Consider the following 57,671-nt stretch of genomic DNA (forward strand, 5'->3'; position numbering starts at 1 on the left):
GAAATTATCAAACAGAACCAMGGGTTCCGACGCTTCATGCTCCGTGGGAAAGAAAAAGTAGCGATAGAATGGGGCTTACTTTCAATCGCACAAAACCTAAGAAAAAAAGCTGCCTAAAGGCCTTCTTTTCACTCGTTCTTAATCAATAATATTCGTTAGTTCGAAATCAACATCAAAAAACTACTTGAAATCGATTTATCCGCCGTAAAATAAAAAGACCGCATCATTTGATTTATGATACGGCCTCTTTGATTGATATGGTATAGGTATTGATTTTTCAATTGTTTATTGGCATTACTCGTCGCCATTTGCGGCAAGCTCTGTTTTGCTTAACAGTTTGGCGCTTTCGGCCAGTTTAATAAATTCGGCGCGGTAGCCTTCGGTGTCCTCGCCCTTGGCGGCGCGGGCCATTTTAATAGCCTGGTCATACCCGGAATTTTGTTTAAACTTCGAATCGCGCAGCAGCATGCCAATTTCGGCAACAGCGGCGGCAAACCTGAAATCGGTTGATGTTGATTTCAGGTTGATTGGCTCGTCTTTAACCGTAACCTGGCTCAATTTGCTTTTTAACGATGTTGGCTCCTTATACCTGAATTTGATGGTCATCATTTCATCAGATGCATTTGAATAGGCAACAGGTTTGGGTTTCTGATACTTTAATGGATCCACGCTGGCCGAATAATCATCCTTTAACCCTGCTGGCACTATCTCATAAAAAGCGGTAACCGTATGGCCCGAGCCCATATCGCCGGCATCTTTTTTATCATCATTAAAATCCTCTTTGGCCAGTACCCGGTTTTCGTAACCAACCAGGCGGTATGCCTGCACTTTGGCCGGGTTAAACTCCACCTGTAGTTTTACATCTTTGGCAATAGTAAATAGGGTACCGCCAAATTCGCTTACCAGGGTCTTGCGGGCTTCGGTAATGTTATCAATATAGGCGTAGTTCCCGTTGCCTTTATCGGCCAGGGTTTCCATCTTGCTATCTTTGTAATTACCCATGCCAAAACCTAACACCGATAGCGATATCCCGCTTTCCCTTTCGTGCTCAATCAGCTTCTGCATGTCGTCATCGCTTGATGCGCCTACGTTAAAGTCGCCATCGGTAGCTAAAATCACCCGGTTATTGCCATTTTTCATGAAGTTTTGTTTAGCAATCTGGTAAGCCAGCTTAATGCCTTGTCCGCCAGCCGTTGAACCGCCTGCACTTAGATTATCAATGGCGCTATTAATGGTTTCTTTTTTATCGCCGCCGGTTGCAGGCAGCACAACGCCCGCCGCGCCGGCGTAAACAGCCAGGGTAACCTTATCTTGAGCCCGCAGTTGATTAACCAGCATTTTTAATGACGATTGTACCAGCGGCAATTTATTAGGCTCGTTCATTGATCCCGATACATCTATTAAAAATACCAGGTTTGATGCAGGCAGTTTTTCGTTAGCTATTGTCCTTGCTTTAAGGCCTATGCGCAGCAGGCGGTGTTTGCTATTCCATGGGGCTGCAGATAATTCGGTATGGATGGCAACCGGGCCGCCATCGGTTGGCCCCGGCAGGTTGTAGCTAAAATAGTTTATCATTTCTTCAATCCTAACAGCATCTGCCGGTGGTAACTGGCCGCTATTGATAAATCGCCTAACGTTGCTGTACGAAGCTGCATCCACATCAACAGAAAATGTGGAGAGCGGCTCGGCCGATACCGCTTTAAAACCATTTTCTTCGATGCCTTTGTAGCTTTCGTCGGTAACTACGGCAGGCTGGTAACTTTTCAAAACATCAGCATCGCCCGAATAACCGTAAATGGCAGATACCTTTTCCACTACTACCAGGCCCGATGCTTTGCCACTTAAGCCTTTTGCATTGTATGATTTTGCAGATATAGTAGTCACACTTCCTGTAATTTCCCTCCGTTTTTGTACTCCATAACCTGTTACCACAACCTCACTTAGTTGGTTTGAACTTGCATGAAGGTAAATTTTCAACACTTTGCCTTTACCTGCTTTTACATCCTGTGTGGTATAACCAATAAAGCTGAAGGTAAGTACGGCGTTGTCATCCGGTACAATAATAGAATAGTTGCCTTTGGCGTCGGTTTGTGTTCCAAAACCGGAGCCCTTAAGCAAAACCGATACCCCCGGTATTGCTAAACTATCTTTGCTATCATATACGGTTCCGCTAATGCGGTGGCTGTTATTAGGCTTAAACCCAGTTAAACCGGCAAACAATAAAATAATTAAAACTAACTTTTTCATCCCTGGTTGTTTTTTAATAAGGATGCAGGCCGCGGATAATTTCCATAAACCGTTAAAAAAATTTATTTTGCACCTTTTTAATGACCAATTTTATTAAACCAGGCAAAACAGGCACATCAACGGATGACGAACTGCTTAACATTTACCGTAAAACCGGCGATGTTGCGGTTTTAGGACAACTATATGAACGCTATATGGGCTTGGTTTATGGCGTATGCTTAAAATACCTGAAAGATGAAGATGGCGCTAAAGATGCCGTAATGGGCATTTTTGAAGAACTGGTAGAAAAAGTTAAAAAGCACGACATCAGCATATTCAGGAACTGGCTTTATGTACTGGGGCGCAATTATTGCTTAATGCAGTTAAGGGCCGGTAAAAAGCTGGATGTAATTAATTTAGATGACGTTATGGAATTTACGCCATTACTGCATCATGATGATAATAACCGCGAAGAAGCCTATAAAGCTTTGGAGCACTGTATTGACAAACTGGCCGGTGCCCAAAAACAAAGCATCGATTTGTTTTATTTACAAGAAAAGTGCTATAAAGAAATTGCCGAAGCAACAGGTTTTAGTCTGAACGAGGTAAAAAGTTATATACAAAACGGCAAACGCAATCTTAAAATTTGCCTGGAGAAGAGCAGTGAACACTAAAAAGGCCGACATATTGCAAGTAAGAAAGTACCTTAACGGGGAACTTGATGCCAAAGCTATGCACCGGCTGGAACATGACGCCCTTGATGACCCTTTTTTAATGGATGCGCTGGAGGGTTTTGAACAAGCCCCTAAAGACCAGCAAGCCAATCTTGCCGACCTTACCGCAAGGCTACAACAACGTACCGAACAAAAGAAAGGCCGCGTAATATCGTGGCAGGTATGGTCAATAGCGGCATCGGTTCTTATTGTGCTTACCATTGGCGGCTTGTGGATAAAAAGGACCTCGCCGGAACAAACCAGGCAACTGGCCGAGTTACAAAAAGATAAAACAAAGGTTGTTAATAAAGATACTGTGACAACGCCGCCGCCCCATACCACACAGGAAACCTTAATGGCAAATAATGCGGCAAAACAACCCGTTTTAACCAGTGCCGACAAGTCGTTTACTCCCCGGAAATACACTGCCGGCAAATCGGTTTACCAACAGGAGATCTCCGCCGACGATAATAAAACTGCCGCCCCTGCCGGGGATGTGTTAAAGAAAGTCCCCCAGGTTGCCGAACCGGCAGCAGAGCCTAAGCAGGAGAGCAGCTCCATAAGCGAAATGGTGGTGATGAATTATAACGACAACAAGGCAAAAGCGGATAGCCTCGCGCTACTTGCCAAAAAAGCCCGTGAAAAGGCATCCAAGCCCATTGAATCTAAACTAATGGGGAATATTGGTGGTTTGCAGGTAGTTACCTCTAAAGATGCCAAAACCCAGTTTGGCTATAGCAGTATAAATGGTGTTATTATAGGCAAAGGCGATAACATGCCGGTTGTTGGGGCCGCCATACGCATTTCGGGCACCAACAAAAGTACTGTGACCGACGTAAATGGTTACTTTAGCATGCCGGTTACCCAAAATAAAGAGACGCTTGATATTGCATCCATAGGCTACCAGCCAAGACAGGTGAGTGTAAAACGCGGCGATAGCCTTAAAGTAGTACTTAACCCGGATAATGATGCGCTTTCCGAAGTTACAGTTGCAGGCAACGATAAAGTATCAAAAACAGTTGCAGCACATCCGCAGGGTGAAATGGCAGGCTTAAAAAAATACCTGCAGGCAAACGCTATCGTGCCCGAAGGCGATGCCACCGGAACAGTATCGGTGCTATTCACCGTGAATACCGATGGTTCTTTAACCGATTTCAAGATCAAAAAAAGCCTCTCAGCCCTTGCCGACCAAAAGGCTATCGACCTGATAAAAGCCGGCCCTACCTGGGTAGGCAACAGCAACGGCAAACCAGAGCAGGTTACTGTTAAGGTTAAATTCGCTACGAAATAGAATCAAGAGTTAAGAATCACTGTTGTCCGGTAAACATATTAAAGAAAAAAACAGGGGCAAATAGCCCCTGTAAAGTTTAACTTTGAATTACCACACCCAAAGTTTGAACTTATGCCCAAAAGTACATTTTTTACCGGACAGCCGATCTTCAATCAGCTACTTTCTTATATCCCGGGCGCTAAAGTCGAACAGTTAACCCTTGCGCACAATTCCAATCATTATTGTAAGAAGTTTAAGACATATGACCATCTGGTAACTATGCTTTATTTTTTTGAAGATCTGTACCATGAACTGTTCAGGCATCATTTTGGAGTTTTACCGGACAGCCTGCCTGCCAGCAAACTATCTGATAAGCTATTTATAGTCGATTCAACAACAATAACCTTGTTTTCCGAGATTTTTAAAGCTTGCGGAAATGCGAATGGCAATGGAAAAAAGAAAGGAGGGGTTAAAGCCCATGTTTTGATCAGGGCTAAGGATAATGTCCCTTGTTTTGTTAACATTACCAGTGCCTCGACTAACGATAAAACGGTAATGCCCAAACTGGAATTACCTAAAGGTTCRATCCTGGTTATGRATAAAGGCTATAACAGCTATTTACCTATGGCTGAATGGACAGAAAAGGRCATTAGCTGGGTAACACGCTTAAATAAACGGGCGAGATGGAAATGTGTGGAAGAGAAGCCGGTAAGTGAAAAGATGGCGGCTAACGGTGTTCGCAGCGATAAGATCATTTTATTGGGTACCCCGGAAAAGGCCCATAAAGTGCCCCTGCAACCAGCCCGCCTGGTTACTTATTATGATAAAGAAACAGGTAAGGAATTTGAGTTTCTTACTAATAATACAGAACTTAATRCCTTAACAATAGCGGGGATATATAAAAGAAGGTGGCAGATCGAGATCCTGTTCAAACGCATCAAACAAAACTTTCAGCTCAGCAACTTCCTGGGAGACAATCAAAATGCAATTAAAATACAGCTTTGGTGCACGTTAATAGCAGATCTGTTGGTCAAAATAGTAAAAGACAAGGCCGATAAGCTAAAGGAGAATAAATGGTCATTTGCTAACGTAGCCGGTCTTATCAGGCAACATCTTGGAACTTATATCGATCTGATCAACTTCCTCGTAAATCCTGAAAAAGCAATTATAGGATATAACAGCGAAGTAAAAAGCTACCAACTAACACTTTTTAAAACCTAAAAAGGGGGCTTTGTTTTAATTGTCGCCGTTAAATATCCCTCAATTAAACACAAATGACCTTTTTTTCTCCTTTTTTATGTTTATCGGACAACAGTGAGTTCCTTTGGGTATTTCCCGATTCCAGCATCCTGGATTACGGTTACGCCGGCCTCGACAGCCTTTTTAGCACTGCACCCTACCTGTTCATGTTCCTGATACCAGCCATCACCATGCGCTCCCTGGCCGAAGAACGTAAAGAAGGTACCTTCGAACTATTGTTTACCCGCCCGTTGAAAGACTGGGAAATTGTGCTCGGCAAATATTTTGCCTGCCTGCTCATTGTACTTTTTGCGCTGTTGCCTACGCTGATTTATTATTACTCGGTAAGTATATTGGGTACACCACAAGGCAACATTGATACTGGCGCCGTTATCGGTTCGTACATCGGGTTATTTTTATTAGGGGCAGCATTCGCAGCTATTGGTCTGTTTGCATCGTCCATCACCAAAAACCAGATCATTGCCTTTACTATTGCGGTTTTCCTGTGTTTCTTTTTTTACAGCGGGTTTGATTCCTTGAGCCAGATGCTTTCCCTGCAGGATCTGGGCCTGCAAAGCCTGGGCATTACCCAGCATTACCAGTCGGTAAGCCGTGGTGTGCTGGATACGCGCGATTTGATTTACTTTTTATTGGCAGCGAGTGCTTTTATATGGCTTACCTTATTTATACTGATAAAGCAGCGGCAAAAGCAGCTAAATACGGCGGTTATGGTTGGCTTGTTGTCGGCTTTTATATTGGTTGGTATTATTGCCCAATTCGCCTTTACCCGTTTTGATTTTACTACCGAAAAACGCTTTACCATATCGCCCATCAGCCGGAAAATTATAAACGACTTACCCAAACCGGTAAAAATTACGGTTTACCTGCAAGGCAGTGGCTTGCCTGCCGGCATGAAACGCCTGCAAGGCGCCGCCCGCGATATGATAACCGATTTAAAGGCTTATAGCCATGGCAACATCCAGTTTGAATTTGTCGACCTGTTATCAACCATAAAAAAGCTGCCCGATGATAGGCAAAAAGAGGCTTATGAGGATTTTGAATCCAAGGGCGTAACAGGTCAAAATATCAGCTTTAAAACCGACGACGGCGTATCGCAAAAATTAATATTCCCCGAAGCTGTTGTAAAGTCGGGCGACAAAGAAGTGGTGGTAAACCTGGTGCAAACGCGCATTGGCTCATCGGATGAGGAGCAGATCAATATCTCGGTTCAAAACCTGGAATATGCCTTTACATCGGCCATAAAAAAAGCGGTAAGCGGCGGCAAACCGCAGATTGGTTTTACCGAAGGCCATCATGAGCTTACCGATGTGCAGTTAAACGATGCCATGAAATCGCTGTCGGATGGTTTCGAAGTGGGCAGGTTAAACCTGGCTACCATTCCGTTTAAGGCGTTACAAAACATTAAACTATTGGTTATTCCAAAACCCGACCAGAAGTTTACCGAACTGGAAAAGTTTAAGTTGGACCAGTACATTATGCGCGGCGGCAAAGTGCTGTGGACTATTGACCAGGTAAGCGCCGAACTGGATAGCCTGCGCGGCCACGGCGGCGAACAAATGTCGTTCCCCAAACAGCTTAACCTTGATGATCAGCTGTTTCGGTACGGGGTGCGTATCAATTATGATTTGATTGCCGATATGAGCTGTTCGCCCATCCCGGTAAGTACCGGCGAGGTTGGCGGCCAGGCACAAATTCAGATGCTGCCATGGTTATATTACCCGCTGTTTATGCCGTATTCCAAACACCCGATAGTAAAAAACCTGGACGCCATACACAGCGAATTTGCCAGCACAATCGATCTGTTAAATACTAAAAACGTTAAAAAGACTATCCTGCTGGCATCGTCGCCTTACAATAAAAAGATAAGCGCACCGCATATTCTATCCTTACAGGCGTTGGAGCAGGAGCCAAACCCCAAAGATTTCCAGGGAACGCCCAAAACGGTTGCCGTATTGCTGGAAGGTAAGTTTGTATCCGACTGGCGTAACCGCCCGCTGCCTGATAGTATGGGCGAGGCTGTAACCATTATGCCCGAAAGTGTGCCCACCAAAATGGTGGTTATCAGCGATGGCGACATTCTGAAGAACCAGATAAGCGGCGATGGCGATGCCTATCCCCTAGGATTTGACCATTATACAAAACAAATGTACGGCAATAAAAACCTGCTGCTTAACATTGCCGATTACATGACCGACGACTCGGGCCTTATTGCCCTGCGTACCAAAGAGATCAAGATCCGGCTGCTTAACCGCGCCCGCATCCGTAACGAAAAATTGTACTGGCAACTGGTAAATACCGTTGGCCCGCTTGCTTTAGTGTTAATATGTGCTATTTTTCAACATTATATCCGCAAGCGAAAGTATGCCCATTAAATTTTATATTTTTGATAGATTAATTAGACCCATATGAGATTTATTGTTTCTACCACAACTTTACTCAAACAACTGCAGGCAGTAAGCGGTGCCCTAAGCAACAGCACTGTTTTGCCTATACTGGAAAACTTTTTGTTCGAGATAAAGGAAGGAAACTTAACCATTTCTGCAACCGACCTGCAAACCAGCATGACCACTTCCTTAACTGTTGAAGCTAAGGAAAACGGCCGCATAGCCATACCATCGCGTATTTTGTTAGAGACCCTTAAATCGTTACCAGAGCAACCGGTGGCATTTTCGGTTGATGATCAAACCTTTGCTATCGAGATAAACGCAGGTGATGGTAAATACAAACTAAGCGGCGAAAATGGTGAAGATTTCCCGAAGATTCCCGTTGTTGAAAATGCATCGTCAGTAAACCTTCCTGCATCCGTTTTGGCCGAGGCTATTAACAAAACAATCTTCGCCGTAAGTAATGACGAACTGCGCCCCGCTATGACGGGTGTTTACTGCCAGTTAAGCACACAACACCTTACTTTTGTAGCTACCGATGCCCACAAGCTGGTACGTTACCGCCGTAAAGATGCGAAAGCAGCAAGCACTACCGCGTTTATATTGCCTAAAAAAGCTTTAACCCTGCTTAAATCGGCTTTGCCTAATGACGATGTAAACGTATCTGTAGAGTATAACTCAACCAGCGCGTTTTTTAAATTTAACCATATTAACCTTGTTTGTAGGTTGATAGATGAGCGTTACCCTGATTACGAAGCGGTTATCCCACAAAACAATCCCAATAAATTAACTATCGACAGGCTTACCTTCCTGGGCTCGTTAAACCGTGTGGCTATTTACGCCAACAAAACAACCCACCAGGTTAGGCTTAAAATAAACGGCAGTGAGTTGAACATATCATCAGAGGATATTGACTTTGCAAATGAGGCCCACGAGCGCTTAAGCTGCCAGTACGAGGGCGACGACATGGAAATTGGTTTTAACGCAAGATTTTTAATAGAAATGTTGAAGAATTTAAGTTGCGAAGAAGTATCTTTGGAGATGTCAACTCCAAACCGTGCCGGCTTATTGCTGCCACAGGGTGGGGATGAAAATGAAGATGTGCTGATGCTGGTTATGCCGGTGATGCTCAATAGCTATGCTTAAGTGTAAACTTAAATTATAAATCCAAAACAAGAGTCCGGCTTTAAAAACCGGACTTTTTTGTTCGATGCAGATAACAAATGTTTCGGGAAGCAGTTATTAGTGTTGAGTTTATATTATGAGAGTTGAACTGTTTAAAATGATCCTTAAAATATCTTTTTTTAGAGACGCACTATTGTGTATCCAATCAGAATTGCTGACTCATGATGTAAGCCTGAACGCGGGAGATGCAAGCATGCGCCTGTACGAAACCTTGCCCTCCCCTGGTAATTCACTACTCACTACTCACCACTTTTAACCTCATATGAATACCAGGATAAAGGTTTTATTTTTTATTGCAGCAGCCGGTGCCTGCTGGGCATCCTGTAAAAAGAGTAACGATGCGCCTGCCAGTGCATCAACGGTAACCGCTCTTGTTGATGTAGTAAATGTATCAAACGCCAATGTTAATTTTTATATAAACGGTACGCGTTTTAACAATACATCAACCTTTTATCCGGGTGGTACATTGGGCTATGTTACTGTGCCTGCCGGTACTAAAAATTACTCATTTAAGGTTGACGGCGCTTCCACGCCATTTTACAATAAGCCTTTCCAGGCCGATTCGGCAACAGATCACACCATATACATTGCGAGCCAAAATAGTGACGATGTATTTAGTACCCTTGATACCCTGGTACTTGATACCGCCAGTGCAATTAAGGCCACATATGCTAGGGTAAGATTTGTAAATGCCTCGGCCAGTGCAGGCAATATGAGTTTTGTATTAAGAGGGCCAAAGATAGATACCCCTTGGAGGCCAGATGTCGCTTATAAGGCGGCGACAGATTTTACCCGGATTAAACAGGGAGTGCATTACATTGGTATATATCGGGCAGCTTATCCCACTTTGCCTAAAATTGACACCGTAACTTTAACCGCGGGTAAAATTTATACTTTTTATGGGTATGGTACGGCTTTGCCGGCCGGAAATGGTGGCATTCTTGTAGGTTTATTTAATAGTGGCAGCGAATAATAAAATGAATAATAAAAATAAAAACAGCCTGTTCATATGGTTGCTTACCGGCATGCCATTGGTGTTGCTACTGTGCTTTGCAGCATCGTGCGGCAAATCAACTAATATAACAGGAACTAACACGAAGTTGCAGGTTGTTAACTTAAGTTCAGATGTGCAGCCTTTAAATTTGTACCAAAACTCGGTTAAGCAAAGCACAACCACTTACACCTATCCAACTGGTTCGGGTTATTTTACGCTGTCTACCGTTACGCCGCCATTGCAGTTTCGGCAGGCTACCGCTGCTGCTTTGAATATCCCGTTTGAAATAGATACTGTTTTAAGGAGTAATGTAAAATACACCATTTTTTTAACCGGCTACCTTACCGATGGTACCATAAAAAACTCCATCCTGTCGTTAGATACCGCAACGGTGCCTCCAATAGGCCGTGGCCTGGTAAGGTTTCTTCATGGCTCACCTTCATCGGCCAGCCTGGATTTAAGGGCAAACGATACCTTGCTTACGGCTAAAGCCGGTGTTGCGTTTAATACCCTAACCCCGTATGTTAAAGTGCCAACCGGTAATTACACCTTTACCATAAACGTGCACAGCACCCCAACAAAAACAGAATACAAACTCAGCAACGTTAGCATATTAGACGGACGCGCCTACACCATTTATACCCAGGGCATTGTAGGCCGAACAGATTCTGTTGCCTTTGGTGCCGCAGTATTAACCAATAATTTGTTGGAAAAAATAACGCAGTAGAGAGACATCAACGCCGAATAAAAAAACTTCGGCATTCTAAAATTATAGGAATCATCTATCAGGGTTTATTTAACAAGGCATTAATTACCGATGTTGCCCTCTTTTCAAAATCATCGTCATATCCCATAGTTACGCTTGCAATTTTACCTTCTTTGTCAATGAAATAAAAGGTAGGGGCGCCTGTTATATGATATAATTTGGCCACATCGCCGCCATCAGGATACATTTGATTTTTTATGAGTTGAGCTTTCTTAAATGCCATAACCAATTCTTTGTTGTCCCGGGTACTAATACTTAGTATTACCAGGTTTTTATCCTTATATTTTTCATGAATTCTATCCAACGGTGCCAATGTGTTCATACAAGGAACACAGCCAACAAAGAAAAAATCCATCAATACAATTTTACCTTTCATTTGTGATAATGACGTTTTCTTACCTCCGGTATCATATAAGGTCCAATCAGGTGCCATTGTACCTGTTGTCAGTAAAGAAGGTTGCTCCTGTGGCTCTTTAGTTTGATGGAACCCTTCGGGTATGGCAAAGGAAGCTGCATTGATATTATCCTGGTCAATCGTATAATTGAAGTAACTTTCTTCGGTATAATAATTGGTGACCTCTTTTCCAAAATCAGCAGTCCTTGACCTTGAAAATCTACCAACAGGCAAACCTGTTACCTTGTTGATGAACAGATGTATCCTTGCATACAAATGGTTGTTGTTAATGATGGTATCTTTGGTATTAAAAATTAAATGATAACTATTTATAGCGTTAAAAGTGGTATCTGCTGATTGTACAATTTTAGAAGGATTTTTCTTTGAAAACGTTTTCATCCAATTTAACTCACCAGGCAACGTCCTTTCAAAAGCCATGGCTTGTATTTTGTTTGAATTATAAGTACTGTCCCCAGGATTTAACGATATTAGGTTAGTTCCATTGTATACATCTGTTGCCTGGGGTTTCATATCCCCGTATGCATGTTTAAAAAAATAACCAAAATCTTTTTCTTCAGGAACCTTTAATAAAACATATTTGTCGTTTAATGTTAGGGTATCACTAAAAACTTCCTTCTGCTTATAAACATAGTTATAGCTAAAATTTTTATAAGTTCCCAGTTTATCAATGGTGTTTTGAAGCAATGAAACCTGTGCGTTTGCAGCTACTCCATGCAAAACCAATGCCATGCAAACAGATAGTTTAATGAGTTTTTTGATAAGGTAAGTCATTTAAACTTTTTAAATAAGGATAGTGTAACACAAGGTAATCTAAAATCTCTTTTTATAAAAAAACCTTAACTTTTTTTAACACTCCTGCTGACGTAGCTTATCAAGTATCAAACTTGCTTCGTTTTTCCGTTGTTGAATAGCGGCGTTGAAAAAATACCATGGTAAATTGTAATTGGTTTAAGCTATTCTTTTCGCAAAAGTGCTAGGTGGCCATTCATCCACTTGCCTTTCTGTGCGCCATTGAGTATTCGCACAAAATAAATTTTATCCTGTTACCTGACAACAATCATTTGCTTTATCCGCAAAAGTTTAAAAGCGATTACATCCGGCTTTTCTGTTTATATTCCTATTTTTGGGCAAAATTTAAAAAAAAGTGGAAGTTATAAAAAGCATCATCGATTTTATATTGCATATAGATAAGCACCTGGTACAAATAACCAGCGCCTACCAGGGTTGGACATACCTGATCCTGTTTGCCATTATTTTTGCTGAAACCGGTTTTGTTGTTACCCCATTTTTGCCCGGCGATTCGCTGCTGTTTGCGGCAGGAGCCCTTATAGCCGGCGGCCAATCGGGCCTTGATATTTACCTGCTGGCCATTATATTGGTAATTGCGGCATTTGCAGGTAATACGGTAAACTACCTGCTGGGCAGTTACCTTGGCCCCAAAGTGTTTAAAGAACAAAATAAGATTCTGAAGCTGGATTATTACCTTAAAACCAAAGCGTTTTTTGATAAGCATGGCGGTAAAGCGGTAATCTTCAGTCGCTTCTTGCCCATCATCCGCACAGTGGCGCCGTTTGTAGCAGGCGTTGGCCATATGCCGTTTTTGCGTTACAGCCTATACAATATTGTGGGCGGGGCTGCCTGGGTGCTTAGCTTTTTAATGATAGGCTTCTTTTTTGGTAATATCCCGGTGATCAAAGAAAACTTTACCATTGTGGTAATGGTAATTATACTGGTATCGGTAGTGCCGCCTGTTTATGCGGCTATAAAGGCTAAAACAGCGAAGAATACAGCCGGGTAATAAAGGCCCTGGCTTGTAGTGCTAAAAATTAAACATATAATGGTATTAGTTAGCCATTAGGCCGGTTATACCTTACGCTTTCCATGTTTAACTTAAGCCGGGATGCTGTGATAGTTTAGTTCCTGGTATCAGGTAGCAGGGCTTGTGGCAACACCWTCGCCAAATAACATCCTGCTTTTTTTGCCCCGGCGTGCAAACCAAACGGTGTAAGCAAGCGGAATAGAGCAATATAAAAAGCCCGAAACACCCGCCAGTACCGGGAAAATGACCCCAATTAGCATAACTACCACGCATATACACATGCATATAAAATTGATACCGGTAATGGTTTTGGTATCAAAAAGCTCGCGCTCATTTAGGCCAATTTGGGCGGCGTTTTTAGCCGCGTGCCTATACATTAAATAAAACAGCAGGTATATTACGAAAAAACCCGCGCCGTAGATCAGCATGAGTGGCTGTGTCTGGCCGGTGCGCATCATCGGGAATTCGTGCCCGTTTTTGGTATACATCCCATCCGAAAACGAGAATAAAAGCATGGAAAGGAATTTTAACGGATAGGTGTATATCAGCACTACAAAAAGCAGTACAGCATTTACCATGATGGTATAAAAATCATTGAGTGCATACCTGCGGAAGTAGATGTTCTGGTTGTTCCAGATCTGGAAAAGCAGGGCGAAGCAAACGCCAAAACTAATGGTGCCCTTCATGGTCTCCATCAACTCATCAAATGATTTAGGCACTTCGATAGATACAATGATGAGTGTTAAGGCGAATGCGAAAACAGCATCGCTAAAGGTTTCAATACGCGATGGTTCATGACTGCGCCACTCAATGCTGTTTGCCTTTTTGTGAAGGTTAGCTGCTTTTTTCCTCATATTAGCTTTGTTTTTGTGCTAACAATTTCACGTATTTTTTTCACATAAGCAAATTACCGGGAGCACGTATCGTTGATAATGAAGGAATTGGGATAAAATACCTATCGGCAATCGTTAGTAATCCCAGCCACCGTATTTAATATTGGGAATACCTGTTTTGTCTGTTTTTCTTATTTTTCGGTTTCGTTGTTTTTTTAACCATCTCCTAAACCCCGACTTTGGTTTTATACCATATTTTCGAGCAAATTTATGCTCAATTTGATAATACTGTAAAGCCATCTGCTTATTGCTGAAGTAATGGTAATATTTAATGAATTAAATAAAACAGCCGCGGGGGTACTATAATAGCTTAGTTAATAGCATCAAGCATGGTTGTAGCCACCAGTTTACCATCCTTGCCATAAGTTTCTGATTTGGCAAAACGGCCCAGCTTTGGCGCAAACCATTCAATGACTTTTATTTGAAACGGGATTGATGCCCCCATCATGCTAATCCTGAAAATAATATCGTTGGTTATTTTAAAGCAATCAAAGCTGCCGGCTTTGGTGGTTACCTTCTCCTGCTTTTCAACCTTGCGGTTATTGATATTTAATTGTACCTGGCCCATTTGCGTGCCGTTGTTGCCAATATTAATATTAAGGGCTCCATCGTCAAGCTTTTGCCCGCTTTTCAGGTTGATGGGGTAGGTCAGGTATTTGGTATCGCCGGTCATTTCCATGTTACCCAATTGCCTTAATGAGGCCGCCGGGATAAATGTTTTCATATCAATTTTTATAGTTTGCCCGGTACATATAATTTCGGAATTTCCGCTGCCCATTGATTTGCCTGTTTTGTCAAACAGCTCTATCCTGGCATTTACGGTAGCCGCGTCTTTCCTGTTGGTATTGCACACCATCGATCCCATCGGCTTGCTATCGCCACCCTGGTTAACGTATGTAAATTTTTTGCCATTTACATTGCTGATGAAAGGGCTACAGTTTTGTGCCGATACATGGCAAACGAAAGATGTAATAAAAATTATAGCAGGAATTAACTTTTTCATTGAATTGATTTTACTGAAGCTTAAAACTACAAAACACCTATCATATTGTATTGGTCGTCGGTCGAATAATCAAAAACTCCCCCTTCAGGGGGCTGCGGGGCTTAAGTTAGGCTGCCCTGCATCTACCCAGGCCGAATACCAGAAACTGCCCACCGAAAGTATGGATGCCCGCATTTTTCGTTCTACCATGCCTTTTAATATTTTTTGATAGGCAAGGCTATAGGCTTCCGAATAATCTTTAACCTCTTTTTTGCCATGCAGCACCATGCTGTACTTTTTATCGGCAGGGAAGTTTTTGCTTAGTATCCTTTCGAAACGTAAAACCGTATCCACGCTTTTAAATGATGCCCTGCAAATCCGGAAGGCTTCGGCCAACGGGTTTTCTATGTAGCGGGCCTTGCCTACCTTTAAATTGTACTTATCGGCAAAAAGCTCGGGTATGCGGCTTTCCCATAGCGCATGGATGCCGGTTTGGTTGCTAAACTGCCCATTGTAGTTAATGGTAAGGTGCAAAGGCACATGAGCATCGGCAATATAGTGCCCAAGGTTGGCCGATGTATTCAGGATAGCCAGTGTATCATGGGCTTTAAACGCCCTTACCAGTTTATAATATTGATATTGGATGGTCCATGGAACGGTGCCGTATTTATCTAATGTATCGGCGGTGTATTTTGCGGCGGCATCCTTCCATTTTTGCGGCATAGCGGCCCATGGTTTTTTGCCGTAGTGGTCGGCATCAAAAAAATGGCGCGGTGCTTCGGTCGAGTCCACATAACGCCGTTTGTCGGCGCTTACGGCGTGTTGTTCAATGTAATCGATATTGGCCTTGTAAAAGCCTGCCATGCCCTTCGGCAGCGTATAAACGGCCAGTTTGTTGATGCGGTAATGCGCAAAGAAGCCCCAGGAGGAGCAGAGCAATATTAACCCGATACCCGATAGGTTTAAAACGATGACGCGCTTCATAACAGGTCGTATTTTTCTCTTAGGCCGATACTTACTTTGTTGGCTTCGTTAATAATACTGTCGGGGAAACCAATTCCCTGTAAAACAGCTATTCCATTGCGGGTTTTCAGCAAACCCTCCTTCAGCTTGTAATCAAATACAAGGCGGTCATTGCCGCTAAGCTCTTCAAACGAAAATACTTTATACTCGGCACCCAACAGTTCGGCCAGTTCCAGGTCATGTGTCGATACGAATACAAAGCTTTTGTTTTCGATAAAATGGGAGAGTACTGCCTTTGCCGCGGCTATCCGTTCGATGGTGTTTGTTCCCCTGAAAATCTCGTCGATGATTACCAGGCTGTTTACCGGTTTGGCGGCTTCGGCCTCCATCACAATTTTTTTTACTGCCAGCGCCTCGGCCTGGAAATAGCTTTTTTGATCGCCCAGGTCATCGCTCATATTAATGCTGGTAAATATCTTTAATGGCGGCGCACTGTAAGCGTTGGCGAAACAGGTATTAATGGTTTGGGATAGCAGCACGTTTAAAGCGATAGCCCTGATGAAAGTAGTTTTGCCCGACATGTTGGAACCGGTTACCAAAATCCCCTGTTTATTATCAATGCTTATGGAGTTGGCCACACAGTTTTCGATCAAAGGGTGGTACAGGTTTTTTATGGTGATATTGCTGCCTGTTGCCTGGAAAACGGGTTTGCAGTAGTACCTTGCTCCATCCCTTACCGATTGTATGGAGATGGCTGTATCAACCTGGGCCACGGCCTCATACAGTATTTTAATATCATGCAGGTATTTGTTAACCCGGTTTAACGATATGATGAATACCAATGGTTCAATAACCAGGAACATCTTAAACCATTCGGTAATGAGGTAGGAAATATCGGTAGGGTCAACAGCTGTTTTATTTTGCAGGTTGATAAAGCTTAGTGATCTTTTAAGCTTATCAACGTTGCTTAAACTATTATCGATGCGATCATCTTTTACAAACAAGCGGTGATTTAACATCCATTTACTTACGCGGTTGAGTGTCAGCAACTGTGGCAGCGAGTGCGTGAAGCTTAGCATTTTGCTTTTGTTACTGTAATGAATCACTAGGTTGGCAATAAGCATCGCCAGCAGCAGGAGTAAGGAAAACTGGTCGGGCCTTATTGTTAATTTGGTTGTCAGAAATACGGTCATCAGCGGACTAACAACGATATAAAGCTTTGCGGCCGCCGAAAATATCGGCGCATGTGGTTTGCAAAATAACTGCGGCAGGTAGTAGGCATCATTACTCCCCAGTTCAGATAGTTTAAGTTGGGTAAGTTCTCTTAGGTTTTGGTTGCTGTTAACCAGTTCAATACTTTGCTCAAGCGATTTAAAATAGCTTTTACCAATTTGAGGCGAATGTAATATCTTATATAAATACTGTTGCCCCGGTTTGGAGCTGGTGTGGTCGATATAAGAGAATACATCATCAATATCCAGGTCGGAAGCGGTGCTATCGGCAATATCACTGCCGCCTTTATTGGTATTTAAATATGCCGAAATAAGCTTAAAGTTGCGGCCAGTGTATTTAGGTTTGCCCCATTGTTCCCTTATTTCGGCCAGTTTTTTCTTTTTCAGGTTTCGGCTTTTAAAATAGCCTGATACAAAAAACAATACAAGTAAAATTAATAACACCGGTACCCAGTAATGCATTTTTAAAAGTAGTATTAAAGCTTAACTAAAACAATTACTACTGTAACTTCCCCACATAAACCTTCGTATCGTAATTAATAGTGGTAAAACCATCCTGCTGATATCTGTCGAAAAGGAGTTTCAGGTCGTTTATCATTGGCTCGTAACCGGCCTCGTCGCGGGTGGGCATGTATGATGATGACAGTAGCCGCCCGGCCAGTCCTTCAAAATCAAAAACCTGTTTGTTTTGAAATACCTTGAGCAGGAAAGGTTGGGGAGCGAAGAAGGCTCCTATCTGTTCGTCATTGATATTCCGGTGATCAACCTTTACATAATCATTGCCATGCTTAATGATGAGCTGGTCGTACTCCAGTTCAAAATCCGAACTTGTTTTTCGTTCGTTCCATATCAATGCCACAACACCAACCGGCGTCAGTACCCTTTTAAACTCGGCCCTTGCTTTCTCCCGGTCGAACCAATGGAAGGCCTGGCCGGCTATAATGAAATCGATGCTGCCGGTTTCCAGGCCGGAATTTTCGGCTGTGCCGTTCATGGCTTTGAAACCGGGATAATTACCCAGGAGCTCAACCGATTTAGCACGCATCTCCTGGTTAGGCTCAATGGCGATAACTTTGTATCCGGCATCAAGGAACAGGGCGGTGGATATGCCGGTACCCGCGCCAATGTCTGCGATGAGTTTGTCGGTGGATAGTTCGTAATCGTCCTCCAGAAACTCCACTATGGTTTTAGGATAGTGGGGCCGGTACTTTACATAATCGTTTACCCGATTGCTAAACCTGGTTGTGCTGTTGTTTTCGGTCATGGGGTGATTGAGTTGGATTGAGATAGATTAAGTTGATTGGGTTAGATTGAGTTGATTAAGTTGGATTGGGTTTTTAAAACAGTTGAATACTAATAATAAGGACAACTGAAGTAGATTGTTTTAGTTTTTTATAACCTTATAACAGTAACTTAATCAACTCAATTTAACCCAATCAACCAATTAACTAATTTGCGTATAACCCCAACATAATCAACCTAATCTAACCCAATCAACCAATAAACTAATTTGCCTTATAACAGTAACTTAATCAACTCAATCTAACCCAATCAACCAATAAACTAATTTGAAAAAACTATTTGCAATAATCAAAATATCACCCTATATTTGCAGTCCTTAAAATAAGTAGAAAAAAGAATAACAAGCTATACGATGGCAAATCATAAATCATCTTTAAAAAGAATCAGGTCAAACGCTGCGAAGCGTCTGCGCAACAGGTACCAGGCTAAAACAACCAGGAACGCTATTAAAAAATTAAGAACCACTACAACTAAAGCTGATGCTGCTGCATTGTTAGGTAAAGTGATTTCTATGCTTGATCGTTTGGCTAAAAAGAATGTTATTCACAAAAACAAAGCTTCAAACAATAAATCGAAGCTTACTAAATTTGTAAACGGCTTAAGCTAAATATCAGCTTTCCAGTATATTAAAAAGGGATTGTATCATTGGTATGATCCTTTTTTTGTTCCATCCTTTTTCATACATTAATGCCGTGGAAAACTACGAAACCAAGATCGGCATAAAATCATGGGCCGAGGCCGACCGTCCGCGCGAAAAACTAAGCGGCCAGGGCCGCCGGGCGCTCACCGATGCCGAACTGATTGCTATCCTCATCGGCTCGGGCAGCCGTAACGAAACCGCTGTCGAACTCAGCAAACGCATCCTGCACCATTACGGAAACGATTTGAATAAGCTGGGGAAAGCTTCGATTTCAGAACTTTCTAAATTTAAAGGAATAGGGGAGGCCAAGGCTATCTCTATTATCGCCGCCCTTGAAATTGGCCGCCGCCGCAACGATACCGAAAGCCAGGCCCCTGATTATATCAACTCCAGCAGGGATGGTTACAACATTATGCGCCGCCATTTGATGGATTTAAACCACGAAGAATTCTGGATAATTTTATTAGGCCGTTCCCAAAAAGTGTTGGGTAAGGAATTGATTAGCAAGGGCGGGTTAGCCGCCACTGTTTGCGACCCTAAAATTATTTTCCACGCTGCCCTGCAATACCAGGCCAGCGGCATTATACTGGTGCACAACCATCCATCGGGTAACTTGAAACCCAGTCACGAAGATATTATGCTTACCAAAAAATTGTCGGCAGCTGGCTTAATGCTGGATATCAAAATATTTGATCATCTCATTATTACTGATAACGGGTTTGTTAGTTTAGCAGATTCGGAGATGATGTAGCTGCGGATGTGCAGATTTTAGATTTCAGATGTGCAGATGGGGGAGTAAGAAACTGATAAGTCTCTTATAATCATCTAACATCATTTGCACATCTGAAATCTGCATATCTGCACATCACTATTCACCCTAAATTGTATCTTTGCCGATTATCATTTCTGAATAATGAAGATATCGTATAACTGGCTTAAAGAATTTATTGATACCGATAAAACTCCGCAGGAAATTTCGATCATCCTTACCGGTACCGGTTTGGAGGTGGAGAGCCTGGAGAAAGTACAACCCATTCCCGGTGGCCTGGAAGGGCTTGTGATTGGTTTTGTAAAGGAGAGTGTTGCCCATACCAATTCAGATCACCTGCATGTTACCAAAGTTGACGTAGGTGGCCCTGAAGACCTGCAAATTGTTTGCGGAGCCCACAACGTGGCCGCGGGTCAAAAAGTGGTTGTAGCCACTGTAGGTACTACCATATACCCAACCGTAGGCGAACCATTCGCTATTAAAAAATCAAAAATCCGTGGCGAGGTATCCGAAGGGATGATCTGTGCCGAAGATGAGATAGGCCTGGGTACCGACCATGCCGGCATTATGGTACTGGATGATGACGCCGTAGTAGGATCATTAGCTAAAAACTATTTTAAACTGCACGACGATTATATGTACGAGATAGGTTTAACGCCTAACCGTGCCGATGCCGTATCGCACCTGGGTACTGCCCGCGATATTGCCGCGTTTTTGAAAATCGGTATCAGGAAACCTGATGTAAACAATTTTAAGGTTGATGATACCAGCCGCACCATCGAAGTTGTGGTTGAGAATGAGCAGGCAAGCCCGCGTTATGCCGGCGTAACCATCAGCGGGGTTGAGGTTAAAGAATCGCCAAAATGGTTAAAAGAGCGGCTGGCTGTAATTGGTCTGCGTTCTATCAACAATATTGTAGATGTTACCAATTATGTGCTGCATGAATTAGGCCAGCCGCTGCACGCGTTTGATGCTGATGAAATAACAGGTGGCAAAGTGCTGGTTAAAAACTATCCCGAAGGCACTGTTTTTAAAACCCTGGATGATGTTGACCGCAAACTATCAGAAAACGACCTGATGATAGGCAACACCGAAGAGCCGATGTGTATTGCCGGTGTTTTTGGTGGCGCCAAATCTGGTGTTAAGGAATCTACCAAAAATATCTTTTTGGAGAGCGCCTATTTCAATTCGGTATCTGTACGTAAAACGGCTAAGCGTCATGGTTTAAAAACGGATGCATCGTTCAGGTTTGAGCGTGGTACCGATCCGGATATGCCGGTATTTGCTTTAAAGCGCGCGGCTTTGCTTATTCAGCAGGTTGCGGGTGGTAAAGTATCGTCGCAAATCTCTGATCATTACCCGGCCCCGGTTGCGCCTTTTGCGTTCGAGGTTACTTATAGGAATATTGACAGGCTCATTGGCCAGCAAATTACTCATGGCGAGATCAAGGCGATCATCGAGGCACTTGACATTAAGATAGTGGGTGAAACTGCGGACTCGCTATCATTGGAAGTTCCTCCATATCGTGTTGATGTAACCCGCGAGGTTGATATTGTAGAAGAGATTCTGCGCATTTACGGATATAACAATATTCATATCCCAACCCAGATCAGGGCATCGCTTAACAATTCGCAAAAAAAGGAGAAGGATACGGTTCAAAATCAGGTCTCTGACCTGCTTACTGCTAATGGCTTTAACGAGATACTTTCAAACTCGTTAACAAAATCGGCCTACTCAGATAACCTGGATGTGGCTGTAAAGATCCTGAACCCGCTGAGCAGCGACCTGGATGTAATGCGCCAAAGCCTGCTGTTCTCTGGCCTGGAAGCCATCGCCTACAACCAAAACCGCCGTGCGGCCGATTTAAAGTTTTATGAATTTGGTAAAGTGTACAGCGTTAAGGATGATAAATATAGCGAGGTACAACGCTTTTCGGTATTCATTACCGGCGCTGATGCTGCCGAGCAGTGGAACCAAAAACAAAAGCCGGTTTCGTTTTATAGCCTGAAGGCAATTGTCGACGGTATTTTGCAACGCCTGAACATTACAGATTTTGTGGTTGAAGATGCTACCTGCAGCAAACTGGCCTTCGGGTTGCAATACATGCTGAATGGTAAACAACTGGTTAAGTTTGGCCCTGTTGGAGCCAATGCCCGGAAAAAAATCGATGTAGATAAAGAGGTTTTTTATGCCGACTTTAACTTCGATTTGGTGCTGAATGCCGTACGCAAAAACGTGATTGTTTACCAGGAGGTTTCTAAATTCCCGGCCGTAAGGCGCGATCTTTCGATGCTGATAGATAAGTCGGTTTCGTTTGGTCAGTTAAAACAAATTGCCCAGCGTACCGAGCGTAAGCTTTTAAAGGAAGTAAGTGTATTTGACGTTTACCAGGGCGATAAGCTGCCTGCCGGTAAAAAATCATACGCGCTGAGCTTCATCATCCAGGACATTGAAAAAACGCTGACCGATAAAGCCATCGACTCGGTAATGCAGAAATTAATTTATAATTTAGGAAAAGAAGCAGGAGCGGAGATTCGCAAGTAATTATTGAATTATTGAGTGATTGAATTATCGATTTAGCATATAGCTTATTAATTCGTTCAATCATTAATTAAAAAAATCAATAATTCAGTAAATCAATAATTCAGTAATTAAGGATGCCTTCAGTAGCAGAACAGTTAAACAAGATAGTTGATAAAACCGAAAGGTTAATTGAGCTTTGTGCTGCTTTACAGGAGGAGAATGACCTGTTGAAGCTGGAGAGTGAGGCGCTTACTGTTGCACTTGATGMAAGTAAAAATAAGACGAAAGATCTGGAAGAAAAGCTTCGTGTATTGAAACTTGCAAAATCATTTTCAGAAACAAATGAAAAAAGTGTTGACATTAAGCAAAAAATTAACGACTTTGTGCAAGAAATAGATAAGTGTATTGTATTATTGAAAAAATAGTACAAAAAGTGAAAAGCTCAAATGGGAGAAATCTCAATAAAAATAAATATTGCTGACAGAGTTTACCCCTTAAAGGTAAACATGGAAGAAGAAGAGATAATACGCAGGGCGGCCAAACTAATTAATGATCGGATAAAAGAATATCAGGAAAATTATGCGGTGAGGGATAAGCAGGACTTGCTTTCGATGTGTGTGTTGCATTATGCCACATCATCGTTAAAGGCAGAGAAGAAGGTGAACAACGAAGATACCGATGTTGCCGAAAAGGTGTACCAGTTAGACCACATGCTGAACGAATTTTTTTCGAAGTAATAAACGTTCTTTACATAACATACAGAGCACATTTAAGATTTAACCGCAGTTAAATTTTAGGTTTCACTATTAAAAACTTAACGCTTCAATATGAGCGGATCAAAGAGGCATGCGTTACTACAAGTATTAGCGTAACCCATGATTCCAATATCCGAAATGAGGTTTTTAAATACATGATACTTAAAAATTAGTTGCGGTTTTTTTATATACATACATACCCAATAAACCTAAAATGGACATATTACTATACGGAATAATCGGGCTTTTGCTTGGTGCCTTTATCGGTATCGCAATCGGCCGCTTCCTGTTAAGGAAGCTTTTTAAAGACCAGGAGACGTCGGCACAAAATAAAGTGAAGAAAATATTAAAAGATGCCGAAAACAATGCCGAGATCCTGAAGAAAAACAAGTTGCTTGAAGCCAAAGAGAAGTTTTTGCAAATGAAAGCAGAACATGAGCAGGAAGTAACCAACAAAAACAACAATATTAACCAGCGCGAAAACGGTGTAAAGCAAAAAGAGCAATCATTAAACCAGCGCCTGGAGAACATGAACCGCAAGGAAAATGAGCTGGATAGCACCCGCAAAAACCTGGAGAAACAAACCGAAATTGTTGTTAAAAAGCAAGAAGAGGTTGATATCCTGAAAAATTCGCACCTGCAACAGTTGGAAACCATTGCCGGCCTATCGGCCGAGGAGGCTAAAAACCAGTTGGTTGATAACCTGCGCGAGGAAGCCCGCAGCAAGGCCATGATCCAGATTAAAGACATTGTGGACGAAGCGAAACTTACCGCTACTAAAGAAGCTAAAAAGATAGTTATTCAAACCATTCAGCGTACTGCTACGGAGAGTGCTATTGAAAACACGGTATCTATTTTCAATATCGAAAATGACGAGATCAAGGGCCGTATCATCGGTCGCGAAGGCCGTAACATTCGTGCATTGGAAGCTGCCACAGGTATCGAAATTATTGTTGACGATACCCCGGAAGCCATCATCTTATCTGGCTTTGACCCGGTAAGGCGCGAGATTGCGAGGCTGGCCATGCACCGTTTGGTAACAGACGGCCGTATCCATCCGGCACGTATCGAGGAGGTGGTTGCCAAAACCAAAAAGCAAATTGAAGAAGAAATTGTTGAAATAGGCGAACGTACCGTGATAGATCTTGGTATTCATGGTTTACACCCTGAGCTGATCCGTATGGTAGGCCGTATGCGTTATCGGTCATCGTATGGGCAAAACCTGTTACAACACTCGCGCGAGGTTGCCAACTTCTGTGCCACCATGGCTGCCGAATTAGGCTTAAACGTGAAGATGGCTAAACGTGCAGGCTTATTGCATGATATTGGTAAAGTGCCTGATGATAACCCGGAGCTGCCACACGCTATTTTGGGTATGCAATTGGCCGAGAAATATAAAGAGCATCCTGAAGTGTGTAACGCCATTGGAGCCCACCATGATGAAATCGAGATGACCTCGATGTTATCGCCTATAATCCAGGCTTGTGATGCTATTTCGGGTGCCCGCCCCGGTGCACGCCGCGAGGTGGTTGAAAGCTACATTAAACGCTTAAAAGAGCTGGAAGAACTGGCGTTATCATACCCCGGTGTCGAAAAAACATTTGCTATCCAGGCCGGTCGCGAACTGCGGGTGGTTGTTGAAAGCGAAAAGATAAGCGATGCACAATCAGAAGTTTTGGCGGCAGATATTTCAAACCGTATCCAAACCGAAATGACTTATCCGGGCCAGATAAAAGTTACCGTGATCAGGGAAACCCGTTCGGTTGCATTTGCTAAATAGTTTTTTAATAAAAAATCAATACAAACCCTTTCGGCTTATACCCGGAAGGGTTTTATATTTGTACCGTGGCCAGCAAAAAAACAGTAAACAATAAAGGCGGGGCGCAAGCCGATGCCAAAGCTAACGAAAGTATTGCCCAGCAATACATTAACAGGTATGCACTAAGTCACCAGGATCCAGCTAACCAGGTGATACATTATATATGTGTGCCATTGTTAATGTTTAGCATATTTGGGTTGCTATGGGCTATTCCTTTTCCTTACTTTAAATTTTTAGGGACCTATAATGGTTATTTTAACTGGGCGTCATTTGCCATTGCTGTAGCGGTCTATTATTATCTGCGTATATCGCCGCTTATTTCGTACACCATGTTGTTCGTATTGTTAGGGTTTAGCTATGTTATCATGACGCTGTTAAGCTGGCAAGCAACAGGCGGCCCCGCCATGTGGCTGGTGTGTCTTATTATTTTTATTCCCTCGGCCGTCCTGGTATTAATTGGCAACACCCGCGAAAAAACTTTCGCCCAATACGGGCTTAATTTAAAGTCGTTACCCGTAGCCCCCGTTTACCTTGTGTATATGCTTTTAAAGAAGTTCGGTATTAATAGCTGATATATTTAAATTATAGTTAATGTTAACAGTTGGGTGTAAATATAATCTTGTGTTAACATTGGGGTAATATTGTAGCGCAACCTTTGTGTTCAAAATAAACACAAATGAAAAAGTTATACTTTATCCTTTTATCACTGCTCATTATTGGGGTTGCTAATGTTGCCAATGCGCAAATTACCACCTCGTTAGTAAGCGGAAAAGTTACCGACCAAAAAGGCGCTACGCTTCCGGGGGTAACTATTACAGTGCTTAACACAAGTACAGGTACACGCTATGGCGCACAAAGCAATGGTGATGGCCGGTATACAATTGCCAACGTTAATCCGGGTGGTCCATACACTATCACTGCTTCTTTCATCGGCTTTAAAAAAGATGAAAGAACAGATATTACTTTAAGTTTAGGTACAACAACCTTAAATTTTGCCCTTGCCGATGAAACCACAACTTTATCGGAAGTAAAAATTAAAGGTACTGCAGGCGGCACCAAAACAGGTGCAAGCACCCGCATTAACCAAAACCAAATTAAAAACCTGCCTTCAATTAACCGTAGCCTGCAGGATTTAACCCGGTTAACACCACAAAGCAATAACAACTCTTTCCAGGGAACCAACTATCGTTACAACAACGTAACCCTTGATGGTGCCATCAATAACGATGCAATTGGTTTTAGCCCATCATTAGGAGGTCAAAACAATGCTTCGGGCCAGGTTGGTAGCAGTACCCGTACAAGCCCGGTATCTTTAGATGCTATCCAGGACGTTCAGGTATTGGTTGCTCCTTATGATATCAAAATTGGTAACGTATTAGGTGGTAGTATAAATGCGGTAACCCGTAGCGGTACAAACGATTTTACCGGCGCAATTTATGGTTACGGCCGTGGTTCCTTTTTAGTAGGTCCCAACAATGCAGCAGCCGCTGCCGGTGGCGATGGTTCAAAACTGCCAACAAGTTTCCATGATTACCAAACAGGTATCCGTTTAGGTTTCCCTATCATTAAAAACAAATTATTCTTCTTCACCAACGAAGAAATTGCCCGTCGCCAGGATCCTGTTATCCGCGGTGCCGATGCAAGCGGTTCAAGCCAGATCCTGAGCTTGCAAGATGCTCAGAATCTTACCACTGCTTTCAAAAGCTTTACAGGTGGTTTAAGCCCCGGTACTTATCAAAATACCTCTATCTACTCGAAATCAAACAAATTCTTTAACCGTTTAGATTGGAATATCAACGATAACAACCAGTTAACTATCCGTAATAATACCATTTCATCTACGGCTACTAACCTGGAGCGCGATCAGCAAAACTTCCGTTTTGGCGGTATTGATTATGTATCTCATAACAACTCAACTTCAACAGTTGCCGAGTTAAAATCAAGGTTTTCAAACAGCGCCAGCAATAGCTTGGTTATTGGTTACTCAAACGTACATGATTACCGCGATCCTACTTCAGATCCATCGTTACCACAAATAGAAATTACAGGCCGCACACCAGGTACTACCATATTTATGGGTACCGACCGCGAGGCTGCTATATTTGATATGCACCAAAAAACTGCTGAGTTTACCGATAACTTTACTTTAACAAAAGGTAAACACACATTTACATTTGGTACTCACAACGAGTTTTATAACATCACTTATAACTTTGTTAACTCATGGAACGGCCGCGTTGCTTACAGCAGCATCGAGAACTTTATTAACAACGTTCCGTCACGCGTTCGTGCAAACTTTAACTATACCAACAACAGCCGCGATTATATATTAGCCAATCCATCTGCTAAATTTAATGTGGACTTGTTGAGCTTATACGGCCAGGACGAAATTCAGGTTACTGATAACTTTAAACTGACTGCTGCTTTACGTTTTGATTATGCAGGCATACCTAACAAACAACCATTGAGCAGCAAAACAACCAATGCCGCCAGTGATTTGAACTACGGTAATACCTTTACTTATACCAAGCCCCGCGATATCAAACAAAATTATTTGAGCAACGTTGAAATAAACCCACGTGTATCATTTAACTACGATGTAAATGGCGATCAAAGCCTGATTATCCGTGGTGGTAGCGGTTTCTTTACAGGCCGTGTACCGTTTGCATGGTTTGGTTACGCGTTTTATAACAACGGCGCAACTTATGGTGCTTATGATAGCAAAGCAGCTCAAAAGGCAGGTACAAACCCGGTTTCTACCTCGGCAAATGGCCGTTTAGATTATGTTAACGCACAGGGCTTTAACACTGCATCTACCGGTGCAACCCAGGTAGATTTAATTGACAACAATTTTAAAATGCCACAGGTTTGGAGAAGCAGCTTAGCTTTTGATTACACAACCGACGACCAGTGGAAATTTACTTTGGAAGGTATTTACACCAAAACCATCCATGACCTGAAATTCCAACAGGTAAATACCAAGGATAGCGTAACTTACTATACTTACGATACGCAAAAACAACAACCAATATTTGTTAACCAGAAAGTTAGCTCATCATTCACCAATGCTTATGAGTTATCAAACACAAGCCTTGGCTACCGTTACAGCATTACTGCACAGGTAGGTAAAACCTTTCCTTTTGGCTTAAGCGGTAATGTTGCTTATACCTATGGCCATTCAAAAGATGTTACCAATGGTATCCGTAACTCAATGGAATCAAACTGGCAGTTAAACCAGGCTTTAAATCCTAACAACCCGGGTTTAGCCAATTCAAACTTTGATATCCGTCACCGTATCGTATCAAACCTTAACTTAAGGCACGATTGGGATGCTGCTAAAAACTATACTGCAAACTTTACCTTCTTCTTTAGCGCACAATCTGGTAACCCTTACACTTACGGTTTTTACCCAAGCGCTATCGACGGAACAGGACAACAAGTTAGCTTGGCTTACATCCCTAAACAAGGCGAAACTGTTAACTTCTTTAGCGATATAGTAGGTGGTAAAACTGCTGCCGAGCAAGCTGCAGCTTTTGATGCCTTCATCGATAAAAACAGCTACCTGTCATCACGTCGCGGTAACTTTACCCAACGTAATGCAGCTTTCACGCCATGGAATAATCAATTAGATTTCCGTTTTTCTCAAGACTTTAAATTTGGTGGCAAACACAAACAGGTTATTACTTTTACCTACGATATTGTTAACCTTACCAACTTGCTGAACAAAAAATGGGGTCAGTATTATTTCTCGGCCAATACATTCAACTCAACTTCAAGTATTGGTTTAGCTCCAAAAACTACTCCATCATTTGCTAATGCTGCAACAACTTATCCTAAATATACATTCCAGGATCCTGGATTGCCATATTCGGTTGATTTGTTTGCTTCACGCTGGCAAATGCAGTTTGGTATCCGTTACGGATTTTAATAACCAAACAACATAGTTAATATTCAAAACGTCCCTGCTGGTTTATCCGGCAGGGACGTTTTTTATTTTTGCAAACCTTGCGGGCATATTTTTTAACCACCAAAATTATTTATATTTTCGGCCCGAAACCTTATTACAACATATGTATCTAAATTATTGCCGCTATTACCGGCTCTGCAAAATTATTCCCCACTTTCCAAAACTCCTGTTTTTATTTTTTATCCTTAATTCATTTGCCGCGAAAGCCCAGTTCTCATACGGCGAAAGTTCGCAGAAATTTGGCGTAGGCATTAATGCCGATTATGATATGCCCGCGGGCAGCCTCAAGTATACGTATAAAGCCGCCCCAGCTTATGGCGTAAGCTTTTATATTTTTGATGAAAACTGGACTGCCAACGTAAGTGCCGGTTATCGTGTTTATAAACCTAAGCAGGATGTTTTTTATTATGCGGTGGGCGACAACGATTATGGAACCGCTACTTATAGTAACTTCAGGAGCTATATGTTTTACTTGGGCGGTGCTTACAACCTGGAGATAAGTGATGGCTTCAAAATTTTTGCCGGGGTTAATTTGGGAGCTTATCAAACAAAATTTAGCTCGCATTCGGTTGATGCGACCCAGGATAACACCAACGACATTGAGGGCGAACAGCAAATTTACGGTGCGCCTAAGGCCGGCATTAACCTAAGCTTTGGCGAAAATATTCAGCTTAGTATACAAGGCTCCTATAACTTTTTTGCTGCCACCGGGCGCAGTGATTATTATAGTCGCACCGGCACTTTATACAAATCAATATCAACCGGCGCAGGCTTAATTTATAAATTTTAATGATGAAAAATATTTACCTGGTTTTTATAGCGTTGTTGATTACATCCGTTACCGCCTGCCAAAAAGATGTTAACCCATATATTACCAAAGCGCAAGTTGATAAAATTGATAGTATACGGCACCCGGCTATAAAAAATGTTGCTTTTATTTACAATAACGAAGTTTACTTTTTAGCCGATTTTGCAAACAAACCACAGAAAATTACGAACAACGGATCGACTAAGAAGTTTATCAGGATGTCGCACGATCATGCCAAATTTGCTTACAAAAACGTAGCAGGATCTATTGATATAGTTGATAAAACGGGTAAACTGATGGCATCATTAACGCAATATAATGATATTCGCAACTTTGACTGGAGCGCCGATGATAAAACCCTGTACATTATCAATAGCGATAATGTAGCATTTTACGGGCCGGCCATGAAAGTGCCCGCAATAATTTATTTTACCGGTTATTACGATTTTATATCGGCTGCTGTATCAAAAAACGGCGACCTGGTGTACCTGCTGCGTAAATATAACTTTGATGCCCTTGATCAGTACGAAATGGTGATAAGAAAGGCAAGCGGCGGCGATCCTGTTTTTTACAGGGCTGAGGAGTCGGGCTTACCGCCCATGGCTACCATTAATTTTGCGGCTAACGGCATGGATATGGTACTCGGTTTTGAAGGCCCGGGTGACGATGTATCAAACGTTTACCTGTTTGATAACATGGCCCAGTACCCAACTTATAAATTCGGTTTTAATTCTATAAGCACACCTGCTTACCAAAGTAGTATTAAATATATGCTTGGCGTGTATGATGATGATGCCGGAAATCATTTAATAGGCGCGGTTTATTTGGATACCGATATTAAGGATAATAACAAAACCTTTGCAGGATATGCAGGCGTAAAATATCTGGATTGGAAATAGCAATAAAAAAATCTCAGTAGTGTTGTTAAGTCGCAAGTTCTAAGTCGGAAGTCTTAAGTTGATTTTTTTGACTTAGAACTTCCGACTTAGAACTTAAGACTGAAAACTTAAACTATAAATTTTTACCCAGTTTTTCCAATATATCCTGTGGCACCTGCTCCAGGTCGAGCACCAGGAAGCCATCAAGGCAATCGGCAAACTTAGGATCGATATTAAAGCTGATGATCTTGGCATTAAGCGCGATGTACTGGCGCAGCAATACCGGCACTTTCATATTACGCGTTTCCACCTCCGATATCAGGTTATCAAGCCCTTTAAAGCTGTCTTCGCCGGCCATCAACAAGTCGGTGTCGATGCTCGAAAAATCAACTTTGAATTTTTTGCGTGGCTTCACATACTGCGCCAGTTCATGGTCAAAATGGTTGCGGTTGATATAGTCGACAATGAGCGATTTGGAGAATTTAGAAAATGAGTTACTGATGCTTACCGGTCCTATCAAATAACGGTACCTGGGGTTATCAATCAGGAATTTGAGGATGCCTTTCCAAAGTAAAAATAGTGGTAGTGGCTTGGTCTGGTATTCCTTGCGGATCCATGAACGGCCAAGCTCCAGACTTTTACGCAGCACCGGGGTAAACTGGGCCTTTAACTTAAACAGTTCGTTAAGGTAAAACCCCGTTTTGCCTACGCTATAAAAAATCTCATCACCTAAACCAATACGGTAAGCGCCAACTATAAGTTTGGCCTCAAAATCCCAAATAAACAGGTGGTTGTAATAAATGTCGTATTCATCAAGGTCGATAGCTTTGTTGCTGCCTTCGCCAATTTCGCGGAAGGTTATTTCACGCAGGCGGCCAATCTCGCGGATAACATTCGGGATTACCGATGTAGGTACTATAAATACTTCGTAGTTCTTTTCTACCCATATCCTATAGTTATCGCGCAGCGGGGCAACCTCTTTTTCAAGTATATCCACACTTATTTCGGGCACAATATCCTTTGGCTGCCGTTTTATTTTAAAAAGGTTACGCGGGCTAAAAATCTTTTTTTCCTCTTCAAGCCCGGTGCCTAAAGCGTAGGTACGGGCACGTAAAAAATTAAGCAGTTTGGCGCTGTTGTTATAGTCGGGCACATCCAATACATTAATGGGTTTGCCTATGCGTAGTTTAATGGTATGGCCTTGCTTGTTAAATAACTCCGATGGTAGTTTGGCCGTGCGCAGGGCTGGGTGTATCATACTAAGCAGGTTAAACAATAAGCCGTTGTTGCCATGGAAGTAGATAGGTATAACAGGCACTTTTGCCTTCGCGATAATTTTACCTACTACGGGGTGCCATAAACGGTCGGTTACCTGTTGTTGCTCTACTTTAAAGGTAGATACCTCGCCGGCCGGGAATATACCTATCGGCGTTCCGTTGTTCAACAACTCGAGCGTGTTTTTAAGGCCGCTGATGCTTGATGAGTGCTCAACATTTTCAAACGGGTTTACGGCAATAAAAAAATCGCTCAGGTTGGGGATCTTTTTAAGCAGGAAGTTGGCCATTAGTTTGGCGTCGGGCCTTACTGTTAATAACATTTTTAACAACACCAGTCCCTCAATGCCACCATAGGGGTGATTGGCTATGGCAATAAAGCTGCCGGTTTTGGGAATATGCCTCAGGTCGCGCTCATCAAATTCTATATCGATGCCGCATCCTGCTAATATAGCGTCGATAAACTCGATGCCCTGTTTGGGCTGGGCCTGGGCAAACAGTTCATTAACCTGGTTAATTTTCATTATTTCCATCAACAAAGCAGCCAGGCCAGGCATTTTCAGCTTATCCAGTTTAGTGGCTTTGGCAAACTCTTCGGTGGTTATTACTTTCATTTTTTAGATAGATGAATTAATTGTCAAATAGGTATCCTGAAATTTTTATTAATTTACGGTTGATAATGCTGTAAATGAAAACACCTGTAAAAAACTATCTTTCGGTAACCAAAAAAGAATGGAACGGAATGGTAGTGTTGATTATTTTAATAGCATTGATTTTAGCTGCGCCATACGCGTATCAAACCATCCGCAAAGATAATACAATAAATTTTAAAGAGTTTGATAAAGCCGCTGCAATGCTCAGCAAAACAGACAGTGCAGGCCCGGCATCAAGTGGCCCGGTAAGTCGTAGTAATGCCTTGAAAACTAAGCTATTTACGTTTAATCCCAACAATTTACCAGAGGCCGATTGGGAGAGGCTGGGGTTGAGTGCAGATCAGGTTAAAGTCATAAAAAACTATGAGGCCAAAGGCGGCCGGTTTTATGCCAAAGGCGATGTTAAAAAGATATACGTTATAACTGATGCTGATTACCAACGGCTTGAACCCTACATAAACCTGCCAGCCACCGATAATTACACTAAGAAAGCAGCGTCCGGCGAAATTATAGAAATAAACGGTGCCGACTCGGCTAAGCTGACCATGATCAGGGGCATTGGCCCCTCATTTGCCAGGCGTATTATCAGGTACCGGGACAGGCTCGGCGGTTTTTACAGTAAGGAGCAGCTGAAAGAGGTATTTGGTATAGATGCAGGCAAGTATGCCGAAATTAAAAACGGCATTGCTGTAAACGGCAGCCATATTACCAGGCTTGATATCAATAAAGCCACCTTCGACCAACTGCGGCGCTTCCCTTACTTAGGCTTTAAGCAGATAAATGCGATAATAGAATACCACAACCAGCACGGCGATTATGAATCGGTAGCCGATATGAAAAATATTGCCATACTTGATGACGGAATTTTGCGTAAAATTGGGCCTTATTTAGTTTTTAAATGATTACCGAGCAAATAAAGAAAGCCATCCGCGATATTCCTGACTTCCCGAAGCCGGGGATAATATTTAAGGACATAACCCCCATTTTGAAAGACCCTGCCCTTTGCGATAGTATTATTAATGCTTTTGTGGAGCAATTGAAGGGTACCAAAATAGATGTGATTGCGGGGATAGAGAGTCGCGGGTTTTTATTTGGACTTACGCTGGCTTCTAAATTGGGCGTTCCCTTTGTGCCAATACGTAAGGCAGGCAAGCTGCCATATACCATAAAGCGCAAGGCCTATAAACTGGAGTATGGCGAAGCGGTAATTGAATGCCACACGGATGCCTTTGAACCCGGCCAGCACATCCTGATCCATGACGACCTGCTGGCTACCGGCGGCACTGTAACAGCTGCCAGCGAGCTTATTGAAGAGATGGGCGGCATAGTAGCCGGTTTCTCGTTTGTAGTGGAGTTGGGCTTCCTGAAAGGCCGGGAGCGGATAGCGCCAATAAGCGATACGCTGGTGGTATTGGCGGAATATTAACTTTAAAGTATCAGGTAGTTGGTATCAAGGTCAAATACTCAATAGTTAGGGAAAACGTCTCATAGTTGGGTTAACATAACTTAACACATTTTGGATGTGTATTAGGTTAAGTAATTGATAATTAATATGTTGCTATTTTTTCATGGTTAACATTGAAATGCTGTTTTGCGCAATTTAAAGTATCCAAATGCTTGTTCCTGTGCCGTCTAAAACAGGCGCTAACGTGAGATAAATCTTTTACCGAAATGAGGCAATACGAACAAAGGTATCATTTGATGCTTATTGTTGCTTAAAATCATCAACTTGTTCTGGCAGCTATCATCAGATGGGGGACCGTAGCCTGTTCCCGGTTCAGGCAATCTTTGCGTTAGGGATCGGCGCGGATACCGGCCAGCGTGATTAAGGCCTGTGCAGTATGAGCAAAGAGCCCGGTCGCAGGCAACGCCCTTGTTAAGTATCAAGTAGTTAGTATCAAGTATCAAGACTTTTTGGACTGGTAAACCTCACAGTTAATAATTTTATAAATGACAAAAAATAAAATTTAAAACACTCCCCAAAAAAACGAAAATGGGCATAACTGAATAGGAAAATAGCTACTAACGGGCAAAATAGCTGTGTTGTTTAAATATTTGGTAAAAATATTTTCGTCCTCTTTTCTCACCTAAAAATAAGCCTGTTTCAACTAAAGCTACTATTCATACCGTATACCATTTTGTACTATGTTTACCCGGTATTTTGGATGAAACTTTACCCATACTTAAATCGTTTATTTGTATAACCAGTTATATAAATTAGTATGGAAACCTTATTTACAGACGATCCTACAATGCATGGATTCGACTTTTCTACCAGTGAAAATCAGCGTATGGTGGGCCAGATGGCTAAAGATTTTGCCGAACGCCACATTAAACCTCATGTAATGGAATGGGACGAGGCACAACACTTCCCCATTGAATTGTTTAAGCAATTAGGCGAACTGGGCATGATGGGTGTGCTGGTTCCTGAACAGTACGGTGGCTCGGGCTTTGGTTATTTTGAGTACGTAACTGTTATTGTAGAAATTGCCAAGGTTTGCGGGTCGATAGGGTTATCGGTAGCCGCGCATAATTCGCTTTGTACCGGCCACATCCTTGCCTTTGGCAGCGAAGAGCAAAAAATGAAGTGGCTGCCCAAACTGGCTACCTGCGAGTGGCTTGGCGCCTGGGGTTTAACAGAAGCCAACACTGGCAGCGATGCCTTAGGAATGAATACCACCGCCGTTTTAGATGGCGACCATTATATAGTAAACGGATCAAAAAACTGGATTACCCATGGCAAAAGCAGCAATGTGGCCGTAGTAATGGTGCGCACCGGGGCAAAAGGCGATTCGCATGGTATTTCGGCGCTGGTTATTGAAAAAGGTACGCCCGGTTTTACCCATGGCAAAAAAGAAAACAAGCTGGGCATGCGCGCATCTGAAACTACCGAACTGATATTTGATAATTGCCGCGTACCTAAAGAAAACCTGCTGGGCGCTGAAGGCGAAGGCTTTAAACAAGCCATGAAGGTTTTGGATGGCGGCCGCATTTCTATAGCAGCTTTATCATTAGGTATAGCTAAAGGTGCTTTTGAGGCCGCCGTAGCTTACTCTAAAGAGCGCAGGCAGTTTGGGCAGCCGATAAGTAATTTCCAGGGCATTGCTTTTAAACTGGCCGATATGGCCACCGAGATAGAGGCATCTGAATTATTGATTATGCAAGCCGCCGACCTGAAAAACCGCCACCAGCCAGTTACCAAACAATCGGCCATGGCCAAATACTTTGCATCAGAAACAGCAGTACGTGCAGCCACCGAGGCGGTACAGATTTTTGGCGGTTATGGCTATACCAAGGATTTCCCGGTTGAAAAATATTACCGCGACGCCAAACTATGCACCATAGGCGAGGGCACAAGCGAGATCCAAAAGATTGTGATAAGCAGGGAGATTTTAAGATAGTATCAAGTAGTTAGTATCAAGTATCAAGATTTTTTTGAATGCCGGGTGTTGGGTTTTTACTTCAATGCTTGGCATTTAACATTAAATAACGGTTGGAAACAATCTTGTTGATCTGTTAATGGTTGTTTCGCATCAAAATTGGTTTTATGATCCAGAGGATCAAAAGCTTTGTAGAAACCAGGGTAAATCCTATTTTAGAGCTCCAGAGGAGCTCAACTTAAATCACAATGGCTGCAAATAATACATATACCCAATTATATATCCATTTTGTATTTGCTGTTAAATATCGTGCTGATTTACTTAATGAAAATTGGGATGGACGCTTACGATTGTACATGGCCGCGATTATTCAAAACAATGGACATAAAATGATCGCCATAAACAATATGCCCGACCATATGCATTTGTTTATCGGTTTAAATCCCAAACAATCAATTGCCGATTTGATGAAATGGTAAAAAGCGATTCATCGGAATGGATCAATAAAGAAAATTTAACAATCGGCAAATTTCAATGGCAAAATGGTTACGGCGCTTTCAGCCACAGCCGGTCGGAAGTTGATAATGTGGTTAAGTACATAATCAACCAACAGGAACACCATCAAAAGAAGTCTTTTTTAGTTGAATACCGGCAATTGCTAAAACGTTTTGATATAGATTATGATGAGCAATATATTTTCAAATTGCCCGAATAATTGTAAAAAAGTTGCGTACCATTATCGGATAGATGGTGCTCCTCTGGAGCACAGAAAATTGTTGCGTTTTTTCTACAAAGCTTTTGATCCTCTGGATCAAGCGAAGTTACTTATTACTTCGTTGTAGTAAATTTAAAATAGGAATGCGTTTGATTAAATATCACAAGGTAAAACTGTTATTTAACATTAAATAACAGTTCACGTTTAAAAACGCTTTTCCAAACCTTTATATTTAAGGATTGAAAAAGCGTTTTCTGATAGTCTTCGTTTTGCGGGTATTCGTTAATCACGGATATGGTCAGAGTTTAGGTTTATTTTCCAGACCGAAAGGTACCCATGTTACAAATTTAACAGCTGCCGATTCGTTGCGTCGGCATAGTAATATTGCGTATTTTACATCTTTTCCTACCGAAGGAGGCTTTGTATTATCTGTAGATCAAACTAAGGTAGAAGTGCTCCACGGGCCTCTTTATGATGGCGCAAGAGAATATTATGTACAAGTGCCCGTGAAATTAACCAATACATCTGCCGATACTTTACGATATCTTAGTATGTCATGTTCATGGTGGGATATTTATAGAACTGATAATCAAAAGTTAAATATTTTTTCACCGAATATCTGTTTTAAAAATTCGCCAATAACTTGTTTAGTACCGCCTCATCAGTTTGTAATAAGGAACTTTATTGTTTTGGTTCCTAAAGAAATGGCATCCGTGATTTTTAAAATAGGAATGACTGTGCAGAGGAAATTCGACAACAATTTGCTTAAGGAGAAGATTTTGCTAAGTTCAATTACACCGGCAGACCAGCATGTAATATGGTCTAACTATGTATTGGTTTCGCAGTGGAAAGTAAAAAAGGCAGGTAGCTCGTTAATGCTTTAATTAAAGTTGAACAGGCTGTTTGCCGAAGGCATTAGATTAAAACATATAATGTATATTAGTGCCTGTTAACTTATTAATTTATATGTCATTTCGTTTACTGACACTGGTGCTTTGTATAAGCCCGTTTATCCTTTTTGCTCAGCCTGGACCCAAAAAAGCAATTAAAAAATTGGGAGCAAATCCCATCTATATCATAGATAGCGTACGCGTATCTAAGCAGGAAATGATGGACTATGATGCTAAGCAGGTTACCTTAGTTCATGTACTCACCGATTCCGACGCAATAAATGGATATGGACAAGAAGCTATCGATGGTGTTGTTCTAATAGAATCAAAGAAATTCGCAACAAAACGGTACATACGATTTTTAAGAAAAGTGTCTGTCCAATATGATAGTATTTATAAGGCGACTAATACCGATACTACCTTTCAATATATAGTAAACGATAAAATACAGAAGGGCGACTTTGCAGGTAATCTTGCTTTGATTGACGACGATAATTTTTTGGCTTTAACACTACTTACCGCAGAAGAATTAAAACGGGATTACGGTATTAATGATAAACTTATTGGCATTTTGGTTAAAGCACGCAGGCCGGATAATCYTTTTAACGGCAAGAAAAAATTTTAATCATTGGTAACTTACATTTCAACTGTATTGTAAAGAAAAGTATTACCCTTATCAATCAACTATTTTACCTTACCTATTTGATATTCAAAACCAAATAGTTAACTTTGCCCTCCCTTGAAAGGAGGTATTTAGGAAATTATGATCATTATTAACGTAAAAGACGGCGAATCATTAGACAAAGCATTGAAACGCTTCAAAAAGAAATTTGAAAAAACAGGTGTTTTAAGAGAGCTTCGCAGTCGTCAGGCTTTTGAAAAAAAATCTGTAACCCGTCGTCATGTTGTTAAACATGCCATCTACAAGCAAAATATGAACTTAGAAACCACTGTTTAATTCTGTCAAAAGAATTTTTCAGTTTTCTTAACACTATATTAAAACTATTTGTACATTCAATCTCTGGATGTTCAAATAGTTTTTATGTTTTTAGAGCGTTTTATCCAATATATTAAGTTCGAAAAACGGTACTCCCTGCATACCGTATCGGCCTATCAATCAGACCTGGATCAGTTTATGCTCTTCCTTAACAACCCTGGTAATGCCACCGTTGTTCCCGAACCCATAATTACCCATCCCAACCAAATTACCTATCATGACATCCGCAACTGGATGGTGAGCATGATTGATCATAAACTAACCGGCCGGTCTGTTAACCGCAAGATGGCCACCTTGCGCAAGTATTTTAAATTTTTATTGCAGGAGGGTGTTATTACCCAAAACCCGGCATCAAAAATCCGTTCGCAAAAAATACCTAAGCATCTGCCTGTGGTAGTTGAGGGCGCAAGCCTTACCCAAATGCTGGATAACGATATTGTTACCGATGATGATTTTGAGGGCATGCGCAACAAGCTGGTGGTTGAATTATTGTTTGGCACCGGCATACGCCTTGCCGAGCTGTTGGGCCTGAAAGACAGTGACATTAACGATTATGAAGGCACCTTAAAAGTGCTGGGTAAACGCAATAAAGAACGCATTATACCTATCAATACCGAACTGCGGATATTACTTGGCCGTTACCTGGAGTTAAAGAAAAATCAAAATTTTCATAACATTTCGGTAATGTTAATCGTTACAAGTAAAGGTACCGACGCTTATCGGCAACTAATTTATTTGATAGTGCAAAAATACCTCTCTAACATATCAACGCAAACAAAAAGAAGCCCGCATGTACTGCGGCACACATTTGCAACAAGCTTACTCAACAATGGGGCCGACCTAAACTCCATTAAAGAACTTTTGGGGCACGCTAACCTTAGCGCTACCCAGATTTATACACACAATTCAGTTGAACGATTAAAGTCTATTTACAAACAAGCCCATCCAAAGGCGTAATTAAAGGAGGAAACATGAAAATTACAGTGCAATCAATTCATTTTACCGCAGACAGGAAATTATTAGATTTTATTCAGAAAAAGGTTGATAAGCTCGAAACCTTTTACGACCATATAATTAGTGGCGAAGTGTACTTAAAGCTTGAGAATGTGGAAGATGAGGCAAATAAAATTGCCGAGATTAAACTATTGTTGCCGGGTAACCAGATTTTTGCCAAAGAAAAATGTAAAAGTTTTGAAGAAGCTACCGATTTATCGGTTGAGAGCCTCCGCAAGCAGATTGAAAAGCATAAACAGAAGAAAACCATTGCCGATGCAGCCGCCAAAAAGGCGATACTGACGGAGGTGGAAGAAGGTTTTTAATATAAAAAAGGCCATTTTATGGTTAAAATCGACGGGTTTACAGCCCGTCGATTTTTTTTGATAAAAAATTTTGAAGCGCGCTATTTTTTTGTAGATTTGCAATCCCTTTCAGAGAGGTGCCAGCGTAGTAAAATACCTTGTAAATTTTTGTAAAGAATGTTCTTTAAAATATAAAAAACTTATTAGTTTTGCCGCTCGATAAACGGAACCCCAGGGTTACGGTAATTGAAAGAGTAAAATAAAAAATAAGCCTCCTTAGCTCAGCTGGTAGAGCGACTGACTTGTAATCAGTAGGTCATTGGTTCGATCCCGATAGGAGGCTCTGTTTTTTTCGGAGGTGTGATGTTTAGCTTCAATCTTGGACACCACAAATCCGAAATCAACAACTGGGGAGATACCAGAGCGGTCAAATGGGGCGGACTGTAAATCCGCTGCTTCGGCTACGAAGGTTCGAATCCTTCTCTCCCCACTTATTGAGTAGGCAGTTTTCAGTTTTCAGATAGCAGTTAAAGTTATCAGATGATTGGGAACTGCTAACTTGATTAAAAAAGGTTTACGAATTTGTATTATCAGCAGGCGCGGCGCCAACTGAAAACCGCAAACCGAAAACTGAAAATAAACAAGCGGAAGTAGCTCAGTTGGTAGAGCGATAGCCTTCCAAGCTATAGGTCGCGAGTTCGAACCTCGTCTTCCGCTCGGTTACAGAAGGCAGTTGGCCGTAGGTGGTTTATAGTTATCATTAACTAGCAACTGCAAACTAGCAACTGATAACTGCAAACTAAAAAAATAAGCCGACGTAGCTCAGGGGTAGAGCACTTCCTTGGTAAGGAAGAGGTCATGGGTTCAAATCCCATTGTTGGCTCAACAGAATAAAACATAATAAAGAATACATTTTTAAGTATAAATTAACCTACAAATAATTATAAATCATGGCAAAAGAAAAGTTTGACCGCAGTAAACCGCATTTAAACATCGGTACAATCGGTCACGTTGACCACGGCAAAACAACCCTTACTGCAGCTATCACTAAAGTTTTAGCTGATGCAGGTTTATCAGAAGCTCGTTCATTTGATTCAATTGACTCAGCTCCTGAAGAAAAAGAACGTGGTATTACAATTAACACCGCGCACGTTGAGTACTCAACTGCTAACCGTCACTACGCTCACGTTGACTGTCCAGGTCACGCGGATTATGTGAAAAACATGGTTACAGGTGCTGCTCAAATGGACGGTGCAATCATTGTAGTTGCTGCAACTGATGGTCCGATGCCACAAACCCGCGAACACATCCTGTTGGCACGTCAGGTAGGTGTACCTGCACTTGTTGTTTTCATGAACAAGGTTGACATGGTTGATGATCCGGAATTATTAGAATTAGTAGAAATGGAAATTCGTGAATTATTATCATTCTACGAATATCCAGGTGATGATATCCCAGTAATCCAGGGTTCTGCATTAGGTGGTCTTAACGGCGATCCTACCTGGGTTGGTAAAATCATGGAGTTGATGGATGCTGTTGATAACTTTATCCCTATCCCTCCACGTTTGACAGATCTTCCTTTCTTAATGCCTGTTGAAGACGTATTCTCAATCACTGGTCGTGGTACTGTTGCTACCGGTCGTATTGAGCGTGGTGTAATCAACTCAGGTGAGCAAGTTGACATCCTTGGTATGGGTGCCGAAAACTTGAAATCAACTGTAACTGGTGTTGAGATGTTCCGTAAGATCCTTGATCGCGGCGAAGCTGGTGACAACGTAGGTTTATTGTTACGTGGTATTGAAAAAACTGATATCCGTCGTGGTATGGTTATTTGCAAACCAGGTTCAGTAACTCCACACACCGACTTTAAAGCAGAAGTATACGTATTATCAAAAGCAGAAGGTGGCCGTCACACTCCATTCTTCAACAAATACCGCCCGCAATTCTATTTCCGTACAACTGACGTAACCGGTGAAATTTCATTGGCCGAAGGTGTAGAAATGGTTATGCCTGGTGATAACGTTACCATCACTGTAAAATTGATCAACGCTATCGCTATGGAAAAAGGCTTACGTTTCGCTATCCGTGAAGGTGGCAGAACAGTAGGTGCTGGCCAGGTAACTGAAATTTTGAAATAAGAATTTCAAAAAGGTTAATTGGAAACATAAGTTTACTGTAAAAAGTAAACTTATGTTTTCTTATTATAAAATATACACGGGAATAGTTCAACGGTAGAATAGAGGTCTCCAAAACCTTTGATCAGGGTTCGAATCCTTGTTCCCGTGCATAAGCAAAGTTTAAAAATGGCTAACGTAACTGAATATATTAAAGAATCATACATCGAGTTAACTGAGAAGGTAACCTGGCCAACCTGGCGTGAGTTGCAAAGCAGTGCCATATTGGTATTGGTTGCTGCAATTATCATTGCCATGGTTATTTTAGGTATGGATCAGATCATAGCTTATTTGCTTAAAGCATTTTATAGTTCACTTACATAATATTTAGGAGATAGCGATGAGTGATCAATTGAAGTGGTATGTAGTTAGGGCCATAAGTGGTAAAGAAAAAAAGGTTAAACAATATATAGATGCCGAAATTAGTCGTTTGGGCATTACCCATTTGGTACCACAGGTATTAATACCAACAGAAAAGTATTACCAGATGCGCGATGGAAAAAAGATTGCTAAAGAGCGTAACTACTTTCCGGGCTATGTATTGATGGAAGCCGTATTGGATGGCGAAACCGAACACATCATCAAAAATATAAACAGTGTTATAGGGTTTTTAGGCGATAAAGCCGGTAATGCTATCCCACTGCGCCAGGCCGAAGTTAACCGTATTTTAGGTAAGGTTGATGAAATGAGTGCCCAGGGCGAAACAATGAACGTACCTTACTACATAGGCGAAAACGTAAAAGTAATGGACGGACCTTTCAATGGCTTCAGCGGTGTTATCGAAGAAGTTAACGAAGAGAAAAAGAAATTAAAAGTTATGGTAAAGATATTCGGGCGCCGTACGCCGCTTGAATTGAATTACATGCAAGTTGAAAAAGAATAGTATCAAGTAGTTAGTATCAGGTAGCAAGATGATTTGCAGAACGGATATGATGAATGATACATTGATAAAATATAAGGATAAAGCAGTAAAGGTCTTGATACTTGATACTAACTACTTGATACCTCAAAAACCTTAAATGTTACTTAGCTTCCACTTACTAACATTGAGTTATAATTAAAGTAAATTAAAATGGCAAAAGAGATCGGTGCAATGGTAAAGCTGCAGGTTAAAGGCGGCGCCGCAAACCCATCACCTCCAATTGGCCCTGCATTGGGTGCAAAAGGTGTGAACATCATGGAGTTTTGCAAGCAATTTAATGCACGTACCCAGGATAAAGCTGGAAAAGTGTTGCCTGTTTTGATTACTGTTTATGTTGACAAATCTTTCGAATTTATCATCAAAACCCCTCCTGTTGCAATCCAGTTATTGGAAGTTACAGGTTTAAAAAGTGGTTCGGCTGAACCCAACCGTAAAAAAGTTGCCAATGTAAATTGGGAGCAGGTTGAAACTATAGCCAAAGATAAAATGGTAGATTTAAATGCATTTACTGTAGAATCAGCCATGAAAATGGTGGCAGGTACTGCCCGTAGTATGGGAATCACCGTATCAGGTACGGCTCCCTGGAACTAAATTTTGAATTGAAGAAATAGATTAGGAGTTAAATCCTGAATCAAAAATCTGAAAACAAAATTTTAAATTATTAATTTATACAAAATCAGTTTAAGACAGTGGCTAGATTAACAAAAAATCAAAAAGCGGCACTCTCCAAAATTGAGGCAAACAAATCGTATTCATTAGAAGCTGCATCAGCTTTGGTAAAGGAATTAACCTTAACTAAATTTGATTCATCAGTTGATATAGACGTTCGTTTAGGTGTTGACCCGCGTAAAGCCAATCAAATGGTACGTGGTATTGCAACATTACCTCATGGAACCGGTAAAACTGTACGTGTATTGGTGCTTTGTACTCCTGATAAGGAACAAGAAGCTAAAGATGCAGGTGCGGATTACGTAGGTTTGGATGAATATATTGCCAAGATTGAAGGCGGATGGACTGACGTTGATATTATCATCACTATGCCAAGCGTAATGGCTAAGGTAGGTCGTTTGGGTAGAATTTTAGGCCCGCGTAACCTTATGCCAAACCCTAAATCAGGAACAGTAACTCCAGAAGTTGGAAAAGCTGTAACTGAGGTAAAAGGCGGTAAAATCGACTTCAAGGTTGATAAAACAGGTATTATCCATACCTCAATAGGAAAAGCATCATTCCCTGCAGATAAAATTTATGAGAATGCATTAGAAGTATTGCAAACTATCTCAAAATTAAAACCATCAGCAGCAAAAGGAACATATTTCAAGAGCATTCATATCTCTTCAACCATGTCTCCTGGAATAACAGTTGAAACTAAATCAGTAGCGGGGATCTAATCATGAATAAAGAAGAAAAATACGACCTTGTTCTTGCCCTTACTGAGCAAATGAAAGAGTTTGGTAATTTCTATATTACTGATACCTCTAATTTAACAGTTGCAAAGATCAACGATATCCGTCGTCAGTGTTTCCAAAGCGAAATCACGATGAAAGTGGCAAAAAATAGCTTGATTAAAAAAGCTATGGAAGCTGCAGGTGGCGATTACACTCCAATATTTGATGTATTAAAAGGTTCATCATCAATCCTTTTTTCAAAATCAGCAACTGCTCCGGCAAAGTTGATTAAACAATTAAGGAAAAAAAGTGACAAACCGATTTTAAAAGCAGCTTATATTGATTCAGCAATATTTATTGGCGACAACCAGATCGATACGTTGATCAAGTTGAAATCAAAAGAGCAGCTGATAGGCGAAGTTATCGGATTATTGCAATCACCAGCCAAGAATGTTATTTCTGCACTGCAATCAGGCGGAAATACTATCGCAGGTTTGGTAAAAACATTACAAGAAAGAGGTTAACTAACACCTCATTAAAGTTAGATAACAATAAACAAAAAGCATTAAAAGTAAAATTTAAATAAAATGGCGGATTTAAAAGCGTTTGCTGAACAGTTGGTAAACTTAACAGTAAAGGAAGTAAACGAATTAGCTCAGATCTTAAAAGACGAGTATGGTATTGAGCCTGCTGCTGCAGCTGTTGCTGTTGCTGCTGCTCCGGCTGGTGGCGATGACGCTCCTGCTGCTGAAGCAGTACAAACTGCATTTGACGTTATCCTGAAAGAAGCAGGCGGCGCTAAATTAGCAGTTGTTAAATTAGTAAAAGACTTAACTGGCTTAGGTTTGAAAGAAGCTAAAGATCTTGTTGACAGTGCACCAAAAGAAGTTAAAACTGGTGTAACTAAAGAAGAAGCTGAATCTTTGAAAAAACAATTAGAAGAAGCTGGAGCAGTAGTTGAGGTTAAATAAGTTAACCCAATAAAATATAGCATGAGACTCCGACCTATTTTGGTCGGGGTCTATTGCTGTTTATAAAGGTTTGGATTGAGAAGATAATAGATATGAGATTTGAGATAGGAGACTTTGCCGTTTATTAGTAACGCTAAAGTCTTTAAAACATCATTTCCGTCTCAAATCTCACATCTCAAATCTCACATCTACAATAAGTTTATTAATAAACTAAAAATTAAACACCTTGGCAAACAACATTAATCAAAGAGTAAACTTTGCAACCAGTAGAAAGGTACTTGATTACCCCGATTTCCTGGATGTTCAGTTACAATCTTTCCAGGAATTTTTTCAATTGGAAACCACCTCAGACAACCGCTATAAAGAAGGTTTGTTTAAAGTGTTTGCTGAAAATTTTCCGATCTCAGATTCAAGGAACATCTTCGTTTTAGAGTTTCTGGATTACTTTATTGATCCGCCACGTTATGATATACAAGAGTGTATCGAGCGCGGATTAACTTATAGCGTACCATTAAAAGCCAAGCTTCGCCTGTCATGTAATGATGAGGAGCACGAAGATTTTGAAACAATTGTACAAGACGTTTATTTGGGTACAATCCCTTACATGACGCCTAAAGGTACATTTGTTATTAACGGTGCCGAGCGTGTAATTGTATCGCAGTTACACCGTTCACCAGGTGTATTCTTTGGCCAAAGCCGCCACACCAACGGTACAAAATTATACTCTGCCCGTGTTATTCCTTTCAAGGGTTCATGGATTGAGTTTGCTACAGACGTTAACAACGTGATGTATGCTTATATCGACCGTAAAAAGAAATTCCCGGTTACCACGTTGCTTCGTGCCATTGGTTATGACTCTGATAAAGATATCCTGGAGTTATTTGAACTGGCCGACGAAGTAAAGGTTAGCAAATCGGGCCTGAAGAAATTCATTGGCCGTAAGCTTGCTGCAAGGGTACTCAAAAAATGGGTAGAAGATTTTGTGGACGAGGATACCGGTGAAGTGGTATCTATCGACCGTAACGAAATTATCCTTGAGCGTGAAACTGTATTAGAAGATGACCATATTGATATGATCATTGATGCTGGCGTTAAAACCATCATCCTGAACAAGGAAGATGCTTCAACCAGCGGTGATTATACTATTATATATAACACTTTACAAAAGGATACTTCAAACTCTGAAAAAGAAGCGGTAGAGCATATCTATCGTCAATTACGTAACGCCGAACCACCTGATGAGGAAACTGCACGTGGTATCATCGATCGTTTGTTCTTCTCGGATAAAAGATATGACCTGGGTGATGTGGGCCGCTACCGCATCAACCGTAAATTGAAATTAAATACCTCTGATGAAACTAAGGTATTAACCAAACAGGATATTATCGCCATCGTAAAATATTTGATCAAACTGATCAACTCAAAAGCCGAGGTGGATGATATTGACCACTTGTCAAACCGTCGTGTTCGTACAGTGGGCGAGCAATTATATGCCCAGTTTGGTGTTGGTTTGGCTCGTATGGCACGTACTATTCGTGAGCGTATGAACATCCGCGACAACGAGGTATTTACACCAACCGACCTGATCAATGCACGTACGCTATCATCTGTGATCAACTCGTTCTTCGGAACTAACCAGTTATCACAGTTTATGGACCAAACCAATCCACTGGCAGAGATTACGCACAAGCGTCGTCTGTCAGCCCTTGGGCCCGGTGGTCTGTCACGTGAGCGTGCAGGTTTCGAGGTTCGTGACGTACACTATACCCACTACGGTAGGTTATGTACCATCGAAACTCCGGAAGGACCAAACATTGGTTTGATTTCGTCACTTTGCGTACACGCCAAGATCAATAACTTAGGCTTTATCGAAACCCCGTACAAACGTGTGGTTGAAGGTAAAGTACAGGTTCAGGAGCCGGTTATCTATTTATCTGCCGAAGATGAAGATGGTAAAACAATTGGCCAGGCAAACGCGCATTATGATGATAATGGTGTATTTGCTTTACCAAAAGTAAAAGCCCGTTTTGAAGGTGACTTCCCAATCATTGATCCGGAGAAACTTGATTTAATGGATATTGCGCCAAACCAGATCACTTCTATCGCCGCTTCGCTGATTCCGTTCCTTGAACATGATGATGCTAACCGTGCCTTGATGGGATCAAACATGCAACGCCAGGCTGTACCTTTGTTACGCCCTGAAGCGCCAATTGTTGGTACCGGTTTGGAAGGCCGTGTGGCTAAAGATTCACGTACACTAATCAATGCCGAAGGCGATGGTGTGGTTGAATATGTAGATGCTAACGAAATCCGTATTAAATATGACCGTAACGAGCTTGACCGCCTGATATCTTTTGATGGCGATTCAAAAAGCTACCGTTTAACCAAGTTCAAGAAAACCAACCAAAGTACTACCATGAACCTTAAGCCAATTGTTAAAAAAGGCCAGAGGGTATCAAAAGGAGAGGTGCTTTGCGAAGGTTACGCAACACAGGCAGGCGAGCTTGCCTTGGGCCGTAACTTAAAAGTGGCTTTCATGCCTTGGCAAGGTTACAACTTTGAGGATGCTATCGTGATCTCTGAGCGCGTTGTTTCACAGGATATTTTCACTTCGCTTCACGTTGAAGAATTTGAATTGGAAGTACGTGATACCAAACGTGGTGAAGAAGAATTAACACCAGATATCCCTAACGTATCAGAAGAAGCCACTAAAGATCTTGACGAAGACGGTATTATCCGTGTAGGTGCCGAGGTTAAGGAAGGCGACATCCTGATTGGTAAGATTACCCCTAAAGGCGAATCTGACCCATCACCGGAAGAAAAACTGTTACGCGCCATTTTTGGTGATAAGGCAGGTGATGTTAAGGATGCATCTTTAAAAACTCCACCTTCAATTGCAGGTGTGGTTATAGATACCAAATTGTTTAGCCGTGCTAAGAAAACGTCGAAAGCCGAAGAGAAAGCGCAGTTAGAGAAACTGGATAACAAACATGATAAAGCAGTAAAAGATCTTAAAAACACTTTGATTGAAAAGTTATTTGAGATTGTAAACGGTAAAACATCACAAGGTGTTTACAATGTTTACAAAGAGCTTCATGTACCTAAAGGTGTAAAATTCACCCAGAAAATTTTAGTTGAGCTTAGCTATGAAAATATCAACCCAACTAAATGGACAACTGATGATGATAAAAACGACCAGATAAAAACCCTACTTCATAACTACAACATCAAAGTTAATGAAGAGTTGGGCGCTTACCGTCGTGATAAATTTGCTATCAGCGTGGGTGATGAGCTGCCATCAGGTATAGTTCAAATGGCTAAAGTTTACATCGCTAAAAAGCGTAAGCTTAAAGTAGGTGATAAAATGGCTGGTCGTCACGGTAATAAAGGTATTGTTGCACGTATTGTACGTGATGAGGATATGCCTTTCCTTGAAGACGGAACACCGGTTGATATTGTGTTGAACCCGCTGGGTGTACCTTCACGTATGAACTTAGGGCAGATATATGAAACCGTATTAGGTTGGGCAGGTAAAGAGTTAGGCATTAAATTCGCTACCCCAATTTTTGATGGTGCAAGCCATACCGAAGTTGAGGAGTGGGTTAAAAAAGCAAACCTACCAGAATCTGGCCGTACCTATTTATACAACGGCTTAACAGGCGACCGTTTTGACCAACAAACCACAGTAGGTATTATTTATATGCTGAAATTGGGTCACATGGTTGATGATAAGATGCACGCACGTTCTATTGGGCCTTACTCATTAATTACACAACAGCCATTGGGTGGTAAAGCCCAGTTTGGTGGTCAGCGTTTTGGTGAGATGGAGGTTTGGGCATTGGAAGCATTTGGTGCTGCCAATATCCTGCAAGAGATATTAACCGTTAAATCGGATGATGTTATCGGCCGTGCCAAAACTTATGAGGCTATTGTTAAAGGTGAAAACCTGCCAACACCATCAGTTCCTGAATCATTCAACGTATTGGTTCATGAATTAAGAGGTTTAGGTTTAGATATCACATTAGAATAAGGTTAAAGCTTAAAGGCTAAAGGTGAAAGGTTTAAGGCGTGATGTCAAAAACCTTTTACCTTTCACCTTTTACCTTTCACCTCAAACTTTAAAAAAACAAGGAGACTATGTCTTACAAAAAGGATAATAAAATCAAAAGTAATTTCACCACGATTACGATCAGCCTGGCCTCTCCGGAGTCCATTCTTGAGCGTTCAAGCGGTGAGGTTTTAAAACCAGAAACCATCAACTACAGGACCTATAAGCCTGAGCGTGATGGTTTATTCTGCGAGCGTATTTTTGGTCCGGTTAAAGATTATGAGTGCCATTGCGGTAAATACAAACGTATCCGTTACAAGGGTATAGTTTGCGACCGTTGTGGTGTTGAAGTAACCGAAAAGAAAGTTCGTCGCGAGCGCATGGGCCACATTAACCTTGTAGTTCCTGTTGCACACATCTGGTACTTCCGTTCGTTGCCAAATAAAATTGGTTACTTACTGGGCTTACCAACAAAACGGTTAGACTTAATTATATACTACGAGCGCTATGTAGTAATACAGGCAGGTATCAAAGAATCAGACGGAATCAACAAAATGGATTTCCTGACTGAAGAAGAATACCTTGACGTATTAGATACCCTTCCGAAAGAAAACCAGTACCTTGACGACAAAGACCCTCAGAAATTTGTTGCCAAAATGGGTGCCGAGGCTTTAGAGGAATTATTAAAACGCCTTGATCTGGATGAGCTTTCATTTAGCTTACGCCACCAGGCAGCAAACGAAACTTCACAACAACGTAAAAACGAAGCATTAAAACGTTTACAGGTTGTTGAGGCTTTCCGTGACGCAAAAACCAGGATTGAAAATAACCCAGAGTGGATGATTGTTAAAATCGTTCCGGTTATCCCGCCTGAATTGCGTCCGTTAGTGCCTTTGGAAGGTGGTCGTTTTGCTACTTCAGATTTGAATGACCTTTACCGTCGTGTAATTATCCGTAACAACCGTTTAAAACGTTTGATCGAGATAAAAGCGCCGGAAGTTATCTTACGTAACGAAAAACGTATGTTACAGGAAGCTGTAGATTCGTTATTTGACAACTCACGTAAAGTTAACGCGGTTAAAACTGAAGGTAACCGTGCTTTGAAATCACTTTCGGATATCCTGAAAGGTAAACAAGGCCGTTTCCGTCAAAACTTATTAGGTAAACGTGTGGATTACTCTGCCCGTTCGGTAATTGTTGTAGGGCCAAACCTTAAATTACACGAGTGCGGTTTACCAAAAGATATGGCTGCCGAGCTGTTTAAACCATTTATCATCCGCAAAATGATTGAGCGTGGTGTGGTTAAAACGGTAAAATCTGCAAAAAAGATTGTTGACCGTAAAGACCCATTAGTTTGGGATATTTTGGAAAACGTGTTGAAAGGACACCCTGTGTTACTAAACCGTGCGCCTACGCTGCACAGGTTGGGTATCCAGTCGTTCCAGCCAAAACTTGTTGAAGGTAAAGCAATCCAATTGCACCCATTAACCTGTACAGCGTTCAACGCGGATTTTGACGGTGACCAGATGGCCGTTCACGTACCACTTGGTAACGCGGCAATTTTGGAAGCCCAGGTATTGATGCTTGCATCACATAATATTTTGAATCCTGCCAACGGTACTCCTATTACAGTACCATCACAAGACATGGTGCTTGGTTTGTACTACATAACCAAAGGCCGTAAAACTGATGATGGACGTGTTGTAAAAGGCCAGGGTTTAACTTTTTACTCGTCTGAAGAAGTAATTATTGCTTACAACGAACGTAAAATTGACTTGCATGCCTTTATAAAAGTGAAAGCTTTTACAAAAGACCGTGAAGGCAACATTGTAAGCAAAATTATTGATACTACTGTAGGCCGCGTGTTGTTTAACGAACATGTACCTGTAGAGGTAGGTTATATCAATGAACTGCTTACCAAAAAATCATTACGTGATATTATTGGCGAGGTAGTGAAAATTACCGGTATGGCACGTGCAGCACAATTCCTTGATGATATTAAGGAATTAGGTTTCAAGATGGCATTCCAGGGTGGTTTATCATTTAACCTGAAAGATATCAATATCCCGGCAGAAAAAGTTACACTAATCGAAACAGCTTCAAAACAGGTTGAAGAGGTTATGGGTAACTATAACATGGGTTTCATTACCAACAACGAGCGTTATAACCAAATTATCGATATCTGGACACGTATCAACAACCGCTTAACCGCGAATGTGATGGACATCCTGAGCAACGATAACCAGGGCTTCAACTCGGTGTATATGATGCTTGATTCCGGAGCGCGTGGTTCAAAAGAGCAGATTCGTCAGCTTGCAGGTATGCGTGGTTTGATGGCTAAGCCTCAAAAATCTGGTTCAGGTGGCGAGATCATCGAAAACCCGATCCTTTCAAACTTTAAAGAAGGTTTGTCGGTATTGGAGTACTTTATCTCAACCCACGGTGCACGTAAAGGTTTGGCGGATACGGCGTTAAAAACAGCTGATGCTGGTTACTTAACCCGTAGGTTGCATGACGTTGCCCAGGATATGATTGTAGGCGAAGTTGATTGCGGCACCTTAAGGGGTATTTATACAACTGCGTTAAAAGATAACGAAGACATTGTTGAGCCATTATACGATCGTATTTTAGGCCGTACTACCTTGCATGATGTTCATGACCCTATTACAGGTGAATTGCTGGCATCTGCAGGACAGGATTTGACAGAAGAGGTTTCTAAGAAAATTGAAAACTCTCCTTTAGAAGGTGTCGAAATCCGTTCGGTGTTAACATGCGAAAGCAGGAGAGGTGTATGTGCTTTATGCTATGGCCGTAACCTTGCAAGCGGTAAACGCGTGCAAAAAGGCGAGGCTGTTGGTGTAATTGCTGCACAGTCAATCGGTGAGCCGGGTACGCAGTTAACATTACGTACATTCCACGTGGGTGGTACCGCGTCAAACATCGCGGCTGAATCACAGATCAACGCTAAGTTTGATGGTATCATCGAATTTGAAAACGTACGTACGGTTGAATTCAACACTGCCGAAGAAGGTAAAGTTGATGTGGTGTTAGGCCGTTCTGGCGAGTTCAGGATTGTTGAGCAGGGAAGCAATAAAGTTATTGTTACCAACAACATCCCTTATGGTTCATACCTGTATGTTAAAGATGGTGCCAAAATCACCAAAGGCGACAGGATTTGTTCATGGGATCCGTACAATGCGGTTATCATATCTGAATTTGCAGGTTTAACTCAGTTTGAAGCTGTATTAGAGGGTATTACTTTCCGTGAAGAATCTGATGAGCAAACCGGTCACCGCGAAAAAGTAATTATCGATACCCGGGATAAAACTAAAAACCCTGTTATCCAGATTACCGATACAAAAGGTAACGTAATAAAAGGATATAACATTCCTGTAGGTGCTCACATTGCTGTTGAAGAAGGCGAGAAACTACAAACCGGACAGGTTATTGCTAAAATCCCTCGTTCAACTGGTAAAACCCGCGATATCACCGGTGGTTTACCACGTGTAACCGAGTTGTTTGAAGCACGTAACCCATCTAACCCGGCTGTAGTAACCGAAATTGATGGTGTGGTAACCTTAGGTGGTATTAAACGTGGTAACCGCGAAATGACCATCGAATCAAAAGATGGGCAGATCAAGAAATACCTTGTTCCATTGTCAAAACACATCCTTGTACAGGATAACGACTTTGTGAAGGCTGGTATGCCGTTATCAGATGGTTCAATATCACCAGCAGACATCCTGGCTATTAAAGGCCCGGCTGCAGTACAGGAGTACCTGGTAAATGGTATACAAGAGGTTTACCGTTTACAGGGTGTGAAAATTAATGATAAACACTTTGAAGTTATCGTTCACCAGATGATGCAGAAAGTAGCTATCGAAGATGCGGGCGATACCCGTTTCTTAGAGCGTGAAGCTGTTGACAGCTGGGATTTCATGAACGAAAACGACGAGATATTTGACAAGAAAGTTGTAGTTGAGCCAGGTGATTCAAATACATTAAAAGCTGGTCAGATAGTATCATTGAGAAGGTTACGTGATGAGAACTCGATTTTAAAACGTAAAGATTTGAAATTGGTTGAAGTGCGCGATGCTATCGCAGCAACATCAAGCCCGATACTGCAAGGTATCACCAGGGCCTCATTAGGTACCAAATCGTTTATCTCTGCAGCGTCGTTCCAGGAGACTACCAAGGTACTGAACGAAGCGGCAATCGCAGGTAAAAAAGACAACATGCTTGGCTTGAAAGAAAACGTTATTGTTGGTCACTTAATACCTTCAGGTACAGGTTTACGCGAATACGAAAATATCCGTGTAGGCTCACAGGAAGAGTTTGACCGCTTAATGGCTTCAAAAGCTGAAGAAGTAGAAGCATAAGCTTTTATAAATAATGAAAAGAGGCCGTATCATACATAAAATGATGCGGTCTCTTTGTTTTATGACTAATAATTGAATGATAATGTTGATATAAAGTTCACTTAAATATTCGCATTAATAATTACCCATGTTCTTGCTAATCTCATTTTCGACATTAAAATTCTGCATAGATGTGCCAACATTTGTGATCCATTTTGCTGTTTTGAACATACCGGTTATGTATGTTTTAGTTTGAGTCGATCGTGATATCCGAAAAATCAAATAATAGGGGTACCGACCCAAATAGGGCAACACCCTGAATTTTATTTACATACAATTAATAAGCCAACTAATGTAAATCGTTAATGAATGTTTTAAAGAGGGGCTATAAAAAGTACGAAGAATATCCAAAACCTGCTTTTATTTTCGATATTGTTCGTTTAGGGAATATAATATGAACATATCGTAGCCAGATGTGTGCAATGGGAAAACAATGCATTAATTCTTCGCCCAATTTAATAGTGATAAATTAAGATTTATATCAACGCAATAATAAACTATTTAAGCTGTTTCTTGTTTAAGGACTGTTGACGTGTCTGAATAGTAAATTGTTTGATACCTGCTTATTAATTATTATCCGTTCAGATCAATAGCTTATTTCAATTTAGGAAGATGGCGAAGTGTATGCAGCATCAAACAAATATTATTATGAAAAATTCAAACGTGTTTAACAAAGTTGTAAATAACAGAATAGGCCAGGGTTTAATTTACTATTTGATTTTAATGATTTTTATAATCTGCTCTGGTTTTGAATTAAACTTGAACAAGATTAGTTATGAATTGGGTGGTAGCGGGAATACTTATTATATAGATCCGGCCGGTAACGACTCAAACAATGGTTCGTCGCCAGGTGCAGCATGGAAAACTATAGCGAAGGTTAATTCTTTTGCTTTGAAACCCGGAGACCGGATTTTGTTAAAAAGAGGAGGAACGTGGCATGAGCGCTTAACCCCTTCTTTTTCGGGTTCAGCTGAAAGTCCAATTTTGATTAGCTCATACGGTAATGGTGCTATGCCGCTTATTTCTGGCTTGATAGAATTAAAAGGTTGGATAGCAAAGGGGGGAGGGGTTTGGGAAGCTGATTGTTCGTCATGTAAAGTGGGGATTAATATGGTTACGCTTAACAATAAGGTACAACCAATAGGAAGATATCCCAATGCCAATGCTAACAATAGCGGGTATCTTACCATTGATTCACACGTAGGAAATACAAGCATTACGGATAAAAATCTTAATGCTCCGGCAAATTTTACAGGTGGCGAAGTTGTAATACGAAAAAATCATTGGATTATTGATCGTAGCCCAATAACAAATCACAGTGGCAATACTATAAGTTATAAATCGGGTTCGCATTATGATGCAACAGACAAATTTGGCTATTTTATTCAAAATCATCCCTCTACCCTTGATATGATGGGAGAATGGTATTTTAATCCATCTACAAAAAAAATGCTCATGTACTTTGGATCTGCCGGACCTAATGGCCTTGTTGTAAAGGCCAGTACTATTGACACCTTGGTTACGCTTAATGATTCGAAAAATATCACTATTGAAAATATTGTAATTGAGGGAGCTAATGAAAGTGCGGTGGTAGTCAACCGTGCAAGTGGCATAATTTTAAAGGGATGCAATATTCTTTATTCAGGAGGTAATGCCATCACCGCAGCAAATGTAGACGGCTTCATTATAGACAGCGGAAAAATTGCCGAAACATTAAATAATGCTTTCACATGCCCAACATGTTCACATACGTCTATTACTAACAACACTATTATAAATACCGGATTAATTCCAGGAATGGGAAAAAGCGGCGAAAGTACCTACAATGCAATAAACATCTGCAATGCCAATAATACAAGCGCAATTATAAAATTTGGCAGCAATAATCTGATAGCTTATAATAGAATAAGCAATACAGGTTACCTGCCTGTTAATTTTAATGGGGATTCAATAACCATAAAAAACAATATTATCGACCATTTCGCCATTAATAAAGACGACGGTGGAGGCATATATATATGGACCGGGCCAAATAATCCTGAATATACAGGCAGGAAGATTTTGGGAAATATAATTTCATATGGCATGGAAGCCAGGAATGGAACTGATCATGGAAGATATCAATCTCAAAGTACAATGCCATGGACCGCTAACGGTATCTATATTGATGATAATGCTTCAAATATACAGATCAAAGATAATACACTGTTTAATAACAATGGCAGCGGCTTATTTATACATAACGCCAAAAAAATAGATGTTTCAAATAATGTTATTTATAATAATCATGTGCAATTGTTCATGGCTCATAGCAGCAATTTTGTTAAAAGTGTTGTTGAAAATAACCTAATATCAAACAATATATTGGCTTCAAATGACACATCGCAGGTTATTGGCGATTTTAGGGCCATCGATAATGTTGAAATTGAAAAGATGGGTTCATTTAACAACAATAAGTATATACACTCAAAGTTGGGTAAGGGTATTAATTTGGCGGCACAGAACAAATTGCCCAAAACGTTAAATATAACTCAGTGGAAACTTAGTCATAGTAATGATACAGATGACCAAACCTCAGATGACTCATTTATTTTAAAATATAACGACACAAAACTTACCAAGGTAATTGTTCTAAATGGAACTTACTTCGACACAAATAACATCAAGTATACTAATGCTATTACCTTGAAACCATTTTGCTCGGTGATCTTAAGAAAAAAATAGATTTCCAGCAGAGCAATAGGTCTTTCTTTCTATTTATCACATGATGGGAATCAGTGAGATAAACCGTGACAAGCAGCTGTTTCAAAAGATTTAGCAAGGTTTTTAAGTTATGAACAAAGGAGGAGTTGCCTTGCTCGTGTCATGTCACCTGTGTTTTCGGGGAGAGTGACCTGAAGCTACGTATCTACCAGCCGCAGACCGGAAAAATAACCCCTCAAACATAAAGGAAATGTATATAGGGATTGTTCCATCCCGATCATTACACACGGCCAACCGTTTTCCAGGTAGCCATCTGCAAAGAGTTTATAGCGCTATTTATACAGCGTTGTTGTAAGATAGCGCTATAAATACTTTGCAACTGGCTTTGATAGTTGTTAACAAATTTATTGTCAGCTATTTATTAACCAAACCGCATTATGGCGCTTTTTTTAATATTTGCTTCACTTGAACTCATCTTATTCTCGCCAGGTTAGGTAGAGTATGMCATTTCGTTTTTGCCCTCCCGGCATTTTTTGGCAAAAATCTTACTGTTTTGCCAATATATTTTCTTTTTTAAAACTTTATATGCTTTCTTTTGTTTAGTCATTTCTAAATGAATGACCTGCTTTAATTAAAAAATTAAAGTGTTAATCGATAATCAAATTACTAGACAGCTATTACCTTACATTTTATGAACAATGAACAAAACGAGGATCAATTGAATATCGAGCTTTCAGAAGAAATTGCAGAAGGCATATATTCAAACCTGGCCATTATTTCTCATTCAAGCGCTGAATTCGTACTTGATTTCATTCGTGTTATGCCGGGTGTCCCCAAAGCGAAGGTAAAAACAAGGATAATTTTAACGCCTGAACACGCTAAACGGCTTTTGTCGGCACTTGAAAATAATATTGAAAGATACGAGGCAGCAAATGGTAGAATCAAAATTCAGCAGGATCATTCTGGCTTTACAATGAATTTTGGCGGGACCATGGGACAGGCCTAATTTTAAATTATTAATATTAAAAAGGTGCTTTGATTAGCGAAAAAATTATATTTTTGCTTTAACATTGAAAAAAAGTCAATAAACAGTTTTATTTTTAAAAAAATAGTGGCTATATTGCAGCCGTTATTTAAAGCTTAACTAAGCTCAAATAATTACATTTTTATGAAAAAACCCTACCTGAAAAAACTTTACCCCTGTATTCCGCTATATTTTTTGTTTCTTTTAATTACTTCTTGTTCTTCTTCAAAAAACATTAAATATTTTCAAGATATTC

The 57,671-nt window shown here is 41.2% G+C and carries 47 protein-coding genes, 5 tRNA genes and 2 pseudogenes (1 of these 54 running past the window's edge); 46 read left to right on the top strand and 8 right to left on the bottom strand.

Features of this window, described 5'->3' with window-relative positions:
* Positions 1–117, top strand: a 117-nt coding sequence (locus tag AC1DV1_RS23915) for a transposase (protein ID WP_477364831.1), incomplete at its 5' end; no start/stop codon positions are given.
* Between the two features lie 177 nt (positions 118–294).
* On the opposite strand, the gene AC1DV1_RS23920 is transcribed toward AC1DV1_RS23915, so the two are convergent.
* A complete protein-coding gene (locus tag AC1DV1_RS23920) occupies positions 295–2,247 on the bottom strand; it encodes a vWA domain-containing protein (protein ID WP_477364612.1) in 1,953 nt (650 codons plus the stop codon).
* 80 nt (positions 2,248–2,327) lie between these two features.
* Between AC1DV1_RS23920 and AC1DV1_RS23925 the strand changes: the two genes are divergently transcribed.
* The 8 genes and pseudogenes from AC1DV1_RS23925 (at position 2,328) to AC1DV1_RS23960 (ending at position 10,759) form a co-directional block, all read left to right on the top strand.
* The gene (locus tag AC1DV1_RS23925) at positions 2,328–2,900 is read left to right on the top strand and encodes an RNA polymerase sigma factor (protein ID WP_477364615.1); all 573 of its coding nucleotides are present in this window, start codon (positions 2,328–2,330) and stop codon (positions 2,898–2,900) included.
* Positions 2,890–4,230: a carboxypeptidase-like regulatory domain-containing protein gene (locus AC1DV1_RS23930; protein ID WP_477364618.1), complete on the top strand. Its 1,341-nt coding sequence runs from the start codon at positions 2,890–2,892 to the stop codon at positions 4,228–4,230. The genes AC1DV1_RS23925 and AC1DV1_RS23930 overlap by 11 nt, the downstream gene beginning before the upstream one ends.
* A 111-nt stretch (positions 4,231–4,341) precedes the next feature.
* A pseudogene (locus AC1DV1_RS23935) lies at positions 4,342–4,488 on the top strand (DUF4372 domain-containing protein); the annotation flags it as partial.
* Positions 4,489–5,430 carry an IS4 family transposase gene (locus AC1DV1_RS23940; RefSeq protein WP_477364834.1) on the top strand — a complete coding sequence of 314 codons (942 nt, stop codon included), beginning with the start codon at positions 4,489–4,491 and terminating at the stop codon, positions 5,428–5,430.
* Between the two features lie 53 nt (positions 5,431–5,483).
* Positions 5,484–7,841 (top strand): gliding motility-associated ABC transporter substrate-binding protein GldG, encoded by a 2,358-nt coding sequence (gene gldG, locus AC1DV1_RS23945; RefSeq protein WP_477364621.1) that lies wholly within the window; start codon positions 5,484–5,486, stop codon positions 7,839–7,841.
* 33 nt (positions 7,842–7,874) lie between these two features.
* Positions 7,875–8,999 (top strand): DNA polymerase III subunit beta, encoded by a 1,125-nt coding sequence (gene dnaN, locus AC1DV1_RS23950; RefSeq protein ID WP_147056306.1) that lies wholly within the window; start codon positions 7,875–7,877, stop codon positions 8,997–8,999.
* 301 nt (positions 9,000–9,300) lie between these two features.
* The gene (locus tag AC1DV1_RS23955) at positions 9,301–10,011 is read left to right on the top strand and encodes a DUF4397 domain-containing protein (protein ID WP_477364625.1); all 711 of its coding nucleotides are present in this window, start codon (positions 9,301–9,303) and stop codon (positions 10,009–10,011) included.
* A gap of 4 nt (positions 10,012–10,015) precedes the next feature.
* Positions 10,016–10,759, top strand: a complete 744-nt coding sequence (locus AC1DV1_RS23960) for a DUF4397 domain-containing protein (RefSeq protein ID WP_477364628.1) — start codon at positions 10,016–10,018, stop codon at positions 10,757–10,759.
* A gap of 58 nt (positions 10,760–10,817) precedes the next feature.
* Here AC1DV1_RS23960 and AC1DV1_RS23965 read toward each other — a convergent pair whose 3' ends face one another.
* Positions 10,818–11,984 carry a TlpA family protein disulfide reductase gene (locus AC1DV1_RS23965; protein ID WP_477364631.1) on the bottom strand — a complete coding sequence of 389 codons (1,167 nt, stop codon included), beginning with the start codon at positions 11,982–11,984 and terminating at the stop codon, positions 10,818–10,820.
* 373 nt (positions 11,985–12,357) lie between these two features.
* Between AC1DV1_RS23965 and AC1DV1_RS23970 the strand changes: the two genes are divergently transcribed.
* Complete coding sequence (locus tag AC1DV1_RS23970) at positions 12,358–13,011, top strand: DedA family protein (RefSeq protein WP_477364634.1); 654 nt, start codon at positions 12,358–12,360, stop codon at positions 13,009–13,011.
* Between the two features lie 128 nt (positions 13,012–13,139).
* On the opposite strand, the gene AC1DV1_RS23975 is transcribed toward AC1DV1_RS23970, so the two are convergent.
* The 5 genes from AC1DV1_RS23975 to AC1DV1_RS23995 form a co-directional block, all read right to left on the bottom strand.
* On the bottom strand, positions 13,140–13,886 hold the full coding sequence (locus tag AC1DV1_RS23975; RefSeq protein ID WP_477364637.1) for a TMEM175 family protein: 747 nt from the start codon (positions 13,884–13,886) through the stop codon (positions 13,140–13,142).
* A gap of 349 nt (positions 13,887–14,235) precedes the next feature.
* Positions 14,236–14,928: a TapB family protein gene (locus tag AC1DV1_RS23980; RefSeq protein ID WP_477364641.1), complete on the bottom strand. Its 693-nt coding sequence runs from the start codon at positions 14,926–14,928 to the stop codon at positions 14,236–14,238.
* Between the two features lie 84 nt (positions 14,929–15,012).
* Complete coding sequence (locus tag AC1DV1_RS23985; protein ID WP_477364644.1) at positions 15,013–15,891, bottom strand: zinc dependent phospholipase C family protein; 879 nt, start codon at positions 15,889–15,891, stop codon at positions 15,013–15,015.
* Positions 15,888–17,564: a MutS-related protein gene (locus tag AC1DV1_RS23990; protein ID WP_477364648.1), complete on the bottom strand. Its 1,677-nt coding sequence runs from the start codon at positions 17,562–17,564 to the stop codon at positions 15,888–15,890. Before AC1DV1_RS23990 ends, AC1DV1_RS23985 begins: the two co-directional genes overlap by 4 nt.
* A gap of 37 nt (positions 17,565–17,601) precedes the next feature.
* Positions 17,602–18,366 (bottom strand): class I SAM-dependent methyltransferase, encoded by a 765-nt coding sequence (locus tag AC1DV1_RS23995; RefSeq protein WP_477364651.1) that lies wholly within the window; start codon positions 18,364–18,366, stop codon positions 17,602–17,604.
* A 390-nt stretch (positions 18,367–18,756) separates the two neighbouring features.
* Between AC1DV1_RS23995 and rpsT the strand changes: the two genes are divergently transcribed.
* From rpsT to AC1DV1_RS24045, 10 genes are all read left to right on the top strand, one after another.
* Positions 18,757–19,011 carry a 30S ribosomal protein S20 gene (rpsT, locus tag AC1DV1_RS24000; protein ID WP_477364654.1) on the top strand — a complete coding sequence of 85 codons (255 nt, stop codon included), beginning with the start codon at positions 18,757–18,759 and terminating at the stop codon, positions 19,009–19,011.
* A gap of 85 nt (positions 19,012–19,096) precedes the next feature.
* The gene (radC, locus tag AC1DV1_RS24005; protein ID WP_477364657.1) at positions 19,097–19,795 is read left to right on the top strand and encodes a RadC family protein; all 699 of its coding nucleotides are present in this window, start codon (positions 19,097–19,099) and stop codon (positions 19,793–19,795) included.
* Positions 19,796–19,957: 162 nt separating this feature from the next.
* Positions 19,958–22,357, top strand: coding sequence for a phenylalanine--tRNA ligase subunit beta (gene pheT / locus AC1DV1_RS24010; protein WP_477364661.1), 2,400 nt, complete (start codon positions 19,958–19,960; stop codon positions 22,355–22,357).
* A 113-nt stretch (positions 22,358–22,470) separates the two neighbouring features.
* The gene (locus AC1DV1_RS24015; RefSeq protein ID WP_477364664.1) at positions 22,471–22,761 is read left to right on the top strand and encodes a hypothetical protein; all 291 of its coding nucleotides are present in this window, start codon (positions 22,471–22,473) and stop codon (positions 22,759–22,761) included.
* Positions 22,762–22,782: 21 nt separating this feature from the next.
* Positions 22,783–23,073, top strand: a complete 291-nt coding sequence (locus AC1DV1_RS24020; protein WP_090642882.1) for a cell division protein ZapA — start codon at positions 22,783–22,785, stop codon at positions 23,071–23,073.
* Positions 23,074–23,305: 232 nt separating this feature from the next.
* Positions 23,306–24,871, top strand: a complete 1,566-nt coding sequence (rny, locus tag AC1DV1_RS24025; RefSeq protein WP_477364667.1) for a ribonuclease Y — start codon at positions 23,306–23,308, stop codon at positions 24,869–24,871.
* Positions 24,872–24,936: 65 nt separating this feature from the next.
* On the top strand, positions 24,937–25,482 hold the full coding sequence (locus AC1DV1_RS24030) for an Mpo1 family 2-hydroxy fatty acid dioxygenase (protein ID WP_477364670.1): 546 nt from the start codon (positions 24,937–24,939) through the stop codon (positions 25,480–25,482).
* Positions 25,483–25,586: 104 nt separating this feature from the next.
* Positions 25,587–28,838 (top strand): TonB-dependent receptor, encoded by a 3,252-nt coding sequence (locus AC1DV1_RS24035; RefSeq protein ID WP_477364673.1) that lies wholly within the window; start codon positions 25,587–25,589, stop codon positions 28,836–28,838.
* Between the two features lie 142 nt (positions 28,839–28,980).
* On the top strand, positions 28,981–29,667 hold the full coding sequence (locus AC1DV1_RS24040) for a hypothetical protein (RefSeq protein ID WP_477364676.1): 687 nt from the start codon (positions 28,981–28,983) through the stop codon (positions 29,665–29,667).
* Positions 29,667–30,584 (top strand): hypothetical protein, encoded by a 918-nt coding sequence (locus tag AC1DV1_RS24045; protein WP_477364679.1) that lies wholly within the window; start codon positions 29,667–29,669, stop codon positions 30,582–30,584. Before AC1DV1_RS24040 ends, AC1DV1_RS24045 begins: the two co-directional genes overlap by 1 nt.
* A gap of 112 nt (positions 30,585–30,696) precedes the next feature.
* Here the strand turns inward: AC1DV1_RS24045 and AC1DV1_RS24050 are convergent, their stop codons facing one another.
* On the bottom strand, positions 30,697–32,451 hold the full coding sequence (locus AC1DV1_RS24050; protein ID WP_477364682.1) for a lysophospholipid acyltransferase family protein: 1,755 nt from the start codon (positions 32,449–32,451) through the stop codon (positions 30,697–30,699).
* A gap of 74 nt (positions 32,452–32,525) precedes the next feature.
* Here AC1DV1_RS24050 and AC1DV1_RS24055 point away from each other — a divergent pair, with 74 nt between their 5' ends.
* From AC1DV1_RS24055 to AC1DV1_RS24180, 26 genes and pseudogenes are all read left to right on the top strand, one after another.
* A complete protein-coding gene (locus AC1DV1_RS24055) occupies positions 32,526–33,392 on the top strand; it encodes a ComEA family DNA-binding protein (protein WP_477364685.1) in 867 nt (288 codons plus the stop codon).
* Positions 33,389–33,916 carry an adenine phosphoribosyltransferase gene (locus AC1DV1_RS24060; protein WP_477364689.1) on the top strand — a complete coding sequence of 176 codons (528 nt, stop codon included), beginning with the start codon at positions 33,389–33,391 and terminating at the stop codon, positions 33,914–33,916. The genes AC1DV1_RS24055 and AC1DV1_RS24060 overlap by 4 nt, the downstream gene beginning before the upstream one ends.
* A gap of 796 nt (positions 33,917–34,712) precedes the next feature.
* The gene (locus tag AC1DV1_RS24065; protein ID WP_477364693.1) at positions 34,713–35,891 is read left to right on the top strand and encodes an acyl-CoA dehydrogenase; all 1,179 of its coding nucleotides are present in this window, start codon (positions 34,713–34,715) and stop codon (positions 35,889–35,891) included.
* Between the two features lie 227 nt (positions 35,892–36,118).
* Positions 36,119–36,585, top strand: a pseudogene (gene tnpA, locus AC1DV1_RS24070) (IS200/IS605 family transposase).
* A gap of 239 nt (positions 36,586–36,824) precedes the next feature.
* Positions 36,825–37,469, top strand: a complete 645-nt coding sequence (locus AC1DV1_RS24075; RefSeq protein WP_477364697.1) for a hypothetical protein — start codon at positions 36,825–36,827, stop codon at positions 37,467–37,469.
* A gap of 82 nt (positions 37,470–37,551) precedes the next feature.
* Positions 37,552–38,100, top strand: coding sequence for a hypothetical protein (locus tag AC1DV1_RS24080; RefSeq protein WP_477364700.1), 549 nt, complete (start codon positions 37,552–37,554; stop codon positions 38,098–38,100).
* 138 nt (positions 38,101–38,238) lie between these two features.
* Positions 38,239–38,433, top strand: a complete 195-nt coding sequence (rpsU, locus tag AC1DV1_RS24085) for a 30S ribosomal protein S21 (RefSeq protein WP_090642938.1) — start codon at positions 38,239–38,241, stop codon at positions 38,431–38,433.
* A 48-nt stretch (positions 38,434–38,481) separates the two neighbouring features.
* Positions 38,482–39,429: a tyrosine-type recombinase/integrase gene (locus AC1DV1_RS24090; RefSeq protein WP_317131353.1), complete on the top strand. Its 948-nt coding sequence runs from the start codon at positions 38,482–38,484 to the stop codon at positions 39,427–39,429.
* Between the two features lie 14 nt (positions 39,430–39,443).
* Entirely contained in the window at positions 39,444–39,791 is a 348-nt protein-coding gene (gene hpf / locus AC1DV1_RS24095) for a ribosome hibernation-promoting factor, HPF/YfiA family (protein WP_477364703.1), read from the top strand.
* Positions 39,792–40,040: 249 nt separating this feature from the next.
* Positions 40,041–40,113 (top strand) — tRNA-Thr (locus AC1DV1_RS24100).
* Between the two features lie 66 nt (positions 40,114–40,179).
* A tRNA-Tyr gene (locus AC1DV1_RS24105) sits at positions 40,180–40,260 on the top strand.
* Positions 40,261–40,414: 154 nt separating this feature from the next.
* Positions 40,415–40,487: transfer RNA gene (locus tag AC1DV1_RS24110), tRNA-Gly, on the top strand.
* 94 nt (positions 40,488–40,581) lie between these two features.
* Positions 40,582–40,653, top strand: a tRNA-Thr gene (locus tag AC1DV1_RS24115).
* Between the two features lie 67 nt (positions 40,654–40,720).
* Positions 40,721–41,908: an elongation factor Tu gene (tuf, locus tag AC1DV1_RS24120; RefSeq protein WP_090642950.1), complete on the top strand. Its 1,188-nt coding sequence runs from the start codon at positions 40,721–40,723 to the stop codon at positions 41,906–41,908.
* Positions 41,909–41,984: 76 nt separating this feature from the next.
* Positions 41,985–42,055 (top strand) — tRNA-Trp (locus AC1DV1_RS24125).
* A gap of 18 nt (positions 42,056–42,073) precedes the next feature.
* Entirely contained in the window at positions 42,074–42,268 is a 195-nt protein-coding gene (gene secE, locus AC1DV1_RS24130) for a preprotein translocase subunit SecE (RefSeq protein ID WP_477364706.1), read from the top strand.
* A gap of 16 nt (positions 42,269–42,284) precedes the next feature.
* Positions 42,285–42,827, top strand: coding sequence for a transcription termination/antitermination protein NusG (nusG, locus tag AC1DV1_RS24135; protein WP_076374894.1), 543 nt, complete (start codon positions 42,285–42,287; stop codon positions 42,825–42,827).
* Between the two features lie 189 nt (positions 42,828–43,016).
* The gene (rplK, locus tag AC1DV1_RS24140; RefSeq protein WP_090642959.1) at positions 43,017–43,457 is read left to right on the top strand and encodes a 50S ribosomal protein L11; all 441 of its coding nucleotides are present in this window, start codon (positions 43,017–43,019) and stop codon (positions 43,455–43,457) included.
* A 98-nt stretch (positions 43,458–43,555) separates the two neighbouring features.
* Positions 43,556–44,254, top strand: coding sequence for a 50S ribosomal protein L1 (rplA, locus tag AC1DV1_RS24145; RefSeq protein WP_090642963.1), 699 nt, complete (start codon positions 43,556–43,558; stop codon positions 44,252–44,254).
* 2 nt (positions 44,255–44,256) lie between these two features.
* The gene (rplJ, locus tag AC1DV1_RS24150) at positions 44,257–44,775 is read left to right on the top strand and encodes a 50S ribosomal protein L10 (RefSeq protein WP_477364709.1); all 519 of its coding nucleotides are present in this window, start codon (positions 44,257–44,259) and stop codon (positions 44,773–44,775) included.
* A 63-nt stretch (positions 44,776–44,838) separates the two neighbouring features.
* A complete protein-coding gene (gene rplL / locus AC1DV1_RS24155) occupies positions 44,839–45,222 on the top strand; it encodes a 50S ribosomal protein L7/L12 (protein ID WP_477364712.1) in 384 nt (127 codons plus the stop codon).
* A gap of 226 nt (positions 45,223–45,448) precedes the next feature.
* Positions 45,449–49,252 (top strand): DNA-directed RNA polymerase subunit beta, encoded by a 3,804-nt coding sequence (gene rpoB, locus AC1DV1_RS24160; protein WP_477364715.1) that lies wholly within the window; start codon positions 45,449–45,451, stop codon positions 49,250–49,252.
* A 107-nt stretch (positions 49,253–49,359) separates the two neighbouring features.
* On the top strand, positions 49,360–53,649 hold the full coding sequence (gene rpoC / locus AC1DV1_RS24165) for a DNA-directed RNA polymerase subunit beta' (RefSeq protein ID WP_477364718.1): 4,290 nt from the start codon (positions 49,360–49,362) through the stop codon (positions 53,647–53,649).
* A gap of 687 nt (positions 53,650–54,336) precedes the next feature.
* A complete protein-coding gene (locus tag AC1DV1_RS24170; protein WP_477364721.1) occupies positions 54,337–56,412 on the top strand; it encodes a right-handed parallel beta-helix repeat-containing protein in 2,076 nt (691 codons plus the stop codon).
* Positions 56,413–57,082: 670 nt separating this feature from the next.
* Positions 57,083–57,397, top strand: coding sequence for a DUF3467 domain-containing protein (locus AC1DV1_RS24175; protein ID WP_439699180.1), 315 nt, complete (start codon positions 57,083–57,085; stop codon positions 57,395–57,397).
* Between the two features lie 162 nt (positions 57,398–57,559).
* A protein-coding gene (locus AC1DV1_RS24180; protein WP_477364724.1) for a polysaccharide biosynthesis/export family protein crosses the window boundary here: on the top strand, positions 57,560–57,671 show its beginning. It continues 707 nt past the right edge of the window; only the first 112 of its 819 coding nucleotides appear in the window; its start codon is at positions 57,560–57,562; its stop codon lies off the right edge, out of view.

This window comes from Mucilaginibacter sp. P4_D1 (genome assembly GCF_056401935.1).

Bases quoted from the DNA above. Each gene is read 5' to 3' on its own strand.
- rplK (WP_090642959.1), top strand. From the start codon at position 43,017: ATGGCAAAAGAGATCGGTGCAATGGTAAAGCTGCAGGTTAAAGGCGGC.
- nusG (WP_076374894.1), top strand. From the start codon at position 42,285: ATGAGTGATCAATTGAAGTGGTATGTAGTTAGGGCCATAAGTGGTAAA.
- rpsU (WP_090642938.1), top strand. From the start codon at position 38,239: ATGATCATTATTAACGTAAAAGACGGCGAATCATTAGACAAAGCATTG.
- AC1DV1_RS23960 (WP_477364628.1), top strand. From the start codon at position 10,016: ATGAATAATAAAAATAAAAACAGCCTGTTCATATGGTTGCTTACCGGC.
- AC1DV1_RS23955 (WP_477364625.1), top strand. From the start codon at position 9,301: ATGAATACCAGGATAAAGGTTTTATTTTTTATTGCAGCAGCCGGTGCC.
- AC1DV1_RS23985 (WP_477364644.1), bottom strand. From the start codon at position 15,891: ATGAAGCGCGTCATCGTTTTAAACCTATCGGGTATCGGGTTAATATTG.
- AC1DV1_RS24170 (WP_477364721.1), top strand. From the start codon at position 54,337: ATGAAAAATTCAAACGTGTTTAACAAAGTTGTAAATAACAGAATAGGC.
- AC1DV1_RS24175 (WP_439699180.1), top strand. From the start codon at position 57,083: ATGAACAATGAACAAAACGAGGATCAATTGAATATCGAGCTTTCAGAA.
- AC1DV1_RS23980 (WP_477364641.1), bottom strand. From the start codon at position 14,928: ATGAAAAAGTTAATTCCTGCTATAATTTTTATTACATCTTTCGTTTGC.
- hpf (WP_477364703.1), top strand. From the start codon at position 39,444: ATGAAAATTACAGTGCAATCAATTCATTTTACCGCAGACAGGAAATTA.
- dnaN (WP_147056306.1), top strand. From the start codon at position 7,875: ATGAGATTTATTGTTTCTACCACAACTTTACTCAAACAACTGCAGGCA.
- rpoC (WP_477364718.1), top strand. From the start codon at position 49,360: ATGTCTTACAAAAAGGATAATAAAATCAAAAGTAATTTCACCACGATT.
- pheT (WP_477364661.1), top strand. From the start codon at position 19,958: ATGAAGATATCGTATAACTGGCTTAAAGAATTTATTGATACCGATAAA.
- gldG (WP_477364621.1), top strand. From the start codon at position 5,484: ATGACCTTTTTTTCTCCTTTTTTATGTTTATCGGACAACAGTGAGTTC.
- AC1DV1_RS24055 (WP_477364685.1), top strand. From the start codon at position 32,526: ATGAAAACACCTGTAAAAAACTATCTTTCGGTAACCAAAAAAGAATGG.
- AC1DV1_RS24035 (WP_477364673.1), top strand. From the start codon at position 25,587: ATGAAAAAGTTATACTTTATCCTTTTATCACTGCTCATTATTGGGGTT.
- rplL (WP_477364712.1), top strand. From the start codon at position 44,839: ATGGCGGATTTAAAAGCGTTTGCTGAACAGTTGGTAAACTTAACAGTA.
- AC1DV1_RS23995 (WP_477364651.1), bottom strand. From the start codon at position 18,366: ATGACCGAAAACAACAGCACAACCAGGTTTAGCAATCGGGTAAACGAT.
- rplJ (WP_477364709.1), top strand. From the start codon at position 44,257: ATGAATAAAGAAGAAAAATACGACCTTGTTCTTGCCCTTACTGAGCAA.
- tuf (WP_090642950.1), top strand. From the start codon at position 40,721: ATGGCAAAAGAAAAGTTTGACCGCAGTAAACCGCATTTAAACATCGGT.
- AC1DV1_RS24020 (WP_090642882.1), top strand. From the start codon at position 22,783: ATGGGAGAAATCTCAATAAAAATAAATATTGCTGACAGAGTTTACCCC.
- AC1DV1_RS23990 (WP_477364648.1), bottom strand. From the start codon at position 17,564: ATGCATTACTGGGTACCGGTGTTATTAATTTTACTTGTATTGTTTTTT.
- rpsT (WP_477364654.1), top strand. From the start codon at position 18,757: ATGGCAAATCATAAATCATCTTTAAAAAGAATCAGGTCAAACGCTGCG.
- AC1DV1_RS24060 (WP_477364689.1), top strand. From the start codon at position 33,389: ATGATTACCGAGCAAATAAAGAAAGCCATCCGCGATATTCCTGACTTC.
- AC1DV1_RS24040 (WP_477364676.1), top strand. From the start codon at position 28,981: ATGTATCTAAATTATTGCCGCTATTACCGGCTCTGCAAAATTATTCCC.
- AC1DV1_RS23965 (WP_477364631.1), bottom strand. From the start codon at position 11,984: ATGACTTACCTTATCAAAAAACTCATTAAACTATCTGTTTGCATGGCA.
- rny (WP_477364667.1), top strand. From the start codon at position 23,306: ATGGACATATTACTATACGGAATAATCGGGCTTTTGCTTGGTGCCTTT.
- secE (WP_477364706.1), top strand. From the start codon at position 42,074: ATGGCTAACGTAACTGAATATATTAAAGAATCATACATCGAGTTAACT.
- AC1DV1_RS24050 (WP_477364682.1), bottom strand. From the start codon at position 32,451: ATGAAAGTAATAACCACCGAAGAGTTTGCCAAAGCCACTAAACTGGAT.
- AC1DV1_RS24065 (WP_477364693.1), top strand. From the start codon at position 34,713: ATGGAAACCTTATTTACAGACGATCCTACAATGCATGGATTCGACTTT.
- AC1DV1_RS23925 (WP_477364615.1), top strand. From the start codon at position 2,328: ATGACCAATTTTATTAAACCAGGCAAAACAGGCACATCAACGGATGAC.
- AC1DV1_RS23920 (WP_477364612.1), bottom strand. From the start codon at position 2,247: ATGAAAAAGTTAGTTTTAATTATTTTATTGTTTGCCGGTTTAACTGGG.
- AC1DV1_RS24045 (WP_477364679.1), top strand. From the start codon at position 29,667: ATGATGAAAAATATTTACCTGGTTTTTATAGCGTTGTTGATTACATCC.